At 68.1% G+C, this 55,781-nt stretch carries 56 protein-coding genes (2 of these 56 cut by a window edge); 42 read left to right on the top strand and 14 right to left on the bottom strand.

The window, feature by feature from the left end:
- From ILT42_RS07860 to irr, 4 genes are all read right to left on the bottom strand, one after another.
- Nucleotides 1-182: the start of a YidH family protein gene (locus ILT42_RS07860; RefSeq protein ID WP_204214880.1), read on the bottom strand. Its footprint begins 319 nt before the window's first position; only the first 182 of its 501 coding nucleotides appear in the window; it begins with the start codon at nt 180-182; its stop codon lies beyond the left edge, outside the window.
- Between the two features lie 68 nt (nt 183-250).
- Nucleotides 251-781, bottom strand: a complete 531-nt coding sequence (locus ILT42_RS07855; RefSeq protein ID WP_204214879.1) for a VOC family protein — start codon at nt 779-781, stop codon at nt 251-253.
- Nucleotides 782-961: 180 nt separating this feature from the next.
- Entirely contained in the window at nt 962-1,837 is an 876-nt protein-coding gene (locus ILT42_RS07850; RefSeq protein WP_204214878.1) for an EamA family transporter, read from the bottom strand.
- A 221-nt stretch (nt 1,838-2,058) separates the two neighbouring features.
- Nucleotides 2,059-2,529: a Fur family transcriptional regulator Irr gene (gene irr / locus ILT42_RS07845; RefSeq protein WP_324617703.1), complete on the bottom strand. Its 471-nt coding sequence runs from the start codon at nt 2,527-2,529 to the stop codon at nt 2,059-2,061.
- A 240-nt stretch (nt 2,530-2,769) separates the two neighbouring features.
- Here irr and fabA point away from each other — a divergent pair, with 240 nt between their 5' ends.
- From fabA to ILT42_RS07825, 4 genes are all read left to right on the top strand, one after another.
- Nucleotides 2,770-3,312, top strand: coding sequence for a 3-hydroxyacyl-[acyl-carrier-protein] dehydratase FabA (fabA, locus tag ILT42_RS07840; RefSeq protein ID WP_229428361.1), 543 nt, complete (start codon nt 2,770-2,772; stop codon nt 3,310-3,312).
- A 134-nt stretch (nt 3,313-3,446) separates the two neighbouring features.
- Nucleotides 3,447-4,670, top strand: a complete 1,224-nt coding sequence (fabB, locus tag ILT42_RS07835; RefSeq protein WP_204214877.1) for a beta-ketoacyl-ACP synthase I — start codon at nt 3,447-3,449, stop codon at nt 4,668-4,670.
- Between the two features lie 171 nt (nt 4,671-4,841).
- Nucleotides 4,842-5,675, top strand: coding sequence for an enoyl-ACP reductase FabI (gene fabI / locus ILT42_RS07830; protein ID WP_324617702.1), 834 nt, complete (start codon nt 4,842-4,844; stop codon nt 5,673-5,675).
- A gap of 320 nt (nt 5,676-5,995) precedes the next feature.
- Entirely contained in the window at nt 5,996-7,378 is a 1,383-nt protein-coding gene (locus ILT42_RS07825; protein WP_204214876.1) for an NAD(P)/FAD-dependent oxidoreductase, read from the top strand.
- Nucleotides 7,379-7,441: 63 nt separating this feature from the next.
- On the opposite strand, the gene ILT42_RS07820 is transcribed toward ILT42_RS07825, so the two are convergent.
- Nucleotides 7,442-8,239, bottom strand: coding sequence for a class I SAM-dependent methyltransferase (locus tag ILT42_RS07820; RefSeq protein WP_204214875.1), 798 nt, complete (start codon nt 8,237-8,239; stop codon nt 7,442-7,444).
- 399 nt (nt 8,240-8,638) lie between these two features.
- On the opposite strand from ILT42_RS07820, the gene ILT42_RS23055 reads away from it, so the two are divergent.
- The 25 genes from ILT42_RS23055 (at nt 8,639) to truB (ending at nt 35,389) form a co-directional block, all read left to right on the top strand.
- Entirely contained in the window at nt 8,639-9,277 is a 639-nt protein-coding gene (locus ILT42_RS23055; RefSeq protein ID WP_204214874.1) for a DsbA family protein, read from the top strand.
- 201 nt (nt 9,278-9,478) lie between these two features.
- Nucleotides 9,479-11,020: a murein biosynthesis integral membrane protein MurJ gene (gene murJ, locus ILT42_RS07810; RefSeq protein WP_204214873.1), complete on the top strand. Its 1,542-nt coding sequence runs from the start codon at nt 9,479-9,481 to the stop codon at nt 11,018-11,020.
- Between the two features lie 68 nt (nt 11,021-11,088).
- Complete coding sequence (gene trpS, locus ILT42_RS07805) at nt 11,089-12,129, top strand: tryptophan--tRNA ligase (RefSeq protein ID WP_204214872.1); 1,041 nt, start codon at nt 11,089-11,091, stop codon at nt 12,127-12,129.
- A 70-nt stretch (nt 12,130-12,199) separates the two neighbouring features.
- A complete protein-coding gene (locus ILT42_RS07800) occupies nt 12,200-12,697 on the top strand; it encodes a universal stress protein (RefSeq protein WP_204214871.1) in 498 nt (165 codons plus the stop codon).
- Nucleotides 12,698-12,909: 212 nt separating this feature from the next.
- Nucleotides 12,910-13,470 carry a NifU family protein gene (locus tag ILT42_RS07795; RefSeq protein ID WP_204214870.1) on the top strand — a complete coding sequence of 187 codons (561 nt, stop codon included), beginning with the start codon at nt 12,910-12,912 and terminating at the stop codon, nt 13,468-13,470.
- Nucleotides 13,471-13,620: 150 nt separating this feature from the next.
- Nucleotides 13,621-14,304: a tRNA (adenosine(37)-N6)-threonylcarbamoyltransferase complex dimerization subunit type 1 TsaB gene (tsaB, locus tag ILT42_RS07790; protein ID WP_204214869.1), complete on the top strand. Its 684-nt coding sequence runs from the start codon at nt 13,621-13,623 to the stop codon at nt 14,302-14,304.
- Between the two features lie 63 nt (nt 14,305-14,367).
- Nucleotides 14,368-14,847 carry a GNAT family N-acetyltransferase gene (locus ILT42_RS07785; protein WP_204214868.1) on the top strand — a complete coding sequence of 160 codons (480 nt, stop codon included), beginning with the start codon at nt 14,368-14,370 and terminating at the stop codon, nt 14,845-14,847.
- Between the two features lie 104 nt (nt 14,848-14,951).
- The gene (locus ILT42_RS07780) at nt 14,952-15,440 is read left to right on the top strand and encodes a Fur family transcriptional regulator (protein ID WP_324617723.1); all 489 of its coding nucleotides are present in this window, start codon (nt 14,952-14,954) and stop codon (nt 15,438-15,440) included.
- Nucleotides 15,437-16,204 (top strand): lysophospholipid acyltransferase family protein, encoded by a 768-nt coding sequence (locus ILT42_RS07775; protein WP_204214867.1) that lies wholly within the window; start codon nt 15,437-15,439, stop codon nt 16,202-16,204. The genes ILT42_RS07780 and ILT42_RS07775 overlap by 4 nt, the downstream gene beginning before the upstream one ends.
- 194 nt (nt 16,205-16,398) lie before the next feature.
- On the top strand, nt 16,399-18,147 hold the full coding sequence (locus tag ILT42_RS07770; RefSeq protein WP_204214866.1) for an adenylate/guanylate cyclase domain-containing protein: 1,749 nt from the start codon (nt 16,399-16,401) through the stop codon (nt 18,145-18,147).
- A gap of 114 nt (nt 18,148-18,261) precedes the next feature.
- Nucleotides 18,262-19,620: a tRNA (N6-isopentenyl adenosine(37)-C2)-methylthiotransferase MiaB gene (gene miaB, locus ILT42_RS07765; RefSeq protein ID WP_204214865.1), complete on the top strand. Its 1,359-nt coding sequence runs from the start codon at nt 18,262-18,264 to the stop codon at nt 19,618-19,620.
- Nucleotides 19,621-19,635: 15 nt separating this feature from the next.
- A complete protein-coding gene (locus tag ILT42_RS07760) occupies nt 19,636-20,730 on the top strand; it encodes a PhoH family protein (RefSeq protein ID WP_229428360.1) in 1,095 nt (364 codons plus the stop codon).
- Entirely contained in the window at nt 20,727-21,224 is a 498-nt protein-coding gene (gene ybeY, locus ILT42_RS07755; protein WP_204214863.1) for an rRNA maturation RNase YbeY, read from the top strand. The genes ILT42_RS07760 and ybeY overlap by 4 nt, the downstream gene beginning before the upstream one ends.
- 13 nt (nt 21,225-21,237) lie before the next feature.
- Entirely contained in the window at nt 21,238-22,275 is a 1,038-nt protein-coding gene (locus ILT42_RS07750) for a hemolysin family protein (protein ID WP_204214862.1), read from the top strand.
- Nucleotides 22,272-23,882 carry an apolipoprotein N-acyltransferase gene (gene lnt, locus ILT42_RS07745; protein ID WP_407664506.1) on the top strand — a complete coding sequence of 537 codons (1,611 nt, stop codon included), beginning with the start codon at nt 22,272-22,274 and terminating at the stop codon, nt 23,880-23,882. The genes ILT42_RS07750 and lnt overlap by 4 nt, the downstream gene beginning before the upstream one ends.
- 48 nt (nt 23,883-23,930) lie before the next feature.
- Nucleotides 23,931-24,356 (top strand): helix-turn-helix domain-containing protein, encoded by a 426-nt coding sequence (locus ILT42_RS07740; protein ID WP_204214860.1) that lies wholly within the window; start codon nt 23,931-23,933, stop codon nt 24,354-24,356.
- Nucleotides 24,357-24,474: 118 nt separating this feature from the next.
- Nucleotides 24,475-25,650: a methionine adenosyltransferase gene (metK, locus tag ILT42_RS07735; RefSeq protein ID WP_204214859.1), complete on the top strand. Its 1,176-nt coding sequence runs from the start codon at nt 24,475-24,477 to the stop codon at nt 25,648-25,650.
- 4 nt (nt 25,651-25,654) lie between these two features.
- Nucleotides 25,655-26,335 carry a tRNA (guanine(46)-N(7))-methyltransferase TrmB gene (gene trmB, locus ILT42_RS07730; protein WP_204214858.1) on the top strand — a complete coding sequence of 227 codons (681 nt, stop codon included), beginning with the start codon at nt 25,655-25,657 and terminating at the stop codon, nt 26,333-26,335.
- 123 nt (nt 26,336-26,458) lie between these two features.
- Nucleotides 26,459-27,895, top strand: a complete 1,437-nt coding sequence (locus ILT42_RS07725) for a M10 family metallopeptidase (protein WP_204214857.1) — start codon at nt 26,459-26,461, stop codon at nt 27,893-27,895.
- A gap of 159 nt (nt 27,896-28,054) precedes the next feature.
- Nucleotides 28,055-28,732, top strand: coding sequence for a ribosome maturation factor RimP (gene rimP / locus ILT42_RS07720; RefSeq protein ID WP_204214856.1), 678 nt, complete (start codon nt 28,055-28,057; stop codon nt 28,730-28,732).
- A gap of 5 nt (nt 28,733-28,737) precedes the next feature.
- Nucleotides 28,738-30,360, top strand: coding sequence for a transcription termination factor NusA (gene nusA, locus ILT42_RS07715; RefSeq protein ID WP_204214855.1), 1,623 nt, complete (start codon nt 28,738-28,740; stop codon nt 30,358-30,360).
- A 29-nt stretch (nt 30,361-30,389) separates the two neighbouring features.
- The gene (locus ILT42_RS07710) at nt 30,390-31,067 is read left to right on the top strand and encodes an RNA-binding protein (protein ID WP_204214854.1); all 678 of its coding nucleotides are present in this window, start codon (nt 30,390-30,392) and stop codon (nt 31,065-31,067) included.
- The gene (gene infB / locus ILT42_RS07705; RefSeq protein WP_204214853.1) at nt 31,060-33,873 is read left to right on the top strand and encodes a translation initiation factor IF-2; all 2,814 of its coding nucleotides are present in this window, start codon (nt 31,060-31,062) and stop codon (nt 33,871-33,873) included. Before ILT42_RS07710 ends, infB begins: the two co-directional genes overlap by 8 nt.
- Before the next feature lie 170 nt (nt 33,874-34,043).
- The gene (rbfA, locus tag ILT42_RS07700) at nt 34,044-34,463 is read left to right on the top strand and encodes a 30S ribosome-binding factor RbfA (RefSeq protein WP_204214852.1); all 420 of its coding nucleotides are present in this window, start codon (nt 34,044-34,046) and stop codon (nt 34,461-34,463) included.
- Nucleotides 34,464-34,468: 5 nt separating this feature from the next.
- Entirely contained in the window at nt 34,469-35,389 is a 921-nt protein-coding gene (gene truB, locus ILT42_RS07695; protein ID WP_204214851.1) for a tRNA pseudouridine(55) synthase TruB, read from the top strand.
- Nucleotides 35,390-35,465: 76 nt separating this feature from the next.
- Here the strand turns inward: truB and ILT42_RS07690 are convergent, their stop codons facing one another.
- Nucleotides 35,466-36,002: a ferritin-like domain-containing protein gene (locus tag ILT42_RS07690; RefSeq protein ID WP_204214850.1), complete on the bottom strand. Its 537-nt coding sequence runs from the start codon at nt 36,000-36,002 to the stop codon at nt 35,466-35,468.
- 290 nt (nt 36,003-36,292) lie between these two features.
- On the opposite strand from ILT42_RS07690, the gene rpsO reads away from it, so the two are divergent.
- Both rpsO and pnp read left to right on the top strand, forming a co-directional pair.
- Nucleotides 36,293-36,562 (top strand): 30S ribosomal protein S15, encoded by a 270-nt coding sequence (rpsO, locus tag ILT42_RS07685; protein ID WP_204214849.1) that lies wholly within the window; start codon nt 36,293-36,295, stop codon nt 36,560-36,562.
- 215 nt (nt 36,563-36,777) lie between these two features.
- On the top strand, nt 36,778-38,955 hold the full coding sequence (pnp, locus tag ILT42_RS07680; RefSeq protein WP_204214848.1) for a polyribonucleotide nucleotidyltransferase: 2,178 nt from the start codon (nt 36,778-36,780) through the stop codon (nt 38,953-38,955).
- A gap of 87 nt (nt 38,956-39,042) precedes the next feature.
- On the opposite strand, the gene mbfA is transcribed toward pnp, so the two are convergent.
- On the bottom strand, nt 39,043-40,032 hold the full coding sequence (mbfA, locus tag ILT42_RS07675) for an iron exporter MbfA (RefSeq protein WP_204214847.1): 990 nt from the start codon (nt 40,030-40,032) through the stop codon (nt 39,043-39,045).
- 186 nt (nt 40,033-40,218) lie between these two features.
- On the opposite strand from mbfA, the gene ILT42_RS07670 reads away from it, so the two are divergent.
- The 3 genes from ILT42_RS07670 (at nt 40,219) to ILT42_RS07660 (ending at nt 42,220) form a co-directional block, all read left to right on the top strand.
- A complete protein-coding gene (locus tag ILT42_RS07670; protein WP_204214846.1) occupies nt 40,219-40,827 on the top strand; it encodes a pyridoxamine 5'-phosphate oxidase family protein in 609 nt (202 codons plus the stop codon).
- A gap of 62 nt (nt 40,828-40,889) precedes the next feature.
- A complete protein-coding gene (locus ILT42_RS07665) occupies nt 40,890-41,633 on the top strand; it encodes an endonuclease III domain-containing protein (protein ID WP_204214845.1) in 744 nt (247 codons plus the stop codon).
- Nucleotides 41,634-41,728: 95 nt separating this feature from the next.
- Entirely contained in the window at nt 41,729-42,220 is a 492-nt protein-coding gene (locus ILT42_RS07660) for a BA14K family protein (RefSeq protein WP_204214844.1), read from the top strand.
- Nucleotides 42,221-42,282: 62 nt separating this feature from the next.
- Here ILT42_RS07660 and ILT42_RS07655 read toward each other — a convergent pair whose 3' ends face one another.
- Nucleotides 42,283-42,633 carry a RidA family protein gene (locus ILT42_RS07655; protein ID WP_204214843.1) on the bottom strand — a complete coding sequence of 117 codons (351 nt, stop codon included), beginning with the start codon at nt 42,631-42,633 and terminating at the stop codon, nt 42,283-42,285.
- 191 nt (nt 42,634-42,824) lie between these two features.
- On the opposite strand from ILT42_RS07655, the gene leuD reads away from it, so the two are divergent.
- Both leuD and ILT42_RS07645 read left to right on the top strand, forming a co-directional pair.
- On the top strand, nt 42,825-43,427 hold the full coding sequence (gene leuD / locus ILT42_RS07650) for a 3-isopropylmalate dehydratase small subunit (RefSeq protein ID WP_204214842.1): 603 nt from the start codon (nt 42,825-42,827) through the stop codon (nt 43,425-43,427).
- A gap of 315 nt (nt 43,428-43,742) precedes the next feature.
- Nucleotides 43,743-44,930, top strand: coding sequence for a lytic murein transglycosylase (locus ILT42_RS07645; RefSeq protein ID WP_204214841.1), 1,188 nt, complete (start codon nt 43,743-43,745; stop codon nt 44,928-44,930).
- A gap of 6 nt (nt 44,931-44,936) precedes the next feature.
- Here ILT42_RS07645 and ILT42_RS07640 read toward each other — a convergent pair whose 3' ends face one another.
- Nucleotides 44,937-45,635, bottom strand: a complete 699-nt coding sequence (locus ILT42_RS07640; RefSeq protein ID WP_204214840.1) for a DUF899 family protein — start codon at nt 45,633-45,635, stop codon at nt 44,937-44,939.
- A 256-nt stretch (nt 45,636-45,891) separates the two neighbouring features.
- Here ILT42_RS07640 and leuB point away from each other — a divergent pair, with 256 nt between their 5' ends.
- The gene (leuB, locus tag ILT42_RS07635) at nt 45,892-46,998 is read left to right on the top strand and encodes a 3-isopropylmalate dehydrogenase (protein ID WP_204214839.1); all 1,107 of its coding nucleotides are present in this window, start codon (nt 45,892-45,894) and stop codon (nt 46,996-46,998) included.
- Nucleotides 46,999-47,047: 49 nt separating this feature from the next.
- On the opposite strand, the gene ILT42_RS07630 is transcribed toward leuB, so the two are convergent.
- Complete coding sequence (locus ILT42_RS07630) at nt 47,048-47,410, bottom strand: hypothetical protein (RefSeq protein WP_204214838.1); 363 nt, start codon at nt 47,408-47,410, stop codon at nt 47,048-47,050.
- Between the two features lie 80 nt (nt 47,411-47,490).
- Here ILT42_RS07630 and ILT42_RS07625 point away from each other — a divergent pair, with 80 nt between their 5' ends.
- Complete coding sequence (locus tag ILT42_RS07625) at nt 47,491-48,618, top strand: sulfite oxidase (RefSeq protein ID WP_204214837.1); 1,128 nt, start codon at nt 47,491-47,493, stop codon at nt 48,616-48,618.
- Here ILT42_RS07625 and ILT42_RS07620 read toward each other — a convergent pair.
- Complete coding sequence (locus ILT42_RS07620; RefSeq protein WP_204214836.1) at nt 48,605-49,402, bottom strand: hypothetical protein; 798 nt, start codon at nt 49,400-49,402, stop codon at nt 48,605-48,607. The genes ILT42_RS07625 and ILT42_RS07620 overlap by 14 nt on opposite strands.
- A 118-nt stretch (nt 49,403-49,520) precedes the next feature.
- Between ILT42_RS07620 and ILT42_RS07615 the strand changes: the two genes are divergently transcribed.
- Nucleotides 49,521-50,057: a GNAT family N-acetyltransferase gene (locus ILT42_RS07615; RefSeq protein ID WP_204214835.1), complete on the top strand. Its 537-nt coding sequence runs from the start codon at nt 49,521-49,523 to the stop codon at nt 50,055-50,057.
- 268 nt (nt 50,058-50,325) lie between these two features.
- A complete protein-coding gene (locus ILT42_RS07610; RefSeq protein ID WP_204214834.1) occupies nt 50,326-51,357 on the top strand; it encodes an aspartate-semialdehyde dehydrogenase in 1,032 nt (343 codons plus the stop codon).
- 35 nt (nt 51,358-51,392) lie between these two features.
- Here ILT42_RS07610 and ILT42_RS07605 read toward each other — a convergent pair whose 3' ends face one another.
- Nucleotides 51,393-51,602, bottom strand: coding sequence for a hypothetical protein (locus ILT42_RS07605; protein WP_204214833.1), 210 nt, complete (start codon nt 51,600-51,602; stop codon nt 51,393-51,395).
- A 94-nt stretch (nt 51,603-51,696) separates the two neighbouring features.
- On the opposite strand from ILT42_RS07605, the gene ILT42_RS07600 reads away from it, so the two are divergent.
- The gene (locus tag ILT42_RS07600; RefSeq protein ID WP_204214832.1) at nt 51,697-52,725 is read left to right on the top strand and encodes a LysR substrate-binding domain-containing protein; all 1,029 of its coding nucleotides are present in this window, start codon (nt 51,697-51,699) and stop codon (nt 52,723-52,725) included.
- 96 nt (nt 52,726-52,821) lie between these two features.
- Here the strand turns inward: ILT42_RS07600 and ILT42_RS07595 are convergent, their stop codons facing one another.
- Both ILT42_RS07595 and ILT42_RS07590 read right to left on the bottom strand, forming a co-directional pair.
- Entirely contained in the window at nt 52,822-53,565 is a 744-nt protein-coding gene (locus ILT42_RS07595) for a M48 family metallopeptidase (RefSeq protein WP_204214831.1), read from the bottom strand.
- A gap of 222 nt (nt 53,566-53,787) precedes the next feature.
- Entirely contained in the window at nt 53,788-55,038 is a 1,251-nt protein-coding gene (locus ILT42_RS07590; RefSeq protein ID WP_204214830.1) for a polyhydroxyalkanoate depolymerase, read from the bottom strand.
- A gap of 203 nt (nt 55,039-55,241) precedes the next feature.
- On the opposite strand from ILT42_RS07590, the gene ILT42_RS07585 reads away from it, so the two are divergent.
- Nucleotides 55,242-55,781: the beginning of an ActS/PrrB/RegB family redox-sensitive histidine kinase gene (locus tag ILT42_RS07585; protein WP_204214829.1), read on the top strand. 792 nt of this gene lie beyond the right edge of the window; only the first 540 of its 1,332 coding nucleotides appear in the window; its start codon is at nt 55,242-55,244; its stop codon lies off the right edge, out of view.

The following is a 55,781-nucleotide window of genomic DNA, read 5'->3' as shown; positions in this document are numbered from 1 at the left end:
ACCGTGCGGTCGGCCGCCAGTTCCGTGCGCCTGTCCGCGCTGTCCTTCATCTGGACGCTGGCTTTGGCGGTGGTGCGGGCGGCGGCCTGCGTGTGCTCGGCGGCCTCCTGGGTCTGTTCCGCCGCCTCCTGCGCCTGCTCGGCGCTGCGCTCGATGTCCTTCTCGGCCGGTGTGTCAGCCATGATGCCTCCGCCGGATGGGTCTCCGCTGGAGGCCCAACGCGCCAGGCCGCGAAAGGTCCGATCCGGCCTCAGCCGCCGGGCTTGATGGAAGTCATCCAGCCCATATAGGCCCCCGTCGGATCGCGCAGCATCGCCACCCGGCCCACCCCCATCACGTCATGCGGCTCGCGCACGATCCTGGCGCCCTGCGCCCGGGCGCTCGCGATGCGCGCATCCACGTCGTCGACCTCGACGAAGCCGACCCAATGGGATTGCGGCCATGGGATGTCGTCGTGCTCGTCGAAGCCGCAGATTCCCGCGACGTATCGCTCTCCCACCATGGCGATCCAATAGACGCTCTGGGGAAGGCGGAATTCCTCGAAGGTCCATCCAAGGGTCGCGGTGAAGAACGCGCAGGCGGCGGCCGGATCGTTGGTGACGAGCTCGTTCCAGGTGAACAGCCCATGGGTGGACGTCAGGCCCAGGCTCGGAAGCGTCTTGTGGGTCGCGGATGGTCTCAAGCCCAGAACTCTCAGAACGGCGCCCGCCGCCCCCTTGAGCCACGTCGAGCGTGCGGCCGGGGGGCGGGCATGGGGAGATGGATGGGCTCGGAACTGCATGGGTGCCGCGGTGCATGGCCTCGCCCGGCGACCCGATTATCCGGGGGTGTGGGCTCGGGATCCATCCCTCTTAGGTCGAGGAAACGACGCTAGGTCAAGCCTGAAAACGCCCACCTCCGCGCCGGGGATCGGCCAAATCGTCCCGGGCGCAGCGCTTTGCCGCAACGGAAAGAGGCCGGATCAGGATCGGAACCGCCTGGCGGCCCGAAGCCCGAAGATGTTGATGGCGAGGCCGGCCAGGATCACGCCCCCGCCCGCGATCTCCACCGGCACCATGCGCTCGCCGAGAAACACGGTCGAGCCGAGGATGCCCGCGACCGGAACCAGCAGGGCGAAGGGCGTCACGAGGGCGGCGGGGTGGCGGGAGAGCAGGTAGCTCCAGATCCCGAAGGCGAAGACCGTGGTCGGATAGGCCAGATAGGCGACCGCGCCCACCAGGGCCGCGTCGGCGCCGCGAAGGGAGGCCAGGATCCGGTCGGGACCCTCGAAGGCCAGCGAGAGGCCGAGGAGGGGCAGGGGCGCCACGAGGCTCGCCCACACGATGAAGCCCAGCATGTCGATGCGGCCCGCGCGCTTGCCGACGATGTTGGCCACGCCCCAGGCGCAGGCGGCCGCCACCGTCATCAGGAACGGGACGGCGCCGCCGCCCGTCATGCGGGGCCAGGCGATCAGGCACAGCCCGAGACAGGCCACGATCCCGCCGAGGATCTGGTGCGGTCCGGGCCGCTCGCCCATGAGCAGCGCCGCGAACAGGATCGTGAAGAAGACCTGCGCCTGCATCACCACGGAGGCGAGGCTCGCCGGCATGCCGAGCCCGATGGCCACGAAAAGCAGGCCGAACTGGGCGACCCCGAGAAAGAACCCGTAGGCCACGATAAGGGACGGGCGCGTTTGGGGCCTGCGGATGAACAGGATTGCCGGAAAGGCCGCGAAGGCGAAGCGCAGGGCGCCCAGGAACAGGGGAGGGGTGGTGCCGATGCCGAGCTTGATGACCACGAAGCTCAGGCCCCAGATCACCGTGACGGACAGGGCCAGGAGGATATGGCTGATCGGCATGACGCGGCGCGATCCTTGCTGCCGGAGAGCAACCTCTCCAACCCACTCGCCCTCATCCTGAGGAGGCACGAAGTGCCGTCTCGAAGGAGGGCTCTAGCGGAGCGCTTCCGGTGCCAATTGGATCATCCTTCGAGACGAATGGCTCCGCCATTCCCTCAGGATGAGGCTTCGAGACGCCCGCTGCGCGAGTCCTCGGGATGAGGTCGAATGTTGATGCCGTCTTAAGCAGGCTTCTTGCGCAGGCGGACGATGACCTCGACGCCGGCCACTTCCATGCCGGGGGGCGGGGCCGGGAGGTCCGTCACGCTCATGCCCTCGGAGGGCATGTCCACCAGCTCGCCCTCTTCCTCGAAGAAGAAGTGATGGTGCTCGGTCGGGTTGGTGTCGAAATAGGATTTGGTGCCGTCCACGGCGAGCTGGCGCAGCAAGCCCACCTCCGTGAACTGGTGCAGGGTGTTGTAGACGGTCGCCAAGGAGACCGGGACCCGGGCCTTGGTGGCCTCGTCGAACAGCAGCTCCGCCGTGATGTGCCGGTCGCCCTTGGCGAAGAGGAGCCAGCCCAGGGACACGCGCTGACGCGTCGGACGCAGGCCCACCCGCCGCAACTTGTCCCGCAGCTCCGACACGGGGCAGCCGCGCCGGTGCATGGGAGGCATCTTGGAATCGATGAAGGCGGTCAGAGGATCGGTCATGGTCTCGGAACTGAATACGATGATGGCGGCTTCTATCACCGCAATGATAGAAAATCGAGGGGCTTACCGCAAGGCGAAGCCCCGAGGACGGCCGGCCGCAGCGCCGGCGGAAGGGCGGGACCGGCCGGATGCGCACACATCCGAGCGGGCGATCCCTTTGAAGGCGGCGAAAGCCTGTGCTACCAGAGCGCACCTTGGGGTTCGTAAAGGCCAGCCTTAGATCCCCCCGATGACCGTTGGATGAAAGGATCGGCCCCCTTCATGGCCCGCCAGTCGAGCTACACATACGAGGACCTTCTCGCCTGCGGGCGCGGAGAGCTGTTCGGCCCCGGCAATGCCCAGTTGCCGCTGCCCCCCATGCTGATGTTCGACCGGATCACGTCGATCGGCGAGGACGGCGGCGCCAACGGCAAGGGCCACATCCTGGCCGAGTTCGACATCCGACCGGACCTGTGGTTCTTCCAGTGCCATTTCCAGGGTGATCCCGTCATGCCGGGCTGCCTCGGCGTCGATGCGCTGTGGCAGCTCGTGGGCTTCTATCTCGGCTGGCTCGGGTCGCCGGGCCGGGGCCGGGCCCTGGGGGTCGGCGAGGTCAAGTTCTCCGATCAGGTCCTGCCCTCGGTCAAGAAGGTGGTCTACGGCATCGACTTCAAGCGGGTTTTCCGCTCCAAGCTGGTGCTGGGCATCGCCGACGGCTGGGTGGAAGCGGACGGGCGCCGCATCTACGAGGCCAAGGACCTGCGGGTCGGCCTGTTCCAGGCCGAGACCCCGGCGGGCGGCTGATCGGCGAAAATCCATCGACACAAATTCGGCCCAGGTTGAGAATAGGCCCTGGGCATCCTACGTCTGGAGCATCCCGCCCGGACCGGGATGGTCTCGCACGAGACCCGGCCCCGATTGCTTGAGAGAGGTTGGTTATGAGGCGCGTCGTCGTCACCGGCATGGGCATCGTTTCGTCCATCGGCAACACCACGCAGGAGGTGCTGGCCTCGCTTCGCGAGGCGAAATCCGGCATCGTCCATGCGGCGGACTACGCCCGCTACGGCTTCCGCTGCCAGGTGCACGGGTCCCCCGACATCAATGTCGAGGAACTGGTGGACCGGCGCGCCATGCGCTTTCACGGCAAGGGCACGGCCTGGAACCACATCGCCATGGACCAGGCGATCCGCGATTCGGGCCTCGAGGAGAGCGACATCTCCAACGAGCGCACGGGCATCATCATGGGCTCGGGCGGTCCCTCCACCCGCACGCTCATCGACGCGGCCGACATCACCCGCGAGAAGGGCCCCAAGCGCATCGGGCCCTTCGCGGTGCCGAAAGCCATGTCGTCCACGGCCTCCGCGACGCTGGCCACCTGGTTCAAGATCAAGGGCATCAACTATTCGATCTCGTCCGCCTGCGCGACCTCGAACCATTGCATCGGCAACGCCTACGAGATGATCCAGTACGGCAAGCAGGACGTGATGTTCGCGGGCGGCTGCGAGGATCTCGACTGGTCCCTGTCGAACCTGTTCGACGCCATGGGGGCCATGTCCACCAAGTACAACGACCGGCCCGCCACGGCGTCCCGCGCCTATGACGTCAACCGGGACGGCTTCGTGATCGCGGGCGGCGCGGGCGTGCTCGTGCTGGAGGAACTGGAGCACGCCAAGGCGCGCGGCGCGCGCATCTACGGCGAGGTCGTGGGCTACGGCGCCACCTCCGACGGCTACGACATGGTGGCCCCGTCCGGCGAGGGCGCGGTGCGCTGCATGCGCATGGCGCTGGAGACCGTGAAGGCCCCGGTCGACTACATCAACCCGCACGCCACATCGACCCCCGTGGGCGACCTCAAGGAGATCGAGGCCATCCGCGAGGTGTTCGGCACCGGCGACAAGTGCCCGCCGATCTCCGCCACCAAGTCGCTGACGGGCCATTCGCTCGGCGCCACGGGCGTGCAGGAATCGATCTATTCGCTCCTGATGATGAACAACGGCTTCATCTGCGAGAGCGCCCATATCGAGGAACTCGACCCGGCCATGGCCGATATGCCCATCGTGCGCCAGCGGATCGACAACGCCCGGATCGATACGGTGCTGACGAATTCCTTCGGTTTCGGCGGCACCAACGCCACCCTTGTCATGCAGCGTTACACAGCGTGATCGGCCGGAGGGGCGTTTTTGCCCCTCCGTCGGTTGTGCTGCGCCGGATTTGCGGCGATAGCTTTTTCAAGACACGACACCGTTTTCACACAACGAATATTTGAAAACCGATAGGGGCCCGGCTTAAGCGCGCGACGATCGCGCCGCGGGGCTGACGCGAGGGGGGCTTGATTGACCGGACTGATGGAAGGAAAGCGCGGCCTCATCATGGGCGTCGCGAACGATCACTCGATCGCGTGGGGCATCGCCAAGGCCGTCGCGGCGCAAGGGGCCGAGCTCGCCTTCACCTATCAGGGCGAGGCGCTCGGCAAGCGCGTCGCGCCGCTGGCCCGGTCGCTGGGCTCGAGCATCGTGGTTTCCTGCGACGTCGAGGACCTGGCCTCCGTGGACGCTGCCTTCGCGGCCCTGGACACCCATTGGGCGGACGGATTCGATTTCGTGGTCCACGCCATCGGGTTCTCCGACAAGTCGCAGCTCAAGGGCTCCTACGTGGACGTCACCACCCGCGAGAACTTCTCGCGCACCATGGTGATCTCCTGCTTCTCCTTCACCGAGATCGCCCAGCGCGCCGCCTCGCGCCTGCGCGTCGGCGGATCGCTCCTCACGCTCACCTATGGCGGCTCCATGCGAGTCATGCCGAACTACAACGTGATGGGCGTGGCGAAGGCGGCACTCGAGGCGAGCGTGCGCTACATCGCGTCCGATCTCGGCCCCAAGGGCATCCGCTGCAACGCCATCTCGGCGGGTCCCGTGCGCACGCTCGCGGGCGCCGGCATCGCCGATGCGCGCCACATGTTCAATTATCAGAAGAACCACGCTCCCCTGCGCCGTACGGTCACCATCGAGGACGTGGGCGGCTCGGCCCTCTATCTCCTGTCCGACCTGTCCAACGGCGTCACGGGCGAGATCCATTACGTGGATTCGGGCTACAACATCATCTCGATGCCCCGCCCCGACGTGCTGAAGGCCCAGGACGCCGCCGGCGTCACGGGCGAGGAAGGCTGAGGCCGCTCCCACCGCCGTCATCCCCGGCCTCGAGCCGGGGACCCACGTCTTGCCATGACACCTCTTGCGGCGTGATGCGTGGCTGGCCGGGTCAAACCCGGCCATGACGGTGGAAGCATGTTTGCTCCCATCGATCGACAAAACGATCCGACGTCTCCACCCCGAGCGCGGCCGCCCCCGCGACTGAGGCCCTCCCCGCGAGGGAGCAGCGAACGAGCGCGCCGCGCCCTCCATCGCGCTTCGGCGGCAACCGCCATTCCGGAACAGCCCTCCGGCGTTGCCGTTGGTCCTCCGACATCATCACCCCGGCGGAGAGGTTCATGACGCTCGTTTCGGCGCCACCAAAGTTTCATGCCACGATCCAAGACAGTTCGGATCGTGCCGCCTCGGTCGCTGAAAAACCGCGCCGCCATCGGGTCGTGATCGTGGGCGGAGGCTTCGGCGGCCTGGCGGTCGCCCAGGCGCTCGGAGGCCAGGACGGCATCGACGTGACCCTAGTGGACCGGCGCAACCACCACCTGTTCCAGCCTCTCCTCTATCAGGTGGCCACCGCGATCCTGTCGCCGGGCGAGATCGCCGAGCCGATCCGCCACATCCTCAACCCCTATGACAACATCCGGGTGCTCCTGGGCGAACTGGATGCCGTGGACGCGAACCGGCGCGCGATCGTGATCGAGGATGGCGAGCGCATCCCCTACGATAGCCTGGTCCTCGCGACGGGCGCGGCGCACAGCTATTTCGGGCACGACGATTGGGAGCGGACCGCGCCGGGCCTCAAGACCCTGGACGATGCCCGCCGCATCCGGGCGCGGGTGCTGCTCTCCTTCGAGCAGGCCGAGCGGACGGAGGATCCCGCCGAGCGGGAGCGCTTCACGACCTTCGCGGTCATCGGCGGCGGTCCCACCGGCGTCGAGATGGCGGGCGCCATCGCGGGGCTGGCCCGCGAGGCCCTCGCGCGGGATTTCAAGGCGGTCGATCCCACCAAGGCCCGCATCCTGCTCATTGAAGGCGGACAGCGAATTCTCAGCGCGTTCCATGAGGATTTATCGGCCTATGCGGAGAAAGCCCTCACGGGTCTCGGCGTTACGGTCATGACGGGGCACGCGGTCGAGGACGTCACCCCCGAGGGCGTGACCGTCGACGGACGGCTGATCCCCACCGCCACCGTGGTGTGGGGCGCCGGCGTGCAGGCCTCGCCGGTCGGCCGCTGGCTCGATCTCGAAACCGACAAGGCCGGCCGCGTCCGCGTGGCGCCGGACCTGTCGGTGCCGGGCCGCGAGGGCGTTTACGTGATCGGCGATGCGGCGCTCAGCCTCGCGGAGGACGGCTCGCCCCTGCCGGGCCTGGCGCAGGTGGCCCATCAGCAGGGCGTCTATCTCGGGCGGGCGTTGCGGGCGAAAATCCAAAACGGGATGCCGCCGAAACCCTTCCGGTTCCGGAGCCGGGGCAACCTCGCCGTCATCGGGCGCAACGAGGCGGTGGTGGAGTGGGGCCGGTTCCGCCTAAAAGGCTTCCCGGCCTGGCTCGTCTGGGGCATCGCCCACGTCTACCTGCTCGTCGGTTTCCAGAACCGCCTGCTGGTCTGCATGCGCTGGCTCTGGACCTACCTGACGGCCCATAACGGGGCGCGGGTGATCTTCGACGAGGATCCGGACGTGCTCTGGGAGGTGGAGTCCCGCCGCCGCAGGCCGCAACGCTCCTGAGCCCGCGCCCATTGCGGCCCGGGATGCTCCCGGCCCGGGAGGTTCCCGGTCTGGGCCGGTTCGTCAGGACGCCGTCACGAGCAGGGCTTGGAGCGGTGCCCGGAACGGACCCTCGCCGAAGCGGTCCCGCAGGCCTGCCTCCACGGCCCGGGTGGCCCGCGCCAGGTCCCCGCCGTCGCGCGCCTCGATCTCGCCCCGCAGGGGCGTCCCCTGGCACAGGCCCATGGCGGGTTCGAGGGCCGAGGGCACGTTCGTGTCCCGCCGGATCTCCTCGATGGCGACCGCCGTGAACCCGGCTTGCCGCAGATCGGCCTCGATCCGCCGGCGGTCGTTGTAGCCATGGGGCGTTCGCGCCATGAACTGGGGCGGATCGTCGGGAAACACATGCGCCAGGGTCTCGGTGGCGATCCGGGCCAGCGGGTTGGCGTCGAGACGGTCCCAGACCGTGAAGAGGAAGCGCCCGCCGGGGCGCAGCACGCGCCGGGCCTCGCGGTAGGCCGCTTCCTTGTCGGGCATGAACATCACCCCGAAGGACGACACCACCGCATCGAAGGCGCCGTCATCGAAGGGGAGGGACTGGGCGTCGGCGGGCTGCCACCGCACGCGCCCGCCCCCGCGCTTCGCGGCCGCCACGTCGAGCATGGCCTGGTTGAGGTCCGTGGCCAGGATGGCGCTGTCCGGCGACTTGGCGGCCATGGCGTGGGTGACGATCCCGGTGCCAGCGGCAGTCTCCAGGATCTGCCGGTCGCCTGCCCCAATCCTCTCGGCGATGACGTCGGCGAAGGGCTGGAACAGGATCGGCCCGAGGTGGCGGTCGTAGAGCTGCGGCACCGGGCCCGCGAAAACCGTATCGGTCTGCATCGGCACGCTCCTTCGCGCATCGCCTGGGACCGTGCGGATCCGGTTTTCGCCGATGCCGGCCGCCGGTTCTACACGAACGATGCGCCGTTTTCGGGACGGGGCATCGGACCCGGGATCGGGCCCGCCGTTCCGGGGGTTCCGGTCGCGGGTCCCGGTCGCGCGGGCGCCGGCCGCATCATAAATCCGTAACCCTCAGGCTCGTATCACATAGGTTGCGGCTCGGGACGCGACTCGGGCTGGCGTCGAGGATCGGCCGTCTACATGTCCCGCCCTCGCGCCGAAAACCGTCCGCCCGGCCTTGCGGGCGCCGCAATTGCCCCGCTTACCGGTCGCCGCGAAGCAGGGCTTGCCCAACCTCTTCGATCCGTGTCCGCCAGCCCCGTTCCAGGAGCGTCTCCCGTGCATCCGTCCCGCCGTTCGGTTCTTCTCGGCCTGTCCCTGTCGGGGCCCCTGTCGGGGCTGGCCGCGCCCGCCCTCGCCGGGCGGGGGCCGGAGCCCGAGAGGATACCCGGCGAGCTGGTCGAGGATACCCTGGCGCTGCCCTCCGCCGTGCGCCTCGGCCATCCTCATGGGGATGTGATCATGGTGGAGTTCTTCGATTACAACTGCCCCTGGTGCAAACGCTCGGCGGGCGAACTCGAGGCCCTGCTCAAGGCCGAGCCCGACCTCACCTACGTGCTCATGAACTATCCGATCCTCGACCCGGCCTCCGTCGAAGCCGCGCGCGTGGCCTTGGGGTATCTCCAGATGCAGGGGCCGGCGGATTACCTCAAGCTGCATCTCGGTCTGTTCGGCCTGCGCGGTCCGGTCAACGGCGCCCGCGCCCTGGGCGTCGCGAAGGGTCTCGGGCTCGACGAGAAGGGGCTCACGGACCGCGCGGCGGGCGAGCCCACCACCCGGGTTCTGAACGAGGCCCTCCGTCTCGGCAATTCGCTCGGCCTCGTGGCCACCCCGTCCTTCGTCCTCACGCCGCTGGCCTATATCGGCGGCATGAATCTGGACCAGAAACGCGCCGCCATCGCCGAGGCGCGAGGGTAACGTAGCTCCACACAGCCTCATCCCGAGGGCCCGCGCAGCATGGGTCTCGAAGGGTGTTTCCGGGACTCTCCGGATCCTCCTTCGAGACGCCGCCGGAGCGGCTCCTCGGGATGAGGTCTGCACAGAGACGAGGTCGGAGATCGTCGCTTCGGCCAAAGGCCCTTCGACAACGCCCCCCAAACCCGCTAAGCGCCGTCGCGCATGTCGCTTCTCCGTTCCTCCCTCCTGGTCGGCCTCGGCGCCGCCGCCTCGCGGGTTCTCGGCTTCGTCCGGGACATCCTGTTCGCAGGCGCGCTCGGCGCCGGGCCCGTGGCGGACGCGTTCCTGGCGGCGTTCCGGGTGCCGAACCTGGTGCGGCGGGTAGTCGGGGAGGGCGGCCTCAACCCGGCCTTGATTCCGGCGCTCGGACGGCTCGAATCCGACGAGGCCGCGCGGGTCTCCGGGGACGTGATGCTGACGCTGAGCCTGATCCTCGTCGGCCTCACCGGCCTCGTGGAACTGAGCGCGGGCCTCATCGCCTTCGCGATCGCGCCGGGCCTTGCGGACGAAGGCGCTCTCGATCTCGTGGCGCTCTACACGCGGCTTGGCTTTCCCTCCGTCATCGGCATCACCCTGGCGTCGGTCGGCGCAGCGCTCCTGAACCTGCGGGGGCGGTTCGCGGCCGCCACCCTGGCGCCGCTTGCGGTCAATGCGGGGCTGATCGCGACCCTGCTCATCGTTCGCGAGAGCCCGCAGCCGCTGGCCTGGAAGGCGGGCTGGCTCGCCGCCGCTTCGTCCCTGGCCGGGATCGTCCAGCTCGCCATCGTGGCGGCCGCTCTGTGGCGCCTGCCGGAGCGGGCCATCCGTTTGCGCAGGCCGCGTTCCTCGCCCGCCCTGAGGGCCGTGCTGTGGGCGGGGCTCCCGTCGCTGGCCGCGAGCGGAGCCGCGCAGCTCTTCATCCTGGCCGGGACCCTGGTGGCGTCCTTCTGGCCCTCCGGCGTGTCCTGGCTCTACTACGCGGAGCGGGTCATGCAGCTGCCGCTGGGCCTCGTGGCGGCGCTGGGCAGCTCCGTGCTGCTGCCGGAGCTGGCCGCGCGGGACAGGGCAGGGCGTCCCGAAGGGCTGATCGCGGCCCAGAACAAGGCCATGACGGTGGCCCTGCTCCTGGCGCTTCCGGCCGCGACAGCCCTCGTCGTACTCTCACGGCCCATCGCCTCGGTGCTCTTCGAGCGCGGCGCCTTCGGGCCGGAGGATGCGGCGGGCACGGCGGCGGCGCTGGCGGCTTTGGGCCTCGGCCTGCCTTTCGCGGCCCTCGGCAAGGTGATCTCCCAGACCCTGTTCGCCAGGGGCGCGTTGCGCGGGACCGTGCTGGCCCTGCTGGCCGGGATCGCCGCCACGGTGCTGGCCTCCGCGGGCCTCGGATCGGCGCTTGGCGTTCCGGGCATCGCGCTCGGGGTCAGCCTGGCCTGCGCGCTCCACGCCGCCGGGCTCGCCATTCTGCTGCGGATCATGGGCCTGTGGAGCCTCGACAGGGCTTTCGCCGGAACCGTTCTACGGACCGCCGGGGCCAGCCTCGTTCTGGCCGCGGGTCTGTGGGCGGCTCTCGCGTCGATCCCTGAGCCCGGTATCGCGGGCCTTGTCGCTCTCTGCGTCGGCGGGTTGGCGCTCTACGGTGCCTCCTCCTGGATGCTCAAGGCGGTGACGCGAGAGGACTTGCATTTGCTCAAAAGCAAACCTAGCGCGAATGCAAATCCCCTGTCATAACCCGCGCCGCATTCGGAGAAGCTGTTCCGGCCCAGGTGGAAGCTCTCCGGCTTAGGAGTACGAAGACGATGGCGCAGTTCAAGGAACTGGTCTTTTCCGGCGTTCAGCCGACCGGGAACCTACATCTCGGCAATTATCTCGGCGCGATCAAACGCTTCGTGTCCATGCAGGACACGCACGATTGCATCTATTGCGTCGTGGACATGCATGCCATCACGGTCTGGCAGGACCCCAAGGAACTGGCGCGCCAGATCCGTGAGGTCACCGCCGCCTTCCTGGCCGCTGGGATCGATCCCAAGAAGCACATCGTGTTCAACCAGTCCCAGGTCTCCGGCCACGCGGAGCTCGCCTGGGTGTTCAACTGCGTCGCCCGCATGGGATGGGCCAGCCGCATGACCCAGTTCAAGGAGAAGGCCGGCAAGGACCGCGAGAACGCGTCGGTCGGCCTGTTCGCCTATCCGATGCTCATGGCGGCCGACATCCTGCTCTACCGCGCCACCCACGTGCCCGTGGGCGAGGACCAGAAGCAGCATCTCGAACTGACCCGCGACGTGGCCCAGAAGTTCAACAACGACTTTTCGGCCTCCATCGCCGAGCACGGGTTCGGGGAGGCGTTCTTCCCGATCACCGAACCGCTGATCCATGGGCCCGCTACCCGCGTCATGTCACTGCGGGACGGCGCCAAGAAGATGTCGAAATCGGACCCGTCCGATTACTCGCGCATCAACCTGACGGACGATGCCGACACCATCGCGCAGAAGATCCGCAAGGCCAAGACCGACCCCGAGCCGCTGCCCTCCGAGGTCGAGGGGCTGAAGGCGCGGCCCGAGGCCGACAACCTCGTGGCGATCTACGCGGCGCTGATGGATGTGACGCCCGAGGCGGTCCTGGCCGAGCACGGCGGCTCGCAGTTCTCCGGCTTCAAGACGGCCTTGGTGGACGTGGCGGTGTCGAAGCTCGCGCCGGTGGCCGGCGAGATGCGCCGCCTCATGGCCGATCCGGCCCATATCGACGCGGTGCTGGTCGACGGCGCCGACCGGGCGCGGGGCATCGCCACCGAAACCATGAACGCCGTCAAGGACATCGTGGGCTTCGTGCGGGCGCGCTGATGACCGTGAGGGTGGGCTTGCGGCGGGCCTTCCGTCGCGGCAGCATCGCGACGCGGCGGAGGGCTGAATCGTGAGCGGAAAGCGCCAATCCTACGAGGCCGGCCACCGGCCGAAATTCATGGTGGTGATCGACGATACGCCGGAATGCGCCCGCGCGGTGCATTTCGCGTCCCGCCGCACCGCCCGCACCGGCGCCAGCATGCTCATGCTGGCCATCGTCGATCCGCCCGACAATTTCGAGTGGATCGGGGTCGGCGAGGCCATGATCGAGGAGGCCACCGAGGAGGCTCAGAAGCGCCTGGACGAGGCCGCCAAGGAGGCCCGGGGCGCCGCGGGCGTCGAGCCCGAGCAGGTGATTCGCACGGGCGAGAAGGCCGACACCATCATCAAGCTGATCAACGAGGACGAGGACATTTCCTTCCTGGTGCTGGCCGCCGGCTCCAGCAAGGACGGCCCCGGCCCCCTGGTCACGACGCTCGCCGGCAAGGCCGCCTCCACCTTCCCGATCCCCATCGTGATCGTGCCGGGCGGGCTGAGCGACGAGGAAATCGACGCACTGGCGGGGTAGGCAGGCCGCGCCGTCATGCCCGGCCTTGAGCCGGGTACCCACGTCTTGGGACGTGGTCCGTGGGTGGCCGGGTCAAGCCCGGCCATGACGGAGGTGCCGTCGCGTCTCCTGGCAATCTTCCTTCTCCGTCCCCAAATCTGCTAGAAGGATTACAGCCCAATCCCGGCTCCCACTTGCCCGGCCTTGAACCGGCGCCAGAGGACTAAAAGACCATGTTCATTCAGACCGAAGCCACGCCCAATCCCGCGACCCTGAAATTCCTGCCGGGCCGCGTCGTCATGCCGGAAGGCACCTTCGAGGCCCGCAACCCCGACAGCGCGGACGCCTCCCCGCTCGCCCGCCGGCTCTTCGCCGTGCAGGGCGTCACCGGCGTCTTCTTCGGCTACGATTTCATCACCGTCACCAAGGCGGATGGCGAGTGGCAGCATCTCAAGCCTGCGATTCTCGGCGGCATCATGGAGCACTTCATGACCGGCCTGCCGCTGTTCCAGAACGAGGCCGCGCCGGCCACGGACGACGGCGAGGAGTTCTTCGACGAGGACGACGCCCCCACGGTGGCCACCATCAAGGAGCTCCTGGAGACCCGCATCCGCCCGGCAGTGGCGGGCGACGGCGGCGACATCACGTTCCGGGGCTTCAAGGACGGCGTGGTCTATCTCGTCATGAAGGGCGCCTGCTCGGGCTGCCCGTCCTCGACCGCCACCCTGAAGCACGGCATCCAGAACCTCCTGCGCCACTTCCTGCCGGACGTGCGCGAGGTGCAGGCGGTCTAGGACAAAGCGAATGGTGGGTGGCCAGTGGCGAATGGAGGGCTGATGTTCCGTCTCCCGTCTCATGCCCGCTTACCTGCCCACTCACCATTCGCCATTCGCCATTCGCTCCATTAAGAAGAGCCAACCGCCTGAACCTGTCCGGAGACCCTCTTGCGCATCCTTGCCATCGATACGGCGCTCGGCGCCTGCTCGGCCTGCGTGCTTCAGGCCGGGGACACGATCCCGCTGGCGGGCGAATCGATCCCCATGGAGCGCGGCCACGCGGAAGCCCTGCTGCCCCTGGTCGACCGGGTCGTGGCCGGGGTCGAGGGCGGGTTCTCCGCCCTCGACCGGGTGGCCGTCACGGTCGGGCCCGGCTCCTATACGGGCCTGCGGGTGGGCATCTCGGCCGCGCGCGCCATCGGGCTCGCGGCGGGCATTCCGGTGGTGGGAGTCGCGACCCTGTCGGCCTTCCTGGCTCCCATGCTGGCGGGCGGCACGCGCGGGCTCTACACGGCCGCCATCGACGCCAAGCACGGTCACATCTACGTGCAGGCCATCGCGGCAGGCGGCCTGACCATCATTCCGGCGGGCCTCATGTCCTTGCGCGACGCGCTCCGGCTCCTGGGTTCCGGGCCCCTGGTGCTCGCGGGATCGGCCGCCCCGACGCTGGCGGCGGAGGCCTGGGCGCAGGGGATCGAGGCGACCCTCGCGGACGCCCCGCTCGCCCCCGATATCGCCTGGGTGGCGCGTCTCGGCGCCCTCGCGGATCCGGCGAGCGCCCTGCCCAAGCCCCTGTACCTGCGCGGTCCCGACGCCAAGCCCCAGGACGGCGCCCGGATCGCCCGGCGCTGACCGGTCCGGTCCAAGCGATCCGCCGCTCAATGTCTCGATAGGTTGTCCCGGCCCGTTGTCCCGATGAGCTTTCTCGACTGGTTCCGCACCCCGCCGGGCGCCCGCCTGGAGGCCCTGGCGCCCGCCCACGCGCCCCGGGTCACGCGGATCCACGCCGCCGCCTTCGCGCGGCCCTGGGACGTGCCTGAATTCGAGCGCCTCTTGGGCGACCGGGCCGTGCTGGCGGACGGGTTCTTCCTCGGCGCTTCCCTGTGCGGCTTCGCGATCTCGCGCGTCGTCCTGGACGAGGCCGAGATCCTGACCGTGGCCATGGCGGCCGAGGCCCGGGGCCGGGGCCACGCCCGCCCGCTCCTGGCCCACCATCTCGATGCGCTCGTGCGCCGGGGCGCCCGCGTGGTGCACCTGGAGGTGGAGGACGGCAACGCACCGGCGCTCGCCCTCTACCGCCGCCTCGGCTTCCGGGAGGCGGGCCGCCGGGAGGGTTATTACCCGCGCCCCGACGGCACCCGCGCCGCAGCGCTGACCATGAGCCTCGCCCTGTAGGCCCACCCTGTAGCCCCGCCGTGTCCGGTCCCGTATAAGCGGGCAGGGAGTGAATCGTGGCAGCACGCACCAGCCAGAAGAAAGCCGCGCGCCGGTCCGACGCCATCGAGCGGGCCTGCCGCGAGAAGGGCCTGCGCATGACGGGGCAGCGGCGCATCATCGCGCGCGCCCTCGACGACGCGAGCGACCACCCGGACGTGGTGGAGCTGCACCGCCGCGTCGCGGCCGTCGACGACCGCATTTCCCTGTCCACCGTCTACCGCACGGTCAAGCTGTTCGAAAACCAGGGCATCATCGAGCGCCTCGACTTCCGCGACGGGCGCTCGCGCTACGAGCACGCCGCGCGGGAGCATCACGATCACCTCATCAACCTCGAGACCGGGGACGTGATCGAGTTCCATTCCGAGGAGATCGAGGCGCTGCAGACCGAGATCGCCCGGCGCCTGGGCTACAAGGTGGTGTATCACCGGCTGGAGCTCTACGCGGTGCCGATCGAGCCCGACGCCAGCTCCGACGTCAGGTCCGACGCCCAGGCCAGCGACAGGCCCGCCGGGGCGGGGCCGGACGGCGCATCCCGAAGGGATGGCGCGTGAGGCGAATCGGCGTCGGCCTGAGGCTCGTGGTCCTCGGCCTTTACCTCCTGGGAGCCGCGGGCCTCCAGCTCCTGGCGCTGCGGTTCGGCTGGAGCGTGCTGCACACCGTCCCGATGCGCTTCCACCGGCTGTTCCTGTGCCTGTTCGGCGTGCGGGTGATCGAGCGCGGCACGCCGCCCTCCGGCACCGCCACCCTGGTCCTGTCCAACCACGTGTCCTGGCTCGACATTCCCGTGATCGGATCGCTGCGCCCCCTGTCCTTCATCGCCAAGTCCGAGATCGAGGGCTGGCCGGTGGTGGGGTTCATGGCGAAGCTCCAGCGCTCGGTGTTCATCGACCGGGCCCGACGTGGCGCCACCGCCGAGGTGAACGAGACCGTGGGCCTGCGGCTGGCGAAGGGCGAGGTGATCGTGCTGTTTCCCGAGGGCACGACAAGCGACGGCAACCGGCTTCTGCCGTTCCGCTCCTCCATCGTGGGCGCCGCCCAGGCAGCGCTCACCGATCCGGGCGCCGGGCCGGTTCACCTGCAGCCCCTGGCCCTGTCCTACACGCGCCGGAACGGCCTGCCGGTCACCCGTCGCGAGCGGCCCTTCATCGCCTGGTACGCCGACATGGACTTGGCCCCGCACCTGGCGCATTTCGTGGCGAACGGCGCCCTCGACGTGGTGGTGACCTGGGGCGAGCCTGTGCCCTTCAACGGCAACCGCAAGCAGGCCACCGCCGCGGCTGAGGAAGCGGTGCGCCGGGCGATCCAGGGCGGATAGCGTCCGGGTTCGGATCAAGGCACGTGCGCTGGAGCATGGCACGGCCGGGCGGTCTCGATCATGGTCGCGCGATGCCGTTCGACCGCCGCCCGATCCCGAGCCGCTCCGCGCCGTCCTGGCCGCCGCCGTTCGCCACCTCTGGACGAAATCGCCCGAAGGCCGCACCATTCCGCTTTCCGCGCGGGGTTTGGAGGATGGGCGATCCTGACAACCCGAAGGTGCAGCGCCGTCTCGCGGCCGTTCTGGCCGCGGACGTGGCGGGCTATTCCCTGCTCATGGGCCAGGACGAGGAGGGCACCGTGCGGCGGATCCGGCACCTGCGCCGAACCGTCCTGGCGCCGCAGGTGGCCGCCCATCGCGGCCGGGTCGTCAAAACCACCGGCGACGGCTTCCTGATCGAGTTCGCCAGCCCCGTGGAGGCCGTGCGCTGCGCGGTGGCGGTGCAGGAATCGCTTCAGGAAGCGACGCAGCCGCTCCGGCTGAGGATCGGCATCAATCTCGGTGACATCATCATCGAGGAGGACGGCGACATTTACGGCGATGGCGTCAACATCGCGGCGCGCCTGGAGCAGTTGGCGGAACCCGGCGCGATCTGCCTGTCCGCCAAGGTCTACGACGAGGTGCGCGACCACGTGCCCCTGGCGTTTCGCGACGAGGGCGAGACCCATGTGAAGAACATCCGCAAGCCGGTGCGGATCTACGGCCTCTTCGGTGGCCTGCTGCCCGAGACCAGGCCCGCGCTGGCGATGCCGGACCGGCCCTCGATCGCGGTCCTGCCCTTCGACAACATGAGCGAGAACCGCGACGGTGAGTTCCTGGCGGACGGGATCGCCGAGGACATCATCGCGGCGCTCTCCCGCGTGCGGTCCTTCTTCGTCATCGCCCGCAATTCCACCTTCACCTACAAGGGCAAGCCGGTCCACGTGCAGCGGATCAGCCGCGAGCTCGGCGTGCGCTATGTGCTGGAGGGCAGCGTGCGCATCGCGCGCGACCGGGTGCGCATCACGGCCCAGCTCATCGACGCGACCACCGGCGGCCATCTCTGGGCCGAGCGCTACGACGGCGGGCTCGACGACTTCTTCGACCTGCAGGACCGGATCACGGCCAGCGTGGTGGGCGCGATCCAGCCGTCGATCCGCGCGGCCGAGATCGAGCGCGCCCGGCGCAAGCGGCCCGAGAACCTCAACGCCTACGACCTCGTCATGCAGGCCATGCCCCATGTGTGGTCCGCCGATCAGGTGTCGAACGCCATCGCGTCGCGCCTCCTCGACCAGGCGCTTGAGCTCGATCCGGCCTATGCGCTGGCGCTCGCCCTGTCGTCCTGGTGCAGCGGCCAGCGCGTCATCTACATCTGGTCGGAGGATGTGGAGCGCGACCGGCGGGACGCGATCGGCAAGGCGCGGGCCGCCGCCGAGCTGACCTCGGACGACCCCCTCGTGCTGGCGATGCTGAGCACCGCGCGCACGATCATCACCCGGGATTTCGCGGCGGGCGCCCTTCTCATCGACCGGGCCCTCGCGCTCGACCCCAACTCGGCCTGGGCCTGGAACCGCAGCGGCTGGCTGCGCACCTTCATCGACGAGCCCGAGACCGCCATCGAGCATTTCGAGCGCGCGATCCGGCTCAGCCCCTTCGACCCGATGCTGTTCTCGTCCCATGCGGGGATCGGCGACGCCCATTTCGTGGCCGAGCGCTTCCCGCAGGCCGTGGAATGGCTCGAGAAAGCCCGCATCGCCCACCCGCGCGCCGCCTGGATCGGCCGTTTCCTGGGCGCCGCCTACAGCCACACGGGCCGGCACGCCGAAGCCCAGGCCTGCGTGCGCGACCTGCTGGCCGCCAACCCGGCCCTGACCGTGGGCGCCGTGCGCGTCGCCCCGCCCTTCAGTGCCCGGGTGATCGACAATCTGTGCGAGGGCTTGCGGCAGGCGGGGCTGCCGGAATAAGGCTTCTCGTGCCGCAGGCTCACCGCTCTTCTCTTGACGTCCCAAAACCCTTAAAGACGGACATTCGATAACCCGTCACGGCCCCAGGGCTTCGCTTCGCAACAGGTCGACCGCGTGAAAAAAGTCTTCGTGAAATCCTATGGCTGCCAGATGAACGTCTACGATGCCGAGCGCATGGCGGATGTGCTGGCCGTCAAGGGATACAGCGAAACCAAGGCCATGGAGGAGGCGGATCTCGTCATCCTCAACACCTGCCACATCCGCGAGAAGGCCGCCGAGAAGGTCTATTCGGAGCTCGGCCGCGTGCGCGAGCTGAAGGAGGAGCGGGGCGAGGCCGGGCGCGACACCAAGGTGGTGGTGGCGGGCTGCGTCGCCCAGGCCGAGGGCCGGGAGATCCTGCGCCGCGCCTCCGTGGTCGACGTGGTGGTGGGCCCACAGAACTACCACCGCCTGCCCGACCTGTTGGATCAGGCCGACAGGGGCCGCGTGGTCGACACGGAATTCCCGGTCGAGGACAAGTTCGACCATCTGCCGCTCGCCTCCAGGGCCCGGACGATCAGCCGGGGCGTCACGTCGTTCCTGACGATCCAGGAGGGCTGCGACAAGTTCTGCACCTTCTGCGTGGTGCCCTATACCCGCGGCGCCGAGGTCTCGCGCCCCGTCGCCCGGATCGTGGACGAGGCCCTGCGCCTCGCCGACGCCGGCGTGCGCGAGCTGACCCTCATCGGCCAGAACGTCAACGCCTATCACGGGGAGGGGCCGGACGGCGCGACATGGACGCTGGGGCGCCTGCTCCATCGCCTCGCCGAGATCCCCGGCATCGCGCGGCTGCGCTACTCCACTAGCCATCCCCGGGACATGGACCAGGAGCTGATCGCGGCCCACCGGGACATCCCGGCCGTGATGCCGTTCCTGCACCTGCCGGTGCAGTCCGGTTCCGACCGCATCCTGGCCGCCATGAACCGCAAGCACACCTCGGACGAGTACCGGCGCGTGATCGAGAGCATCCGCCGGGCCCGGCCCGACATCGCCCTGTCGTCGGACTTCATCGTGGGCTTTCCGGGCGAGACCGATTCGGAGTTCGAGGACACGCTTCGGCTCATCGCGGATGTGGGCTTCGCCACGTCCTTCTATTTCAAGTACAGCCCCCGCCCCGGCACCCCGGCGGCCGAGATCGCGGCCCAGATTCCCGAGAGCGTGAAGGCGGAGCGCTTCGCCCGGATGCAAAACCTGTTGGAAACCCAAAGGCAGGCTTTCAATCACGGAACCGTCGGGCGCACCATGGACGTTCTCTTGGAGAAGCCGGGCCGGCATCTGGGCCAGATGGCGGGCAAGTCGCCCTACCTGCAGCCGGTGCAGTTCGAGACCGACACCCATCGGGTGGGCGAGATCGTCAGGGTCAGGATCGTGCGGGCGGGCTCCAACAGCCTGTTCGCGGAACAAGCCGCACCCGGCGACCGGGCGGCGGCGTAACGTGGGAGACGGCATTTGAGGCCATCGGAAAGCGTGACGGCACGAGGTCACAAGGGACGGGGTCCCGCAAGCTTTCACCCCGGCGTCGAGGAAGAGGCCGAAATCATCTTGACCTTCGACGACAACCGTCTCGCCAGCGTGGTCTTCGGACAGTTCGACCAGAACCTCGCCCATCTCGAGCGCCGCCTCCACGTGGTGGCCACCGCCAACGGCAACCGGGTGACCGTGAAGGGCACGCCTGAGGGCTCCGAACTGGCGCGCCGCGTCCTGGAGAGCCTCTACGACCAGGCCCGCCAGGGCGTGGTGCTGAGCCCCGGCGACGTGGACGGGGCCGTGCAGGAGGCCTCCCTTCAGGGCACCCTGTTCTCCTCCGAGGAGGTGCCGGTTCCAGGCCTGACGAGCTTCGACCAGATCGCCACCCGCAAGCGCGGCCCCGTCCGGGCCCGCAACGCGGCCCAGAACGACTACATCAAGGCGCTCAAGAAGAACGAGCTCGTCTTCGCGGAAGGCCCGGCCGGCACCGGCAAGACGTGGCTGGCCGTGGGCTATGCGGTCTCCCTGCTGGAGCAGGGCCAGGCCGAGCGCCTGATCCTCTCCCGGCCGGCGGTCGAGGCCGGCGAGCGCTTAGGGTTCCTGCCGGGCGACATGCGCGACAAGGTCGACCCCTACCTGCGCCCGATCTACGACGCGCTCTACGACTTCATGGAGGCCCGCCACGTGGACCGCGGCCTGCAGACCGGCATGATCGAGATCGCGCCGCTCGCCTTCATGCGCGGCCGCACGCTCACCAAGGCGGTGGTGCTCCTGGACGAGGCCCAGAACACCACCTCCATGCAGATGAAGATGTTCCTCACCCGCCTCGGCGAGGGCTCGCGCATGATCATCACGGGCGACCCGACCCAGATCGATCTGCCGCCGGGCCAGAAATCCGGTCTCGTGGAGGCCACCAAGATCCTCGACGGGGTCGAGGGCATCGGCCGCGTCACCTTCCGGGAAGGCGATGTGGTGCGCCACGACCTCGTGCGCCGCATCGTGACGGCCTATGACGAGGCGACTCGCCGGGGCGAACACGTGACGACCCCGCAGGCCCTTCCGGGACGCCGGGCGTGATCGATCTCGACTTCGTGGTGGAGGCGGGCGACTGGTCCGCCCTTCCCGAGGCCGAGGCCCTGGGCCGGAGGGCGGCGAAAGCCGCTCTGACGGTCTCGGATGCCGACGCGGACGATTACGAGGTCAGCGTCATGCTCACCGACGACGCCGGCATCCGCGAGCTGAACCGGGAATGGCGCGGGAAGGACAAGCCCACCAATGTCCTGTCCTTTCCGGCGCCGCCCATGCCCGGCGAGCATTCTCCTCGCCATTTGGGCGATCTTGCATTAGCCTGTCAGACACTGGCGCGGGAGGCGGAGGACGAATCGAAGCCTCTCGCCCACCACTACGCCCACCTGATCGTCCATGGGGTGCTGCACCTGCTCGGCTACGACCACGAGGTCGAGGAGGAGGCGGAGGCCATGGAAGCTCTCGAGGTCAAAGCCCTGGCCAATCTTGGCATCGCCGACCCCTATCGCGATATGGCAGCCCCTGCGCCGAGAGGCGACGGCTGAAACTTGAACCACCATGAATGATGATCGAAGTCGCAACGAACGTCCCGTCCGGTCCCCATCGGACCCGGAGGGCGTTCGTGACCATTGGTACGACCGGGTCCTGATCCGGCTCGGCCTCAAAGCCCGCGAATCCTTCCGCCACGACCTCGAGGACGTTCTGGCGGAGGCCGACGAGGACACGGACTTCTCGCCCCAGGAGCGGGCGATGCTCAAGAACGTGCTGGGCTTCCACCGCATCCGCGTCGAGGACGTGATGGTGCCCCGCGCCGACATCATCGCGGTGGCGGCGGACATGTCCTTGGGCGACCTGCTCGGCCTCTTCCGCACCGCCGGCCATTCCCGGCTCCCGGTCTACGGCGAAACCCTCGACGACCCCAAGGGCATGGTCCATATCCGGGACTTCCTGGACTTCATCGCCGAGCGGGCCGACGACCGGACGGCCCGCCGCCGGCGCGACCCCGAAGGCGCCCCCGTGGCGGCCCCGAGCCTCATCCGGGTCGACCTCTCGCTCACCCTGGCGGACGCCAAGATCCTGCGGCCGGTCCTCTTCGTGCCCCGCTCCATGCCGGCCATCGACCTCCTGGTGCGCATGCAGGCGACCCGGACCCACATGGCCCTCGTCATCGACGAATACGGCGGCACCGACGGCCTCGTGTCCATCGAGGACCTGGTCGAGATGGTGGTGGGCGACATCGAGGACGAGCACGACGACGCCACCGCGATGTCGATCATGGAGAGCAGCGACGGCACCTACGTGGCCGATGCCCGGGCGAGCCTCGACGAGGTGAAGGAGAGCCTCGGGGTCGACCTGAACGACGAGGTCAGCGCCGAGGACATCGACACCATCGGGGGCTTCCTCGTGACCTTCGCGGGTCGCGTGCCCTCCCGGGGCGAGCTCATCGCGGGGCCCTTCGGGCTCGAGTTCGAGGTGCTGGACGCCGATCCGCGCCGGGTCAAGCGCCTGCGCATCCACCGCCGCTCGCCGGAGGCCGCGTCCGAGCCCGCCGATCCGGCCCATCGGCCGCCCCCGGAAAAAGCCGCCGCCGAATGAACCGGGTGATGGATCGCGTCATCCTGGCGACAGGATGGCGCCGCTGGCTCATGGCCGTCGCCAGTGGTGCCGTGGGCGCGCTGGCCATGCCGCCCTTCGGCTTTCTCCCGGCCCTGATCCTGTCTCTCTCGCCCGCCATCTGGCTCCTCGACGGCGCGGGCGCGTCCGGTTCGCGGCGGCGCACGCTCGCGACCGCGGCGCTCATCGGCTGGGCCTGGGGCTTCGGCTACTTCGTGGCGGGGCTGTGGTGGCTCGGGGCCGCGTTCCTGGTCGAGGCCGACCAGTTCGCCTGGGCGCTGCCTTTCGGGGTTCTCGGCCTGCCCGCCCTCCTGGCCTTCTTCACGGCCCTGGGCTTCGCGCTGGCCCGCCTGCTCTGGACGGGCGACGCCACGCGGGTGCTGGCCCTCGTGCTGGGGCTCACGGTCAGCGAATGGCTGCGCGGCCATCTCTTCACGGGCTTCCCCTGGAACAATCCCGGCATGGCGCTGGGGCAGAACCTCTGGCTCATGCAGAGCGCCACCCTGGCGGGGCTCTACGGGCTCACGGTGATGGCGGTGTTCATCGGCGCCGCGCCGGCCGTGCTGCTGACCGGACGCGGCGCGCGCGAGCGCCTGGTCCTGCCGGGCCTCGCGGCCGCGCTCCTGGCCGGAATGGCGGCCTTCGGGGCCTGGCGGGTGCCGGACGCCCCCGTCGGGACGGTGGAGGCCGTGCGGCTTCGCATCATGCAGCCCAACCTGCCCCAGGACGCCAAGTTCAACCCCCGCAACCGCGACGCCATCATGCGCCGCTACCTGACGATCAGCGCCGAGGCGAACGACCAGGGGGAGGGCCTGGAGGGCATCACCCACATCATCTGGCCGGAATCCGCGTTCCCGTTCCTGCTGCACCGGGATCCCGCCTCCCTGGCCCAGATCGCGGCGCTCCTGAATCCGGGGCAGGTGCTGGTCACCGGCGCGGCCCGCATGGACGAGCCGCTCCCAGGCGAGAGCGTGGGCCGGTTCTTCAACGCGATCCAGGCCATCGACGACCGGGGCACGATCCTGGGGGCCTACGACAAGGTCCACCTCGTGCCCTTCGGGGAGTACATCCCGGGCTTCCTGGACACCCTCATCCGCTGGGTGGGCCTGAGGCAGTTCGTTCATATCCCCGGGGGGTTCGAGCCGGGCCGGCGGGGCGGCGCGCTGCCGGTGCCCGGCCTGCCGCCGCTGGCTGCGACAATTTGTTACGAAGCGATTTTCCCCGGCGAAGTCCTGGGCGATGGTCCGCGCCCGAATGCAATCCTGAATGTCACCAACGATGCCTGGTTCGGGCAGACGCCAGGGCCATACCAGCACTTCGCCCAGGCCCGCCTGCGTGCCGTTGAGGAAGGTCTCCCCCTCATCCGGGCCGCAAACACCGGCATTTCGGCCGTGATCGACCCCTATGGCCGCATCGTCGGCCGTCTCGGCCTGGGCAGTGAGGGCGTCCTGGACGCGAATTTACCACTTGCAGTCCACCCCTCCCCATACAGGGGGTACTGGCAGGCAGTATTAATTGCTACGCTTGTGGTTATTTTCACCCTTCTGGTTGTCCGTCGGCGGCGGCGGCTTCCCTTTGGGAACATTTGACGGGCGGAGCCTGGCGCCCTGGCCACGCTCGCGGGGAGAGCTTGATCGATGAAGAAGTCGACCACCGAGATCGATGTGGAAATCGGCAGCCGCGTGCGCATGCGTCGGATGACGGTGGGAATGTCCCAGGAGAAGCTCGGCGAGATGCTGGGACTGACGTTCCAGCAGGTTCAGAAATACGAGAAGGGCACCAACCGGATCAGCGTCGGCCGCCTCGTCGACATCGCCACCGTGCTGGGCGTCGAGATCGAGTTCTTCTTCACCGGCCTCAAGAGCCGCAAGGACAGCGGCTTCTCCGACACGGACGCCGCGCCCTACGCAGCGGAGGTCATGTCGACCCCGGAAGGGCTGCAGCTCGTGCGCACCTTCGCGCAGATCAAGAGTGCGAAGGTTCGTCGCAGCATCGTGCAGCTCGTCTCGGTGCTGTCCGCCTCGGAGGAGGCCTCCGGAGAAGACGAGCCGCGTTCTTCATAAAGAACGCGTTCGCCGTTTTTCTTGACCTTTCTGCGGCCTTGGGCCATGACGGCGCTTTCCGCGGCATCCCTGGGGGCGCGGATCCTTCATCTCGCGATAAAACCCAAAGGAATATCCCGTGCCGCGCTCAAGCTACCTTTTCACGAGCGAATCCGTCTCCGAAGGCCATCCGGACAAGGTTTGCGATCGGATCTCCGACAGCATCGTGGACGCCTACCTGGCGGCGCAGCCGGAGGCCCGCGTGGCCGCCGAGACGCTCGCGACCACCAACCGCGTCGTGATCGCCGGTGAGGTGCGCGGCCCGTCCTCCGTGATCGAGCAGGTCGAGGAGCTCACCCGCGCGGCCATCAAGGATATCGGCTACGAGCAGGACGGCTTCCATTGGAAGACCGCCGACGTGGCGATCCACCTGCACGCCCAGTCGGCCGACATCGCCCAGGGCGTGGACGCCGCCGGCAACAAGGATGAGGGCGCGGGCGACCAGGGCATCATGTTCGGCTATGCCTGCAACGAGACCCCGGAGCTGATGCCGGCCCCGATCTACTACGCCCACAAGATCCTGGAGAACCTCACCAAGGCCCGCAAGTCCAAGGAAAACGGCGCCGCCGTCCTGGGCCCCGACGCCAAGAGTCAGGTGACGGTGCGCTACGAGAACGGCAAGCCTGTCGCCGCGACCCAGATCGTCCTGTCGACCCAGCATCTCGACGAGAACCTGTCCTCCGATGACGTGCGCGGCATCGTGGAGCCCTATATCCGCAAGACCCTGCCGCAGGGCTGGGTCAACGACGAGACGGTCTGGCACGTGAACCCCACGGGCAAGTTCGTGATCGGCGGCCCGGACGGCGATTGCGGCCTCACGGGCCGGAAGATCATCGTGGACACCTATGGCGGCGCGGCTCCCCACGGCGGCGGCGCGTTCTCGGGCAAGGACCCGACGAAGGTGGACCGCTCGGCGGCCTACGCGGCGCGGTATCTCGCCAAGAACGTGGTGGCGGCGGGCCTCGCCGACCGCTGCACCCTGCAGCTCTCCTACGCCATCGGCGTGGCCAAGCCCCTGTCGATCTACGCGGACCTGCATGGCACCGGCAAGGTGGACGAGGGCAAGCTCGAGACGTTCCTGATGGAGGCCATGGACCTGTCGCCCCGCGGTATCCGCACCCATCTGAACCTGAACCGCCCGATCTACGCCCGTACGGCCGCCTACGGCCATTTCGGCCGCGCCCCGGAAGCCGATGGCGGCTTCTCGTGGGAAAAGACGGACCTCGCCGACAGCCTCAAGTCGGCCCTGGCCTAAGGCTATGACCGCAGCCTCCGAAGGGACCGGCGCCTTCTTCGGGCGCCGGAAAGGCAAGAGGCTGCGCGCCGGCCAGGACGACCTGGTCCAAAACCTGCTCCCGGCCCTGCGGGTCGCGCCGGGGGCTGCCCTCTCGGAGCTGTTCCCGGCCCCCGGCCGCGAGACCTGGCTCGAGATCGGCTTCGGCGGCGGCGAGCACCTCGCCGCCCAGGCCCGCGCCCATCCGGACGTGAACATCATCGGCTGCGAACCCTTCCTGAACGGCATGGCCAAAATGCTGGCCTTGATCGACGGAGAGGGCCTGACGAACGTCCGTCTCTGGGACGACGACGTCACCCACCTCCTGCCGGCCTTGCCGGAGGCGGCCTTCGACCGGGTCTATATCCTCTACCCGGACCCCTGGCCCAAGCGCCGTCAGCGCAAGCGGCGCCTGGTCTCGGACGAGACCTTGAGCCTGCTGGCGCGGGTCATGCGACCCGGTGCCCAGTTGCGCTTCGCCACCGACATCGACGATTACGCGGGCTGGGGCATCGCCCGAATCCTGCGATCCCCGGATTTCCGCTGGACCGCCGCCCGGCCGGACGACTGGCGCCGTCCCTGGGCCGGCTGGCCCGGCACCCGCTACGAGGCCAAGGCCCTGCGGGAAGGCCGCGTGCCCTCGTACCTGACCTTCGTCCGGGTGTAACGGACGAGCCGGTCCTGCCATCCTGTGCCCCACGGCACGGACCAGGGCGACCGGGACGTTGAGGTTGGGGCCGCGCGACCTAAGTGTCGAAGTCGAGAAGACGTTATCACGTAGCGAGGCCCCATGGCTCGGCCCACCAGAACATTCGTGACCGCCGGCGATGTCGGAATCGACGCGCTCCTGTCCGGCTATGCTTGGTCCGGCTCCCTGACCTACGGGTTTCCGGACGGCTCGGCGGGCTACGGCTTCGCCTACGGCCTCGGCGAACCCTTCAGCCGCTTCGAGCCCGTCGGCCCCGCCCTGCGCCAGACCTTCCGCGCCTTCATCGACGGCACCGGCCCGGAGTCCGGCGGGGCCGCCATGACGCTCACGCCGATCGAGGGGTTCACCCGGCTGTCCTTCCGGGAGGCCGCCGGATCCGGCGCCGATCTGCGCGTGGCCGCCACGGGCCTGGCGGACGTGGCCTATACCTACCTGCCGGACCCCCGCAGCGGACCGGCCGCAGGCGATGTCTGGTTCGGGCCCTTCTACGATTTCGACAAGCCCGCCCTCGGCGGCTACGAGGCCCTGGTGGCCCTGCATGAATTCGGGCACGCCATCGGGCTCAAGCATCCCCACGAGGACAGCCCCGTCCTCCCGGCCAGGCTCGACCAGCTGCAATACACGGTGATGAGCTACCGGTCCTATCAGGGCCAGCCGATCTCGGGGCTCGCCAACGAGGATGTCGGCTATCCGCAAACCTACATGATGTACGACATCGCGGCGCTGCAGACCCTGTACGGCGCCAATTACAGTTTCCGCGCCGGCCCGACCACCTACCGGTGGGATCCCCGCACCGGCGAGGCTTTCGTGGACGGGGTGGGGCAGGGCCGTCCCGGCAGCGGCGAGGTCAAGGGCGCCAAGGCCAACCGGATCTTCGAGACGATCTGGGACGGGGGCGGCAACGACACCTTCGACCTGTCGAACTACGCGAACGGGGTGCGGATCGACCTCGAACCGGGCGGGTATTCGGTTCTCAGCCACGCGCAGCGGGCCGCCCTGGGCGACGGCCACAAGGCCCTGGGCAACGTCTACAACGCCCTGCAGCACAAGGGCAGCCCCCGGTCCCTCATCGAGAACGCCAAGGGCGGCGCCGGGAGCGACATCCTCAAGGGCAACGCGGCCGCCAACCGCCTCGAGGGCGGCGCCGGCAACGACCTCATCGCCGGGCGCCAGGGCAAGGACGTGCTCACGGGCGGGCCGGGCAGCGATTCCTTCCTGTTCGACACCCGCGTGGCCGCCCGGAGCCGCGACACCATCACGGATTTTTCCTCCCGCGACGATACGATGCGGCTCGACGCCGACATCTTCGGCGCGCTCGGCAAGCTCTCGGGCAAACTCCACAAGGGCGCGTTCTGGAAGGGCGCGGCGGCTCACGACGCCAACGACCGGATTCTCTACAACGCCAAATCCGGCGTCCTGTCCTATGATCCCGACGGCAACGGCCCCGAAAAGGCCGTGGCGTTCGCGTCCTTGAGCAAGAAGCCGACGGTGACCTACAAGGACTTCCTGATCGTCTGACCCGGACTCTTGCATCGACCGGCGCGAGGCGCTATAGTTCGCCCTGTCAGCTCTGGTTGCAGTGTATACTGCTTTTGGGAGTGGGCCCGCCGGGTCCGCTCTTTTTTATTGCTCGGACGCCAGGGCCCGCGAAAACCGACGGGACACCAACGGAATACGATGACGAACGAACGCGACAGGCGCCTGATCACGGAAACCGGCGTGGCCGCTCGGGTGGCGGCGCTGGTGGAGCCGGCCATCGAGGATCTGGGTTTCCACCTCGTGCGGGTGCGGGTGACGCCCACCAACGGCTGCACGGTGCAGATCATGGCCGAGCGGCCGGACGGCACCATGTCGGTGGACGATTGCGAGACCGTCAGCAAGACGATCTCGCCCATCCTCGACCTCGAGGATCCGGTCGCCCAGGCCTATTACCTGGAGGTCTCCTCGCCGGGGATCGATCGGCCGCTCGTGCGCGCGAGCGATTTCGAGCGCTGGATCGGCTATGACGCCAAGATCGAGATGGCGGTGCCGCTCAACGGCCGCAAGCGCTTCCGGGGCTTCATCCGGGGCGTCGAGGACGGCTTCGCGCTGGTCGAGTTGCCGGACGTCAAGGAAGGCGAGGAGCGCCTCGTGCGCCTGCCCCTGACCGATCTCGGCGAATCCCGACTGGTGCTGACCGACGATTTGATCCGCGAGTCCTTGCGCCGGGGCACCGCCCCGTCGGCGGAGGGCGCGGACGAGGAGATCGAGGCCGAAGACAGCCTCAATGACAACAACCCGGACAACAACCCGAACAGCTCCGCGAAGCCGCCCGAGAAGAACGGCCCGCGGAAGAAGAACCCCAGGAAGGAGTGACCCCGATGGCTGTCAGCGCCAACAGGCTTGAGCTCTTGCAGATCGCCGATGCGGTCGCGCGCGAGAAGGTAATCGACAAGCAGATCGTTCTGGACGCCATGGCGGACGCCATCGCCAAGGCGGCCCGCTCCCGCTACGGCGCCGAAACCGACATCCACGCCGAGATCAATCCGAAGACCGGCGAGCTGCGGCTGTCCCGCCATCTTCTGGTGGTGGACGACGCCGCGATGGAAAACGATTCCCGCGAGATCCCGCTCTCCGAGGCGCGCAAGCGCAATCCGGCGGCGCAGGAGGGCGACGCCATCTCCGAGACGCTGCCGCCCTTCGATTTCGGCCGCATCGCGGCGCAATCGGCCAAGCAGGTCATCGTCCAGAAGGTGCGCGACGCCGAGCGCGACCGCCAGTACCAGGAGTACAAGGACCGCATCGGCGAGGTCGTGAACGGCGTCGTCAAGCGCGTCGAGTACGGCAACGTGATCGTGGATCTGGGCCGGGGCGAGGCGATCGTGCGCCGGGACGAGCTGATCCCCCGCGAGACCTTCCGGCCGGGCGACCGGGTGCGCGCCTACCTGTTCGACGTGCGCCGCGAGACCCGCGGACCGCAGATCTTCCTGTCGCGCACGCATCCGCAATTCATGGCGAAGCTCTTCACGCAGGAAGTGCCCGAGATCTACGACGGCATCGTGTCCGTGCAGGCGGTCGCCCGCGATCCGGGATCGCGCGCCAAGATCGCCGTGACGTCCCGCGATTCCTCCATCGATCCGGTGGGCGCCTGCGTGGGCATGCGCGGCTCGCGCGTGCAGGCCGTGGTGGGCGAGCTCCAGGGCGAGAAGATCGACATCATTCCGTGGTCGCCCGACCAGGCCACCTTCATCGTCAACGCGCTCCAGCCCGCCGAGGTGGTCAAGGTGGTGCTCGACGAGGAGGCCGACCGCATCGAGGTGGTGGTGCCCGACGACCAGCTGTCGCTCGCCATCGGCCGCCGCGGCCAGAACGTGCGCCTCGCTTCCCAGCTCACGGGCTGGGACATCGACATCCTCACCGAGGCCGAGGAATCGGAGCGCCGCCAGAAGGAATTCCAGGAGCGCACCGAGCTGTTCATGAACGCCCTCGACGTGGACGAGGTCGTGGCGCAGCTTCTCGCGTCGGAAGGCTTCCGCTCCGTGGACGAGATCGCCTACGTGGACGCCTCCGAGGTCGCCTCCATCGAGGGCTTCGACGAGGATACCGCCAACGAGATCCAGTCCCGCGCCCAGGAATACCTCGCCCGCATCGAGGCCGAGCATGAGGCCCGCCGGGTGGAGCTCGGCGTCGAGGACGACCTGAAGGACATCGACGGCCTCACCACAGCCATGCTGGTGGCGCTCGGCGAGAACGACATCAAGTCGGTCGAGGATCTCGCGGGCTGCGCCACGGACGACCTGACGGGCTGGACGGAAGGCCGCGGCCCCGAGGCTACCCGTTACGCCGGTGCCCTCGACGGCTTCGAGATCTCCCGCGCGGATGCCGAGGGCATGATCATGGCGGCCCGCGTCAAGGCAGGTTGGATCGAGGCCCCGGTCGAAACCGAGGAAGTCGAGACCGAGGGATCGGCTGAGGAAGCCGAGACCGAAGCTCAGCCCTCGTAACCGGCCATGGCCCGGAAAGGACCTCTCCCGTGGCGCGGCAAGAACCGGAGCGCACCTGCATTGTGACCCGAACGGTCCGACCGGCCGCGGAGATGATCCGCTTCGTCGTTGGGCCGAACGGGGAGGTGTTCCCGGATCTGCGGCATAAGCTGCCGGGCCGAGGGGTCTGGGTCGGGGCCAGCCGGGCCTGCGTGGAGGAGGCGGTCAAGCGTCGCCTCTTCGCCCGCGCCTTCAAGGCGGACGTCAAGGCCGCGCCGGATCTCGCCGAGGCCATCGAGCGGACCCTGCGCGAGGATCTGCGCCAGGGGTTGTCTCTTGCCAACAAGGCAGGCAATGTGATCGCGGGCTTCTCAAAGGTCGAATCAGCCGCCGCCGAGAAGCCTCTCGTTGCCCTCGTTCACGCGGCGGAAGCCGCGGAGGACGGGAGAAGAAAGATCGCCAACCAGTTGCGAAAACGCCTCGGCGACGCAATATTAAGCTTTCCGGTCATCCAGGAACTGTCAAACGACGAAATGGGTTTGGCATTAGGCCGGTCACATGTGATACATGCTGCCCTCGTCGCGGGCGCTGGAAGCGACGGTTTTCTATCCCGTTGGCATCGTTACCGCGCCTATCGCGGCATTGATGCTGGTCAGACTGGCTCCACTGTCGGGGGAGCCGGTGAACATACGATTATGGAACCCGCAGGATCTGAGCGGAATGAGTGATACGAAAAATCCAGGTGACAAGACGCTGCACGTGGCGCCCAAGACGCTGTCGCTGAAGCGCCCTGTCGAACAGGGTACGGTGCGTCAGAGCTTCTCCCATGGCCGCTCGAAATCGGTCGTGGTCGAGACGGTGAAGCGCCGTCCTGTTGCGCCCGGAACTGCCCCTGCCGAGAAGCCTGCCGCCCCGCAGCCCGCGCCCGTCGCGGCCAAGCCGGCCGCGCCGCCGCGTCCGGCCGCCCCGTCGCAGGGCGGGCGTCCGCGTCCCGGGCAATCCAACGCGCCGCGTTCCGGCGTGGTCCTGCGGACCCTGTCCGATCAGGAGCGGGATGCCCGCGCCAATGCCTTGGCGGATGCCCGGCGCCGCGAGGAAGAGGATCGCCAGTCGCAGGCCGAAGAGGCCAAGCGCCGCGCCGAGCGCGAGGCGACCGAGGCCCGTGACCGCGAGGCCGCCGAGGCCCGCAAGCACGAGGAAGAAGAGCGCCGTCGCGTGGAAGACGAGCGCAAGCGCCGTTCCGAGGAGGAAGCCCGCCGCCGCCTGGGCGAGGAGGCGCGGTCGTCCGCGCCGGCCGGAGCCTCCGCGTCGCGTCCGGCCCAGGATCGCGCACCCGCCGCCGCCCGCATTCCGGGGGGCGCTCCGCGTCCTGCAGGCGCCGCCCGCCCGGCCGGTTCGCCCCGTCCCGGGTTCGCCGGCACCGACAGTCGCCGTCCGCCGAGCCTGAACCATATGGCCCGCCCGGCGCCCGCCGCGCCCGAGCCGGAAGCCGCCAAACCGGTCGCCCGCCCGGCTGCCGGCGTCACCCCCCGTCCCGCCCGCACGGACGACGAGGAGGCCGCGCGTCCGACGATCCGTCGTCCCGGCATCGCGGCCAAGCCCGTCGCCGTGCCCAAGACCCCGAAGGTCGCGCCCGGCGAGGAGAAGCGCCGTGGCCGCCTGACCCTGTCCAACGCCCTCGACGACGAGCGCACCCGCTCCGTGGCGTCGTTCCGCCGCCGCAACCAGCGCCTGCTGGGCAAGGGGCAGGTCGAGCAGAAGGAAAAGATCGCCCGCGAGGTGGTCATTCCGGAGACGATCACGATCCAGGAGCTCGCCAACCGCATGTCGGAGCGCGGCGTCGACGTGATCAAGATGCTCATGAAGCAGGGCCAGATGCACAAGATCACGGACGTGATCGACGCGGACAGCGCCCAGCTCATCGCCGAGGAGCTCGGCCACACGGTCAAGCGCGTGGCGGAGTCGGACGTCGAGGAGGGCCTGTTCGACACGCCCGACGTGGACGATCACCTCGTGTCGCGTCCGCCCGTGGTCACGATCATGGGCCACGTCGATCACGGCAAGACCTCGCTTCTCGACGCCATCCGCAAGACCAACGTGGTCTCCGGCGAGGCCGGCGGCATCACGCAGCATATCGGCGCCTATCAGGTGACCTCGCCCCTCGGCGGCAAGATCACCTTCATCGACACGCCGGGCCACGCGGCCTTCACGGCCATGCGCGCCCGCGGCGCCAAGGTGACGGATATCGTGGTGCTCGTGGTGGCGGCCGATGACGGCGTCATGCCCCAGACCGTGGAGGCGATCACCCACGCGCAGGCGGCCGGCGTGCCGCTCATCGTGGCGATCAACAAGGTGGACAAGCCCGACGCCAACCCGCAGCGGGTGCGCACCGAGCTGCTCCAGCACTCCATCGTGGTGGAATCCATGGGCGGCGAAACCCTCGAATTCGAGGTTTCGGCCAAGACCGGCCAGGGCCTCGACAGCCTGCTCGAGGGCCTGCAGCTCCAGTCCGAGATTCTCGACCTCAAGGCCAATCCCGACCGCTCGGCGGAAGGGACGGTCATCGAGGCCAAGCTCGATCGCGGCCGGGGCCCGGTGGCGACGGTTCTCGTCCAGCGCGGCACGCTCCATACGGGCGACATCGTGGTGGCGGGCGCCGAATGGGGCCGCGTGCGCGCCCTGATCAACGACCTGAGCGCCAACGTGAAGGAAGCCGGGCCCTCCGTGCCCGTCGAGATCCTGGGCTTCAACGGCACGCCCGAGGCCGGCGACCGCGTGGCGGTGGTCGAATCCGAGGCCCGCGCCCGTGAGGTCACCGAGTATCGCACCCGTCAGAAGCGTGAAAACCAAGCGGCCCGCACCGGTGCTGCCGGGCGCACGCTGGTCGACATGATGCGCGACCTGAAGTCCGGCGCCGGGCGGAAGGAATTCCCGCTCGTCATCCGGGCCGACGTGCAGGGTTCGGCCGAAGCGATCGCCGGAGCCCTCGAGAAGGTTGGCAACGACGAAGTCTCCGCCCGGATTCTCCAGGCCGGCGTCGGCGGCATCTCGGAATCGGACATCACCCTGGCGGAAGCTTCCGGCGCCATCGTGCTGGGCTTCAACGTCCGCGCCCACAAGGAGGCCCGCGAGGCCGCCGCCCGGGCCGGCGTCGAGATCCGCTACTACAACATCATCTACGACCTCGTGGACGATGTGAAAAAGGCGATGTCGGGCCTGCTCGCGCCCACGCTCCGCGAGGAGCGCCTCGGCGAGGCGCAGATCCTCGAGGTGTTCAACGTCTCGAAGGTCGGCAAGATCGCCGGTTGCCGCGTCCTCGACGGCGTGGTCCAGCGCGGCGCCCACGTGCGCCTCATCCGCGACAACGTGGTTATCCATGAGGGCAGGCTCTCGCAGCTCAAGCGCTTCAAGGACGACGCCCGCGAGGTCACGGCCGGCCAGGAATGCGGCATGTCCTTCGAAAACTACCAGGACATGCGGGTCGGCGATCTCATCGAGTGCTACCGCGTCGAAGAGGTCAAGCGGACCCTCTGATCCCTCCGGGATCCGGAAAGGACGGGCCGGCCTCCAGGGCTCCCGTCTCCCACAGCCGATCATCCGCATCACCGGGCTCGTCCCGGTGATGCTTTTTGCAGGCAGGCCCGTCGGGCCGTGATAGACTTGACCATCCGGTTCGAGCCCGGAAGAGATCCATAACCTGATCCATGGCGAAACGTTTCGAACAAACCACCGGCCCGACCCAGCGCCAGCAGCGAGTGGCCGAACTCATCCGCCACGCGCTGGCCGAAGTCCTGTCCCGAGGCGACATCCAGGACGACGCGCTGACCCGGCACGTGATCACCATCCCGGAAGTGCGCATGTCGCCCGACCTGAAGCTCGCCACCGCCTACGTGATGCCGCTCGGCGGCAAGGACGAGGACGCGGTGATCCGGGCGCTGGAGAAGAACAAGAAGGTTCTGCGCCAGGAGGTCGCCCGGCGCGTCAACCTGAAGTTCGCGCCCGACCTGCGCTTCCGCCGCGACGAGACCTTCGACGAGGCTGCGCGCATCGACGCGCTTCTGCGTAGCGACAAGGTTCGCAAGGATACGGGCCCCGAGGCCGACGACAGCCCCAACGACGAGTAACGACCATGACCGACGAACGGCCGCAGCGGCGTCCCCAGCACGACCGCCCGAAGAAACGCGACGTCAACGGATGGATCGTGCTCGACAAGGGCGTCGGCATGACCTCCACCCATGCGGTGGCGGCGGTCAAGCGCGCGCTCTCGGCCAAGAAGGCCGGCCATGCGGGCACCCTCGACCCTCTCGCATCGGGCATCCTGCCCATCGCCCTGGGCGAGGCCACCAAGACCGTGCCGTTCATCATGGACGGGCGCAAATCCTACGTGTTCACCGTAGCCTGGGGGGCCGAAACCAACACGGACGATTCCGAGGGCGAGATCGTGGAGCGCACCGACCGGGTCCCGGACGCCTCCGAGATCGAGGCGCTGCTGCCGCGTTTCGTCGGACAGATCCAGCAGGTGCCGCCCCGGTTTTCAGCCATCAAGATCCAGGGAGAGCGCGCCTACGATCTCGCCCGCGACGGCGAGGTCGTGGAGCTGCAGGCCCGCACCGTCGAAATCGACCGGCTCAGTCTCGTGCACCATGACGGAGACCGATCGATCCTGGAAGCCGATTGCGGCAAGGGCACCTATGTGCGCGCCATCGCGCGCGACCTTGGCCGGGCCATCGGATGCCTCGGGCACATCGCGGCCCTGAGGCGCACCCGGGTCGGGCCCTTCACGGAAGAGGACGCCGTGGTGGTGAACGATCTCGCCACGGAGGCGGCCGCCCTCCGGCCGGTCGAGACCGCCTTGAGCGAGCTGCCGTCGATCAACGTCAGCCGCGACATGGCGGGCCGCCTCATGCGGGGCCAGTCGATCATCCTGCGCGGCCGAGAGGCGCCCCTGTCGGGCAAGATCTACGCCACCTGCGGCGGCGTGCTCGTGGCGGTGGGCGACATCGAGCGCGGCGAGCTCGTGCCGCACCGGGTGTTCAACCTGGGTGCCTGACGCACCAAGAAGCCCCGGAGGCCGTGGCCGTCTGGGGCGGAGAAGGCGGGCTCCGAAACCCCGGCGTCACCGCGGATCAGCGATCCGCCTTGAGGTTCTTGGCCTCGCGCGCCAAGTACTTCCCGGTGATCGCCTCGATCTGGTCGTAGATCGCCTGGGCAGTCTTTTCCTCCTCCCGGAGGGTCTGCCGCAAGGCCGGAACGTACTTCGAATGCCCGGCCGCTTCCGCGACCGTGATCAGCGACTTGTAGGCGGCGATCTCGAAGTTCTCGAAGGCGTGGTTGGCGAAGGTGTTCTTCAGGATCTCGTCCTGCATCGGCACGTGGGCGACCGCCGCCATGTTGCCCATGAACTGGGTCGCCACGTCCTTCAGGAGCGAACGGTCCTCCCCAAAAGCGTGCAGGACGTCCTGCAGGCGCTCGATCTGGCCCTGGGTCTCCTTCAGGTGGGTTTTCAGCAGCCGCTCCATCTCGGGATAATGTTCCAGGCGCTCGATCTGCCGCTCCATCAGCTGAACCGCCTCCTTCTCGAGGGCGTGGGCGTTCTGGAGGCCGGTGATGAAGATCGTCTGGACCGCGTCGGAAGACGAGAGATCGGCCGTGTTGGCAACCATGGGGCAAGCCTTTCAGGGTTCGGGAAACGTCGCCCGACAACCACGGCACGGCCCTCTTGTTCCGGCCCGGAGGCCCACCGTGAAATCTACTGGCATTCACGGGCTTTTCGTGTATGGTGCGGCCGAATTCCCGCAAGATTTGCTTGAGCTTAAGCTTCGGGAATGCGTCGAGAGACCCGACCGCGCTGGACGACATCCCGGCCCGGCCGCCTCCGGCGAGCCCGGCCGAGCCTCTGAATATCCCTGATATTCCCTGGGCCGGCCCCCCTCTCCAACCGAAAGGACATGCGATGTCGATCACGGCTGAGCGCAAGACCGCGCTCGTAAGCGAATTTGCCCAGAAGGCAGGCGATACCGGCTCCCCCGAGGTGCAGGTGGCCATCCTCACGGAGCGGATCAACAACCTGACCGGCCACTTCAAGAGCCACACGAAGGACAACCACTCCCGTCGTGGCCTTCTGAAGATGGTGTCGGCGCGCCGTTCTCTCCTCGACTATCTCAAGAAGAAGGACGAGAGCCGCTACAAGACCCTGATCGAGAAGCTCGGCATCCGCCGCTAAGCCTCTCGCAGAACTCCCGTCCGGGGCCCGGCCCCGGACGGTCTCTTGCCGGAAGGACGCCACAGGGACTGTCCCGGCATTGAAATGAGGCGGGTGACGCGATGACCATGGCAGGATCGCAAGGCACTTGAAGACGACGGGATCGACCCGCCGCGCGAGTGTCTTGCCGTCTTGCTCATGGCATCGGGCCGCCGCCCTGTCATGAAAGACGCCAAATGTTCGATATTCAACGCGAAGAACTGATCTGGGCCGGGCGCAAGCTCGTGCTCGAAACCGGCCAGGTGGCCCGCCAGGCCGACGGCGCCGTCGTCGCCACCTACGGCGAGACCACGGTGCTTGCCACCGTCGTGTCCGCCAAGGAGCCGAAGGTCGGCATCGACTTCTTCCCGCTCACGGTGAACTACCAGGAGCGCACCTACGCGGCCGGCCGCATTCCCGGCGGCTACTTCAAGCGCGAAGGCCGTCCGACCGAGAAGGAGACCCTGGTCTCCCGCCTCATCGACCGTCCGATCCGTCCCCTCTTCGCCGACGGCTACCGCAACGACACCCAGGTCGTCGTGACGGTTCTGTCCCACGACCTCGAGAACGATCCCGACATCGTCGGCATGGTGGCGGCCTCCGCCGCCCTCACGCTCTCGGGCGTGCCCTTCATGGGTCCGGTGGGCGCGGCCCGCGTCGGCTATATCGGCGGCCAGTACAAGCTGAACCCCAGCCTCCAGGAGATGGAGGAGACCACCCTCGATCTCGTGGTCGCCGGCACCGCCGACGCCGTGCTGATGGTGGAATCGGAAGCCAAGGAGCTGTCCGAGGACGTGATGCTCGGCGCCGTGATGTTCGGCCACAAGCACTTCCAGCCGGTCATCGAGGCGATCATCCGCCTGGCCGAGAAGGCCGCCAAGGAGCCGCGCGACTATCAGCCCGCCGATGTCTCGGCGGTCGAGACCGCCGTCCTGGGCATCGCCGAGGCCGAGCTGCGCGAGGCCTACAAGATCACCCGCAAGCAGGACCGCTACGCCGCCGTCGACGCCGTGAAGGCGAAGGTGATGGATGCGCTCTTCCCGGCTGAGGGCGAGGCCCAATTCGAGGCCGAGAAGGTCAAGAGCGTGTTCAAGGACGCCCAGGCCAAGGTCGTGCGCTGGAACATCCTCGACACCGGCACCCGCATCGACGGCCGCGACCTGAAGACGGTCCGTCCGATCCTGTCCCAGGTCGGCGTTCTGCCCCGCACCCACGGCTCGGCCCTGTTCACCCGCGGCGAGACCCAGGCGCTGGTGGTCACCACGCTGGGCACCGGCGAGGACGAGCAGTTCATCGACCAGCTCGAGGGCACCCGCAAGGAAACCTTCCTGCTGCACTACAACTTCCCGCCCTATTCGGTGGGCGAGACGGGCCGCATGGGTTCGCCGGGACGCCGCGAGATCGGCCACGGCAAGCTCGCCTGGCGCGCCATCCACCCGGTCCTGCCGGCCTCCCACGAGTTCCCCTACACGATCCGCGTCGTGTCGGAGATCACCGAGTCCAACGGCTCGTCCTCCATGGCGTCGGTCTGCGGCGGCTCGCTCGCCCTGATGGATGCGGGCGTGCCCCTGCGCCGTCCGGTGGCGGGCATCGCCATGGGCCTCATCCTCGAGGGTGAGCGCTATGCGGTCCTGTCCGACATCCTCGGCGACGAGGACCATCTCGGCGACATGGACTTCAAGGTCGCCGGAACCGAGCAGGGCATCACCTCGCTCCAGATGGACATCAAGATCGCGGGCATCACCGAAGAGATCATGCGCGTCGCGCTCGACCAGGCCAAGGAAGGCCGCGCCGGCATTCTCAACGAGATGAACAAGGCGCTCACCGCGCCGCGCGCCGAGCTCGGCGAGCACGCCCCGCGCATCGAGACCATGCAGATCCCCACCGACAAGATCCGCGAGGTCATCGGGTCGGGCGGCAAGGTCATCCGCGAGATCGTGGAGAAGACCGGCGCCAAGATCGACATCAACGACGACGGCCTCATCAAGATCGCGTCCGCCGACGGCAAGTCCATCAAGGCGGCCTATAACTGGATCCGCTCCATCGTGGCGGAGCCGGAGGTCAACACGATCTACGAGGGCACCGTCGTCAAGGTGATGGAGTTCGGCGCGTTCGTGAACTTCTTCGGTTCGCGCGACGGCCTCGTGCACATCTCCGAGCTCGCCAAGCACCGCGTCGGCAAGGTCACCGACATCGTCAAGGAAGGCGACAAGGTGAAGGTCAAGTTCCTCGGCATGGACGAGCGCGGCAAGGTCCGTCTCTCCATGAAGGTCGTCGACCAGGAGACCGGCGAGGACATCACCGAGAAGCTGAAGGCCGAACGCGACGCCGAGCGCGCCGAGCGCGACGCCCAGAAGCAGCAGGCCGGCGAATAAGCCAAGACGCCTGTCAGGCCCATGTCTTCAAGGGGCGCGGCGAAAGCCGCGCCCTTTTTCGTCGGCGGGAGGCCGCCGAGAGAGACTCTACCCGCTCCCGATCAGGATGCCCGCCGCCAGCACCAGGGAGCCGCCCACGACCACCTGGAGGACGGCGCGCCAGAACGGCGTCTCCATGTAGCGGTTCTGGATCCAGGCGATGGCCCAGAGCTCGACGAAGACCACGATCCCGGCAATGGCGGTGGCGGTCCAGAAATGCGGGATCAGGTAGGGCAGGGTGTGGCCGAGCCCGCCCAAAGCCGTCATGAAGCCGGAGGCCAGGCCGCGCTTGAGCGGCGAGCCGCGCCCCGAGATCACGCCGTCGTCATGGGCGGCTTCCGTGAACCCCATGGAAATGCCGGCGCCCACCGAGGCCGCGAGGCCCACCAGGAACGTGGTCCAGGAATTCTGGGTCGCGAAGGCCGTCGCGAAGATGGGGGCGAGCGTCGACACCGAGCCGTCCATCAGGCCGGCCAACCCAGGCTGCACCCAGGTGAGGATGAACTGGTGACGGGCTTTGCGGTCCTCCTCGCCCCGCGCATCTTCCGTCAGCCGCGAGGCCTGCAGATCGGCCGCATGGCGCTCATGCGCCCGCTCCTGCTGGGCGAGGTCGCCGAGAAGCCTGCGGGTGCCCGTATCGGTGACGCGCTTGGCCGCCTCCTCATAGAACCGCGCCGCGTCGGCTTCCATGCGCTCCGCCTCGGACCGGATGCGGGCGATGTCCAGGTTCGCCATGAGCCAGACCGGACGGCGGGCGAAAGAGCCCGCGATATGCTCGCGGCGGATCAGGGGAATATGCTCGCCGAACCGCCGCCGGTGCTCGTCGATGAGCGCGCGCCGGTGCCCGTGTTCTTCCGCCGCCATGCCGTCGAAGATCGCCGCCGACGATGGATAGTCCCCGCGCAGGCGCGCGGCGTAATCCGCATAGATGCGGCCGTCCTCTTCCTCCGACGAGATCGCGAGGGCCAGGATCTCCTGCTCGGTCAGGCTCGTGAAAGGCCTCTGGACGCCGCGTCCAAGGAAGGTGTCGAAGATCATCGGAGGACCCAGGATCTGAGCGTTCTATCTTAGAATAATTCTAAAATTCCTCAAGCCTGCCCTGGCTGCTTGCCCAAAAAGGTCCTGCCTGCCTGGAGGCCGTCCGGCACCAAGTCCGCGCAGCCGTCGCCGCCGCGTTGCCGACGGCTCCCCGGCATGGCATCACGGAGCCGGGAGGTTGACCGCATGCATACGATCACCACGCTGGCAGACCTCGAGGCCCTTTATGGCGACGCCAACGAAGCCTCGATCGCGAAGGAGACGGATCGGCTCGTGCCGGCCTATCGCACCTTCGTCGAGGCCGCCCCCTTTGCCGTCCTGGCGACGGCGGGGCCGGACGGGCTCGATTGCTCGCCGCGCGGCGACAGGTCGGACTTCATCCGCGTGGTCGACGACCGGACGCTGGTCCTGCCGGACCGGCGCGGCAACAACCGCATCGATTCCCTACGCAACGTCGTGCGCGATCCGCGGGTCGCGCTGCTGTTCATGATCCCCGGCATCGGCGAGACCCTGCGGGTGAACGGCCGCGCGCGGATCTCGGCGGATCCCGCCTTGCTGGACGGTTTCGCCGTGGACGGCAAGCGGCCCCGCACCGCGCTGGTGATCGCCGTCGAGACGGTGTTCTTCCAATGCTCGCGGGCCATCGTTCGCTCGGACCTGTGGAATCCCGATAGCCGCCGCGACCGCGCCACCGTGCCGAGTCCTGGCCGGATGCTGGCGGCCCTCACCGACCGCATCGACGGGGACGCCTACGACGAGGCCCTTCCCGAGCGCGTACGCACCACCCTGTACTGAACGGGGCGCGGGCCGCCGTCCCGGCATGGAACCGTTTGGCTGATTCGCGGATTCACACCGCCATGAATCAGGACGCTCAAACCCTCGCCGCCAAAGCGTTGGAGATCCACCACCGCCTGTGCGAGGTCTATGGCTGCCCGATCCCGTATTTTCACAATCTCGACCCCTTGAGCGAACTCGTTTCGTCGCTGCTGTCCCACCGCACCCGCAACGCGGATTCCGGCCGCGCCTTCAAGGCCCTGCGGGCCCGCTACCCGGACTGGTCCGCCGTGCGCGACGCTCCGACCACAGAGATCGAGCGGATCATCGGCGGCGTCACCTGGCCCGAGCAGAAGGCGCCGCGGATCCAGGCCGTGCTGCGCGCCGTCGAGGAGCGCCACGGCAGCCTGTCCCTCGACTTCCTGGGCGACATGCCAGTGAGGGAGGCGCGAGCCTGGCTCGAGACCATTCCGGGGGTCGGCCCCAAGACAAGCGCGGCGGTGCTGTCCTTCTCGACCCTGCGCAAGGCCGCCCTGCCGGTGGATTCGCATCACCACCGCGTCGCCCAGCGCACCGGCCTCATCCCGAAATCGATGGATGTGGGCCCCTCCCATGCGGCCCTCGCGGCCATGCTGCCGGAGGGGTGGGACGCCCAGCAGGTCTACGACAACCACGAGATCATGATGCTGCACGGGCAGCAATGCTGCTTCTTCAAGAATCCCGCCTGCGTGCGCTGCGCGGTGCTGGACCTCTGTCCGACGGGCCTAGGCCGCATGCAAGCCCAGGAAGCTGAACAGACGTTCAGAAAACCGGCCGTAAAAGCCTGAAATGGCTCACGAAAAAGCGATAACGCGCCATCCGGCCCAAAGAGGCGGAACCCCGTCCGGCCGTGGACGTTCGTAAGCCCAGGAAGGAGTTTACCATGCGTAAGCTAACGATCACCCTGGCAGCCGCGGCGGCGCTTCTGGCGCCGGCCCTCGGCGCTCAGGCGGCCGAGAAGGCCAATCCCGTCACCGGGCCTCTCGCGGCGCTGGAGAAAGGCCAGATCCAGTCCGACTACACCCAGTGGCGTCGGGGAGGCCCTGGCTGGCGCGGCGGCCCCGGCTACGGTCCGCGCTACGGTTACGGCCCCCGCTATGGCTATCGTCCGGGCTATTACGGCCCCCGCTACGGTTACTATGGACGTCCGTATTATCGCCGCGACTACGGGGCGGCGGCAGCGGCAGGCGTCGTGGGGCTGGCCACCGGGGCGATCATCGGCGGCGCCATCGCCAACCAGCAGGCCCAGGCCGCTCCGGTCTACCAGGCCCCCAACGCGAGCGCGGCAGGCTACTGCGCCCAGCGGTTCCGGTCCTACAACCCGGCCACGGGAACCTACAGGGGTTACGACGGCCTCGACCATCCCTGCCCGTAAAGGGTTTCTCGTCAAGCAATGGGCCCCTCGGGGCCCATTGTCGTTTCCGCTGGGATGCGGCGTTACTTCGCCGCGATAACGGCGATCTCGACCTTGAACGGCGCGGCCGCGAGCTTGGCCTCCACGGTGGCGCGGGCCGGCGAGTTGCCGGTCGGCACCCAGGCGTCCCACACGGCATTCATCTCCTGGAACGTGCCCATGTCGGTGAGCCAGATATTCGTCATGAGGATCTTCGACTTGTCCGAGCCGGCCTCCGCCAGGAGGCCGTCAATCATGGACAGGATCTCCTGGGTCTGCTCGGCGACGCTCTTGCCGGCGGTCTTGTCGGCCACTTGGCCCGCCAGATAGACCGTGTCGCCATGCACCACGGCGGCGCTCATGCGGGGACCCGGCTTGATGCGTTGGATCGTCATGGAAAACCCTCTCGGAAAAAGCTTGGAAGAAGCTTGGATGAAAGATGAGGCCTGCCTTTTCGGCGGTGCGGGCCGGCCCGTCAAGTCGGGCGCTCCCATCCGGCCGCCGCGACCATCATCCGGCTAGGCGCGCGGGCGGGGCTTTGCTAAGAGCGGTTCCAACACCGTCGAAACCCTCAAGGACTGGGCCCATGGACAAGTTCACCGTGCTGGAAAGCGTCGCGGCGCCGCTGCGGATCATCAACATCGACACCGATATGATCATCCCCAAGCAGTACCTGAAGACCATCAAGCGCACGGGCCTGGGCACCGGCCTGTTCTCGGAGATGCGCTATCGGGAGGACGGTTCGGACAACCCGGATTTCGTGCTCAACAAGCCCGCCTACAAGAACGCCCAGATCCTGGTGGCGGGCGACAATTTCGGCTGCGGCTCGTCGCGCGAGCATGCCCCCTGGGCGCTTCTCGATTACGGCATCCGCTGCGTGATCTCCACGAGCTTCGCGGACATTTTCTACAACAACTGCTTCCAGAACGGGATCCTGCCCATCACGGTGAGCCCCGAGGACCTGGAAAAGCTGTTCGACGATGCCGATCGCGGCTCCAACGCGACCCTGACGGTGGACCTGGAGAATCAGACCATCCGCGGGCCCGACGGCGGCCAGATCCACTTCGACATCGACCCGTTCAAGAAGCATTGCATGCTCAACGGCCTCGACGGCATCGGCCTGACCATGGAAAAGGCCCCCGCTATCGACACCTTCGAGCAGAAGATGAGCGAGCGCCCCTGGGCTTGAGGGCATTCCTCAACCGCCTCAGCCTGAGGGCCTGCGCAGCACGTGTCTCGAAGCCTCATCCTGAGGGAATGGCGAAGCCATTCGTCTCGAAGCCTCATCCTGAGGGAACTGCGGAGCAGTTCGTCTCGAAGGATGGTCCAGCCAGCACCGGAAGCACTCCGCTGGAGCCCTCCTTCGAGACGGGCCTGGCGGCCCTCCTCAGGATGAGGTCAGTGGGAGGATGGGGCCCTCCCTAGGGTGAGGTTCCCGGATGGCCTGTGTCTCATGCGGCCCCGTTTCCATAAGATTAACCTAATCGTCCACAAAATCCGGGCCATGATTCGTCTCATCGCCCCCTCGCTCGCCGCCCTCAGCCTGTTCGTGGCCGCTCCGGCCTTCGCTCAGGCGGATTTCCGCTCCTGCCTGTCGGGCCTGAAAGCCCAGGCCGCCGCCAAGGGCATTTCCGGCCAGGCCTTCGACGTCGCCGTGCAGGGCATCCAGCCCGACATGAAAATTCTCGAGCTGATGAACGCGCAGCCCGAGTTCAAGACCGAAATCTGGGACTATCTCGCGGCGCTGGTGGACGACCAGCGCGTGATCGACGGCAAGGCCGCCATGAGCCAGTGGGGCCGGGCGCTCGCCAACGCGGAGGCCCGCTACGGGGTCGACCGCTACGTGATCGCGGGCGTCTGGGGCGTCGAATCCGATTTCGGCAAGAATTTCGGCGACCGGCCCCTGGTGCAGTCGCTCGCCACCCTGTCCTGCTACGCTCCGCGCCGTCAGGCTTACTTTACGGGCGAGCTGATGGCGACGCTCAAGATCGTCCAGGACGGCGACATCGACCCGTCGCTGCTGCGCGGCTCCTGGGCGGGGGCCTTCGGCCATACCCAGTTCATGCCCTCCACCTATCAGCGCCTCGCCGTGGACGGCGACGGCGACGGACGGCGAGACGTGGTCTCGTCCGTGCCGGACGCGGTGGCGTCCACGGCCAACTTCCTGAAGAAAGCCGGCTGGTCCAACGCTATTCCGTGGGGCTACGAGGTGCGCCTGCCCGCGGGCTTCAATGCCGGGCTGGCGGGGCGCCGCAACAAGAAGCCGCTCACCACCTGGGCGGCCATGGGGGTGACCCGCATCGATGGGCGGCCGCTCTCGGGCAGTTACCCGGCCGGGATCCTCATCCCGGCAGGCCTCAACGGCCCGGCCTTCGTGGTGACGAAGAATTTCGACGCGGTCTATTCCTACAACGCGGCCGAGTCCTACGGTCTTGCCATCGCGCTCCTGGGCGACCGGCTGAAAGGTCAGCCCGGCATCCGCACCGCCTGGCCCACCGACGACCCGCCGCTCTCCCGCGCCGAGCGCTTTGAGCTGCAGCAATTGCTGACCGCCCGGGGCTACGACGTGGGCGTGCCGGACGGCAAAATCGGCCAGAAGACCCGCGACGCCATCAAGGACGTGGAGCGCCGCATCGGCCTGCAACAGCGCGGCCGCCCGGGCGGAAAGGTTCTGGAGGCGTTGCGGAGCTGATCCGCTTCACCGATAGCTCAGCTTCGGATACCAGTCCGCGCCGCGTCCCTCGGGGGTCGTGTCCAGCAGGGTCCAGAGCGGGTCGAGATCGGGGGCGCCGCGGGGGTCCTGGCCGGGATCGGCGCTGGCGCCGTTCATCTCGGCGCTCCAGAAATGCCGGATCGTGCCGTCGCGGCGGGTGAAGACCGTGTAGCCCGGCACATCCGCGTCCTCGCCGCTCACGTAGTCCCGGGTGAAATCGCCGCTCGGGTCGGAATAGACTTTCAGGTTCGTCCAACCCCGCGCCCTCTTGGCCTCGATCAGGCGCTCGATGGGCGAGCGGGCGATCATGGCGAGCGCCACGCGCTGCTCGATATCGTCAACCTTGCTCTCCCAGGACGCCATCTGGGACGTGCACATGGGGCAGGGCGCCTTGCGCTGGGGGCCGAACATGTAGCTGTAAATGACGAGCGTATCCTTATCGCCGAAGAGGCCTGCCAGGGTGACGGGCCCCTTCTCGCCTTCGAACGAATAGTCTTTCGTCACCGCGCCGCCCGGCGGGAGGGCACGGCGCTGGGCGGCAACGCGCTCGATCTGGCGCCTCAGCTTGATTTCCTCTGCCAGAAGTTCGTTGCGGGCCCGGCGATAGGCGGCACTCTCGTTGGGAAAGTCGGCCACGTTCCCTTCGGCCAGTTGTTCGGCCGGAACCAAGTCAATGCGATCCATCGAAGCCTCTCCACGGTCCCTTGAGGCACCGCTCATCGAAGCGGATGCGGGTGATAGGTTGATTTCAACCTATCCGTCCTCGGGTGAGTCGGCAACGACGCGGCGGTCTTCCCGGATACGAATCGGCATTCCCCTATGGTCGAAGGCCCAAAGCCCGTCCTGCTCTTGCGAGACCCTTGCCAAGCCGCCCGTTCGGTTCTTTAAGGGCCGGGTTCTTCCCGCCCGCTCCTTCGACGGCCCATCCCACGAGGCAACCATGGCAACGCACAAGCTTCTCCTTCTCCCCGGCGACGGCATCGGCCCGGAGGTCATGCGCGAGGTCGAGAAGCTGGTGGGATGGTTCAGGAAGCGCGGCATCGGCTTCGAGACCGAGACGGATCTCGTGGGCGGCTCGGCCTACGATGCGCACGGCAAGGCGATTTCCGAGGACGCCATGGTCAAGGCGCAAGACGCCGACGCGGTGCTGTTCGGCGCGGTCGGCGGCGCGAAATGGGACAGCGTGCCCTACGCGGTGCGCCCGGAGGCGGGCCTGCTGCGCCTGCGCAAGGATCTCGGCCTCTTCGCGAACCTGCGCCCGGCGATCTGCTACCCGGCGCTCGCCGATGCGTCCTCGCTCAAGCGCGAGGTGGTGGAAGGCCTCGACATCATGATCGTGCGCGAGCTCACGGGCGGCGTCTATTTCGGCGAGCCCAAGGAGATCGTGACCCTGGAGGACGGTTCGCAACGCGCCGTCGACACGCAGCTCTACACCACCCACGAGGTCGAGCGCATCGCCCGCGTGGCCTTCGACCTGGCCAAGAAGCGCCGGAACAAGGTCTCGTCGGCCGAAAAATTCAACGTGATGAAGACCGGCGTGTTCTGGCGCCAGGTGGTGGGGCGGGTCCACAAGGAGGAGTTCTCCGACGTGGAGCTGGAGAACGTGCTGGCCGACAACTGCGCCATGCAGCTCGTGCGCTGGCCCAAGCAGTTCGACGTGATCGTCACCGACAACCTGTTCGGCGATATCCTCTCGGATATCGCGGCGATGCTCACAGGCTCGCTCGGCATGCTGCCCTCCGCATCGCTCGGCGCCGAGGACCCGGCGACCGGCGCCCGCAAGGCGCTCTACGAGCCGGTGCATGGCTCCGCGCCGGACATCGCCGGCAAGGGCCTGGCCAATCCCATCGCGATGATCGGCTCCTTCGGCATGGCCCTGCGCTATTCCTTCGGCCTCGGCGAGGAGGCCGACATGCTCGACAAGGCGATCGCCAACGTGCTCGCTTCCGGCACCCGCACCAAGGATATCGCGGGACCGGGTGCCAACGCGGTGGGCACCACCGACGTGGGCGATGCGATCGTGGGTGAGCTGGAAGCCCTGTCCTGACGCAAAAAAGCTCCCGAGTTTGAGCTCGGGAGCTTTTGCAAGGCTGGTCTTAGCGGATCGAGCCGGTGGTCTCGATCCCGTCGAAGGGATTCCGGGCGCCCACGAAGGGCTCGCCGGGGCCTGACGGCAGGTTCGGGCTGAAGCGCTCGTTGTTGCTCCAGGGCGGCGAGGTCACCAGGGAGGACTGGCCCGTGGTGGCGTAGCGGTTCATGGAGCCGACCGGCGCCACGGGGCCCGGATCGAGGAAGCTGCGAGGCGTGACCCGCAAGGTGAGGGGACGCTCGGACTGGGCCTGCGCTTCGGCAAAGCCCGAGAAGGCCGTGAGGGTGCCCAAAGCGGCTAGGGTGATCATGGTGAAGCGGCGCATCGTCAAAACCTCCATCGATGGGGTCTCGAAACGTTTGGAAGCCATTGACCTTCCGTTCCATTGCGAGCTGTCAGAACAAGGCGGCTTGCCTTAGAAATGTTCCGTCGAAGCTTATGAGCCGTCCCATGACCGATACGCCCCACCAGCCCCAAAGCCTCGCCGACCTGCCCGGCAAGGATCCCGGCCTCTCCTTCCTGGGGCAAAAGCCCTTCGTGGCGGAGACCCCGGAGGAATTGCTGGATGACGAGACGACGCCGGTCGCGCGCTTCTTCGTGCGCAACAACGGCCTGTTCCCAGACGCAGCAGCGGATCCCGAATCCTGGACGCTCACCGTCGACGGCGAGGTCGAGACCGAATTGCGGATCACCCTGGCGGAGCTGAAGAGCCGTTTCGCCCACAAAACCTTTCGGATGGTGATGGAATGCGGCGGCAACGGCCGCTCGTTCTTCCGGCCGCTGCCGCCGGGCAACCCGTGGACCCATGGGGGTGTGGGCTGCGCCGAATGGACGGGCGTGTCGTTGGGCGACGTGCTGCGCGCGGCGGGCTTGAAGCCGAGCGCCTTATTCACGGGCCATTTCGGAGCCGATCCCGACGCGACCGGGAGCCACGAGCGGCAGGCCATGTCGCGCGGGGTGCCTGTCGCCAAGGCCTTGGAGGAGCACACCCTCCTGGTCTGGGCCATGAACGGCGAGCCGCTGCCCTTTAGCCACGGCGGGCCCCTGCGCCTCGTCGTGCCGGGATGGCCCGGCTCGCTCAGCACCAAATGGCTGAAGCGCATCTGGATCCGCGACCGGGAGCATGACGGGCCCGGTATGGGCGGCACCACCTACCGGGTCCCCGTGCGGCCGATTCCGCCGGGCTCCTCGGGCGAGGGGGTGGAGTTCCGCATCATCGAGTCCATGCCGGTGCGCTCCATCATCACGTCCCCGGCGGACGGCGCCCGCCTCCCCGCCGGCGGGCGCGCCCTCGATCTGCGGGGCGCGGCCTGGGCCGGCGATCACGCCGTGACGGGTGTGGAGGTGTCGCGGGACGGCGGCGAGACCTGGACGCAGGCGGCGCTCACGCCCCTGCGCAACCGCTACGACTGGACCCGCTGGACCGCCCGGATCACCCTGCCGGGGGAGGGCGCTCACGAGATCATGGCGCGGGCCACCAGCTCACAGGGCCAAAGTCAGCCCCTCGAGCCCGAAAACTGGAATCCGGGCGGGTATGGCGGCAATCCCGTGCACCGGATCACGGTCAGCGTCGGATAGGGGCGGCGGGTTCGGCCGATGCGGTGCGCGGGTCGGACCCGCAGGACGCGGCGCGGCGCGCCTCCGCGTCCCGGAAGAGCGCCTTCAGGGCCGGATCGGCCTCGTTCACGAGGGTGAGGCGATCGACGAAGCAGGCGACCCGATGGTCGTCCGCGGGCTCGGCCTCGCCGCCGCACAGCCAGCCGTGAAGCCCCAGCCCGGACTCGTGCCCAGGGTCGGACCAACGGAAGACCTGGCAGCCCTGCTCGGCCGGGCCCGCCAGGGTCATGGCGGCCGCTTCCACCGGGCCGAACTTGGTGGACAGCGTCCGGCTCGGCGCGTTGCGGGCCACCGAGAGCCCCGCCTCGGCGGCGCGACGCACGGTGTCGACGAACAGGCTGCGCGGGCGGGCCTCTCCGCCGCGGGTGAGGGTGATGCGTCCGAAGACCCGGTCGCCCAAGCTCCCAAGCGTCAGCGTGTCCTCGCGCTCCCCACCGGAGCGCTCCCGGGCCTGAAGACCGGCCGGAACGGAACTCGGCTCGAAGCCGAAAAGGGGCGTCGGCCGGGCCAGGATCCTCCAGGCCGGGGGCGGTGCGGTCAGAACGGCGCTCGGCACCTCGCGCGGCCCATCCGGGACAGCGGTCCGCTCGGCGTTCTGGGCCAGGTGAACGAGGCCCGCCACGATGGCGCCGGACAGGATCGCGATCCGCAGCCAGGGCATCGGCCTGCGGACGCGAACGGGGGCGTCGTCCTCGACATCGTCGAAAACGTCCTCGTCCGGTTGCGGGTGGGCGGCCTTGAGCATGGGGCGCGATGCGGTCCAAAAACAGATCGGTCCGCCTGTTCTACCGTAACGCTGGCGCTCCGCCGAAATGTTTTGGTAATCATCCTCAACGAACGGTTAACGAAATCCCAGAGGCGTCATGCCCGGCCCCGCATCCAGCCCCATCTCCAGCCTCACGCCCAGCCCCGAAACCATGCCGAACGCCGAACCCCTCATCCGGCTCGCCGAGGCCGGGGATGCGCCCGCGGTCGCTTCCCTCATCCGGGCCCTGGAGGTCCACTACGCCGATCCCGGCTCCACCCCGGAGGCGGCGCTCGCCGTGGTGTCGCGCTCTCTCGCGGAGCGGGAGGGGACCCGCTACGCCGTCGCGTTCGCGGGCGGGAGGGCGGTCGGCCTGGCCTGCTTCGCGGTGCTTCGCCCCGGCCTGACCCTTCAGGGGCTGATCTTCGTCAAGGAGCTGTTCGTGGCGGAGGACGCCCGGGGGCAGGCCGTGGGCGAGGCGATGATGCGCTGGCTGGCGGCCTACGGGCGGGCGCATGGCATCGGCCGCATCGACCTGACCACGGACGGCGGCAACAGGCGCGCGCAGGCCTTCTACGAGCGGCTGGGGGCGCGGCGCCTCGACAAGGCCTTCTATCGCTTTCTCCTGTCGGATGGAGGGCCGGGCGGCCTGTGACGGGAGACCCGCGCGGCCCCGACGAAATGTCTTGACGATGGCGCGCCTTTGGTGTGTTGCTGAACCCGCTGGGCCCGGCGGATCGGGCCCCACGACGATTGGCATGACGATGTTCCGGCTCACGACGAGCAAAACGAAAACCGTCACGACGGCCGCCACAACGGCCGAATAAGCCTCGTCGTCCCCGGTTCTCTCTCCCCACGGGGCGAGAGGCGATACCCCACGATGGGTTTTCAGGTTCGGGGAGAGCCGCAAAAAGGAGACAGACATGGGTTACAAGGTCGCCGTCGTCGGTGCGACGGGCAATGTGGGCCGCGAGATGCTCGAGATCCTGGCCGAGCGCGCCTTCCCGGCCGATGAGGTGGTGGCTTTGGCCTCCCGCCGCAGCCAGGGCACGGAAATCTCCTTCGGCGACAAGACGCTGAAGACCAAGACCCTCGACAGCTACGACTTCTCCGACGTGGACCTGTGCCTGATGTCGGCGGGCGGCGAGATCTCCAAGGAATGGTCGCCCCGGATCGCCGCCCAGGGCGCGGTCGTCATCGATAATTCGTCGGCCTGGCGCTACGATTCCGATGTGCCGCTGGTGGTGCCCGAGGTGAATGCCGAAGCCGTGCGCGAGATGAAGAAGGGCATCATCGCCAACCCGAACTGCTCCACGGCGCAGCTCGTCGTGGCCCTCAAGCCGCTGCACGACGCCGCCACCATCAAGCGCGTGGTCGTCTCCACCTATCAGTCGGTCTCCGGCGCCGGCAAGGACGGCATGGACGAGCTCGACCGCCAGACCAAGGCGCTCTACTCGCTGCAGGACGTGCAGGAGAAGAAGTTTCCGAAGCGCATCGCCTTCAACCTCATTCCGCAGATCGATGTCTTCATGGAGGACGGCTTCACCAAGGAAGAGTGGAAGATGATGGCGGAGACCAAGAAGATCCTGGATCCCAAGATCAAGCTCACGGCCACCTGCGTGCGCGTGCCGGTCTTCATCTCGCATTCGGAAGCCGTGAACGTGGAGTTCGAGAACCCGATCTCGGCGGACGAAGCCCGCGAGATCCTGCGCGCGGCTCCCGGCATCATGGTGGTCGATAAGCGCGAGCCCGGCGGCTACATCACCCCGCACGAGGCCGCCGGCGAGGACGCCACCTACATCTCCCGCATCCGCGAGGACATCACGGTGGAGAACGGCCTCGCCTTCTGGTGCGTGTCCGACAACCTGCGCAAGGGCGCGGCGCTGAATGCGATCCAGATCGCCGAGGCGATGGTGAACCGCAACCTCCTGCCGTCGAAGAAGAAGGCGGCCTAAAGGCGCCGACAAAAGGCCGCCGCGAGGCGGCCTTTTCATTGGCGAAGGTCGTCGACTTCCCGGGGCGGGATGACCTCGCTGCGCCACCAGGCCTCCGCCCGGCTTCCCGGATGCTGGTCCAGCCCGATGTCGCGCAAGATATAGTCGCTCAACGTTTGGGTGTCCGGCGAAACATGTCGCCGCCAGTACCCCCGTGCGCTGCCGATGATGCGCCGAACGGCGCTCCAGAGAGTTACCAGTCTCATGATGGGCTTTCCTTGAAACACTGTTCATGGAAAGCTAGGCTGGGCTCTTGGGAGTGGCGAATGGCCATTTCTCACGGCCCCATGAGCCGTTTTCATGAGGCTCGTCGTGGTCGCCCGTACACCGCCCCTTCCGCCCCTCCCGTGGCTGCGAACCTTCGAAGCAGTGGCGCGGCACCTCAGTTTCACGCAGGCGGCCAGCGAGCTCTGCGTCACGCAAAGCGCCATCAGTCATCAGGTCCGCCAACTCGAGGAGCACCTGGGGTGTCGCTTGTTTCGGCGCAAGCATCCCGGTGTCGAGCTGACGGACGATGGCCGGTTGCTTCTCGTCGGCATCGCGGACGGCCTCGATCGCCTCTACGCTGCCGTGCATCGCGTCAGAACGCGAGGACAGGCCGGTCTTCTCACCGTGTCCGCGCCGTCATCCTTTGCCACATGGTGGCTGGTCCCCAGGCTAGGCCGGTTCGCCGTGCGTCATCCTCGGATCGAGGTCAGGATCGCGGCGATGGAGGAAGCCCCGGATTTCCATCGCGACGGCGTCGATATCGCCATTATGGCCCAGCCTTCCGGGCAGGTTCGTCTGACGGCGACGAGCATGCCCCTCGTGCGCGAAGAGGTCTTTCCCGTCTGCAGCCCCAGCCTGCTCAATGCGAACCTCCAGCTCTCCATCGAGGACCTGATGCAGCATCGCCTGTTGCGCGAAGACGGGCATCGCGATGAGGATCTGAATCCCCTCAGGCCGGAACTCGATTGGGATGTCTGGCTCGCGTATCTGGGGGTCGAGGGCAAGCACGCCCGAGGTCCCCGCTTCAGTCATTTCGGCTTGGCCTTGCGCGCCGCCATCGACGGCACGGGCCTGTTGCTCGGCCGGTCCCCGATGATCGATGCCGAACTTGCCGTTGGCCGCCTCGTTCGTCCCTTTGGCGACATCAAGATGATGGCCCCGACCACCTTCGTGGCGACCTGGCCGAAAGCTCTCGTCAAAGATCCGCGGCTCGTCGCGATGCGTGAATTCTTGCTCGATGAATCCTGCGGCTGTGAACTGGCCGCCGGACCTTGCGGAATTCCGTCTTCGGAATGGAATCGCCTGGAGCACCAGGACCAGTCCATCCCGGCAGCGAATTAGTCGTGGCCGCATCGTTGCGGGAGCGGCGTCCACCAAGTCCCCGCGACGGACAGGCTCGCTCCCGCACAGGCCAAGGCCGGAGCGGAACGAATTCGCCTAGCCGAACCGGTGCAGGGCGCTGCCGTAGATCTTGAGCCATTCCTCGGCCTCGTCGGTGCGGGGGCAGATCCCGTGGACGTGGCGCCAGAAGCGGGGGGAGTGGTTGAGCTCGCGCAGGTGCGCGACCTCGTGGGCGGCCAGGTAATCCAGCACGAAGGGCGGCGCCATGATCAGGCGCCAGGAGAAATTCAGCGCTCCCTTGGCCGAGCAGGAGCCCCAGCGGCTCTTGGTGTCGCGCACGGTGATGCGCTTGGCCGACACGCCCAGTGCGGCCGTGTGGCGCTTGACCGCGACGGTGAAATCCTTGCGGGCCTCCGCGGCGAGGAACTCCTCGATCCGGCGGGCCACGTGAGGCAGCTCGCCCGTCACCGCGATGATGGGGGTGCCGTCCTCGTCGATGGTGGCCTGGGTCGTGCCCCGGATCGTCGACCAATGCACGATCCGGTGCGGTACCCCGCGCAGGGGAACGAGCGCGCCGGGCTGGAACAGGACCCGGGCCGGCACCTTGGCCAGCCGCGTGGCGATCCAGTTGCCGTGGCTGTCGGCGAAGCGCTGGGCCATGCCTACATCGGTGCGCTCCGGGATGGTGAGCACGACCTCGCCCGTCGCGTTGGACACGCGCAAGGTGATGCGCTTCGCGGTCGGGCGGCGCTTCAGGGCCACCGTAAACGACTGGCCCGCATGGGAAACCTTGAGACAGGAGGGGTCCGCGGGAACGCGGCGGAACAGGGCGAATCTCATGCCCGCAATCTGCCCCGACGGCTCCTTTTTGTCAGCGCAGCCGTTTGCCGCTGGCGAGAACCGATCAAGAACAAACCCGAGGACTTGACACCAGCCGCGAGCCGAAACCCGAATCCGTTTCCGGGATCGATTCCGCTGCCCGATCAAGGACTTGAGACTCATGGGGTCCACGGATCCGCGGGCGTCCCTCGCCCGCGCGGACGGTCGAGGCGGTGCAACGCCCTAAAGCCGGGCCGCAGCGACGCTCTCCTGGGAGGCGATGAAGGCATTGATTCGGGGCACGATCTCCCGGCGGAAGCGCGAGCCGTTGAACACCCCGTAATGGCCCACCTTTTCCTGCAGCAGGTAGACCTTCTTGTCAGAGGACAGGTTGGGGGTCAGGTCGAGGGCCGCCAGCGTCTGGCCGACGCCCGAGATGTCGTCCCGCTCGCCCTCGATGGCCATGATGGCGCAGCGGCGGATCGCCATGAGGTCCACGGGCTTGTCCCGGTGGATCATCTCGCCCTTGGGCAATTCGTGGCGCACGAACACCTTGTCGACGGTCTGGAGGTAGAACTCCGCCGTCAGGTCCATGACGGCCAGGTACTCGTCGTAGAAGTCCCTGTGCTTCTCGGCGGAATCGCCGTCCCCGTCCACGAGGTGCTTGAACATGTCCCAGTGGGCCGTGAGGTGCCGGTCGATGTTCATGGCCATGAAGCCCGAGAGCTGCAGGAAGCCCGGATAGACGTCGCGCCAGAAGCCCGGATGGGCCGGCGGCACCTTGGTGATGCAATGCTGCTCGAACCACTCGATCCCGCGCTTCTCGGCGAGCTGGTTCACGGCGGTGGGCGAGCGGCGGGTGTCGATGGGGCCGCCCATGAGGGTCATGGAGCGGGGGGTGCGGGGGTCTTTCTCGGCCTCCATGCGGGCGATGGCGGCGATCACCGGCACGGCGGGCTGGCAGACGGCCATCACGTGGAGGTCGGGCCCGAACTCCCGGAACATGGCGATGAGATAGTCGATATAGTCGTCGAGGTCGAAGCGGCCCTCGGCGAGGGGCACCATCCGGGCGTCGGTCCAGTCCGTGATCATCACCCGGTGGGTGGGCAGGAAGGCCTCGACGGTGCCCCGGAGCAGGGTGGCATAGTGGCCCGACATGGGCGCCACGATCAGCAGCTTGGGCTGCTCGGCGGCCTTGCGGCTGTCGCGCTCGAACGCCACGAGATTGCAGAAGGGCCGCTCCCAGACGACCCGCTCGCGAACCCGGACCTCCTGGTTGTCGACGAGGGTCGTGCCGAGGCCGAAGACGGGCTTGCCGTAGCGGCGTGTCCCGCGCTCGAACAATTCGCAGGCTGCCGAAACGGTTCGAGCGTAGGGGGTGTGGGTGAGCGGGTTGCCGGGATTGTCGAAAAACTGCTTGGTCACGTCGGTGGCGGCACGGGCCGGAGACAGCATCCAATGAGCGGCCTCGTACCAGCAATAGGCTAAATTCATAGAAACGCCCTTAAGGTTGGGAGCCCTGTTCTGAACAACGGGCGAGTCGAGCAACATCCTCAACCGAAGCTGTAAAAATAAAGTTCCTGGCAAATAATACAATGCTGCTTTGGCCGCACACCCTTTGGATAGGGTCGGGTCTCTGAATATTGTCTTACGTCTGTCCTTGGAGACGGACCGGTCGCGACCTATCCTTTGTGGGGATGGTTCAGATCAGATCGCAAGAATGGGTGCGGCATGCCCGGCACCTGCGCCTCGACACCCTCGTGCGGCTGCGCTGGCTGGCGATCGCCGGACAAGCCGTGGCGGTGGCGGGCGTCCGGTTCGGCCTGGGCTTCGAGCTGCCCTTCGGGTTCTGCTTCATCGCCATCGCGGCCTCGGCCTGGCTCAACCTGCTGCTGCGGATTCAGTACCCGGCGAGCCACCGGTTCAGCGACAACGCCGCCACCCTGGTGCTGGCCTTCGACGTGCTCCAGCTCGCGGCCCTGCTCTACCTGACGGGCGGGCTCCAGAATCCGTTCGCGATGCTGTTCCTGGCCCCGGTCCTGATCTCGGCCGCCGCGCTCACGCCGGAGCGGACCCTGGGGCTCGGCCTCCTGGCGGTGGGCTGCGCCACCATCCTGGTGATCGCCCACCGGCCGCTGCCCTGGTTCCCGGACCGCAGCCTCGACCTCCCATTCCTCTACGTCACGGGAATCTGGACCGCGATCCTGCTGGGAACGGCGTTCACGGGGGTCTATGCC

This window comes from Microvirga pudoricolor (genome assembly GCF_016892705.1).
GTDB lineage: Bacteria > Pseudomonadota > Alphaproteobacteria > Rhizobiales > Beijerinckiaceae > Microvirga > Microvirga pudoricolor.
The sequence above is the reverse complement of the archived record's forward strand: the minus strand, read 5'-3'. Positions and strand labels throughout refer to the sequence as shown.

Excerpts from the sequence above, each read along its gene's own strand:
- ILT42_RS07750 (WP_204214862.1), top strand. The coding sequence starts at position 21,238 with ATGAATGATGATCGAAGTCGCAACGAACGTCCCGTCCGGTCCCCATCG.
- nusA (WP_204214855.1), top strand. The coding sequence starts at position 28,738 with ATGGCTGTCAGCGCCAACAGGCTTGAGCTCTTGCAGATCGCCGATGCG.
- ILT42_RS07855 (WP_204214879.1), bottom strand. The coding sequence starts at position 781 with ATGCAGTTCCGAGCCCATCCATCTCCCCATGCCCGCCCCCCGGCCGCA.
- ILT42_RS07795 (WP_204214870.1), top strand. The coding sequence starts at position 12,910 with ATGTTCATTCAGACCGAAGCCACGCCCAATCCCGCGACCCTGAAATTC.
- murJ (WP_204214873.1), top strand. The coding sequence starts at position 9,479 with ATGTCGCTTCTCCGTTCCTCCCTCCTGGTCGGCCTCGGCGCCGCCGCC.
- leuB (WP_204214839.1), top strand. The coding sequence starts at position 45,892 with ATGGCAACGCACAAGCTTCTCCTTCTCCCCGGCGACGGCATCGGCCCG.
- ILT42_RS07660 (WP_204214844.1), top strand. The coding sequence starts at position 41,729 with ATGCGTAAGCTAACGATCACCCTGGCAGCCGCGGCGGCGCTTCTGGCG.
- ILT42_RS07820 (WP_204214875.1), bottom strand. The coding sequence starts at position 8,239 with ATGCAGACCGATACGGTTTTCGCGGGCCCGGTGCCGCAGCTCTACGAC.
- ILT42_RS07595 (WP_204214831.1), bottom strand. The coding sequence starts at position 53,565 with ATGAGATTCGCCCTGTTCCGCCGCGTTCCCGCGGACCCCTCCTGTCTC.
- ILT42_RS07610 (WP_204214834.1), top strand. The coding sequence starts at position 50,326 with ATGGGTTACAAGGTCGCCGTCGTCGGTGCGACGGGCAATGTGGGCCGC.
- truB (WP_204214851.1), top strand. The coding sequence starts at position 34,469 with ATGACCGACGAACGGCCGCAGCGGCGTCCCCAGCACGACCGCCCGAAG.
- ILT42_RS07825 (WP_204214876.1), top strand. The coding sequence starts at position 5,996 with ATGACGCTCGTTTCGGCGCCACCAAAGTTTCATGCCACGATCCAAGAC.
- leuD (WP_204214842.1), top strand. The coding sequence starts at position 42,825 with ATGGACAAGTTCACCGTGCTGGAAAGCGTCGCGGCGCCGCTGCGGATC.
- ILT42_RS07655 (WP_204214843.1), bottom strand. The coding sequence starts at position 42,633 with ATGACGATCCAACGCATCAAGCCGGGTCCCCGCATGAGCGCCGCCGTG.
- ILT42_RS07625 (WP_204214837.1), top strand. The coding sequence starts at position 47,491 with ATGACCGATACGCCCCACCAGCCCCAAAGCCTCGCCGACCTGCCCGGC.
- infB (WP_204214853.1), top strand. The coding sequence starts at position 31,060 with ATGAGTGATACGAAAAATCCAGGTGACAAGACGCTGCACGTGGCGCCC.
- ILT42_RS07640 (WP_204214840.1), bottom strand. The coding sequence starts at position 45,635 with ATGGATCGCATTGACTTGGTTCCGGCCGAACAACTGGCCGAAGGGAAC.
- ILT42_RS07600 (WP_204214832.1), top strand. The coding sequence starts at position 51,697 with ATGAGGCTCGTCGTGGTCGCCCGTACACCGCCCCTTCCGCCCCTCCCG.
- ILT42_RS07690 (WP_204214850.1), bottom strand. The coding sequence starts at position 36,002 with ATGGTTGCCAACACGGCCGATCTCTCGTCTTCCGACGCGGTCCAGACG.
- ILT42_RS07590 (WP_204214830.1), bottom strand. The coding sequence starts at position 55,038 with ATGAATTTAGCCTATTGCTGGTACGAGGCCGCTCATTGGATGCTGTCT.
- lnt (WP_407664506.1), top strand. The coding sequence starts at position 22,272 with ATGAACCGGGTGATGGATCGCGTCATCCTGGCGACAGGATGGCGCCGC.
- ILT42_RS07615 (WP_204214835.1), top strand. The coding sequence starts at position 49,521 with ATGCCCGGCCCCGCATCCAGCCCCATCTCCAGCCTCACGCCCAGCCCC.
- ILT42_RS07740 (WP_204214860.1), top strand. The coding sequence starts at position 23,931 with ATGAAGAAGTCGACCACCGAGATCGATGTGGAAATCGGCAGCCGCGTG.
- pnp (WP_204214848.1), top strand. The coding sequence starts at position 36,778 with ATGTTCGATATTCAACGCGAAGAACTGATCTGGGCCGGGCGCAAGCTC.
- ILT42_RS07645 (WP_204214841.1), top strand. The coding sequence starts at position 43,743 with ATGATTCGTCTCATCGCCCCCTCGCTCGCCGCCCTCAGCCTGTTCGTG.
- trpS (WP_204214872.1), top strand. The coding sequence starts at position 11,089 with ATGGCGCAGTTCAAGGAACTGGTCTTTTCCGGCGTTCAGCCGACCGGG.
- rbfA (WP_204214852.1), top strand. The coding sequence starts at position 34,044 with ATGGCGAAACGTTTCGAACAAACCACCGGCCCGACCCAGCGCCAGCAG.
- fabA (WP_229428361.1), top strand. The coding sequence starts at position 2,770 with ATGAAAGGATCGGCCCCCTTCATGGCCCGCCAGTCGAGCTACACATAC.
- ILT42_RS07665 (WP_204214845.1), top strand. The coding sequence starts at position 40,890 with ATGAATCAGGACGCTCAAACCCTCGCCGCCAAAGCGTTGGAGATCCAC.
- ILT42_RS07785 (WP_204214868.1), top strand. The coding sequence starts at position 14,368 with ATGAGCTTTCTCGACTGGTTCCGCACCCCGCCGGGCGCCCGCCTGGAG.
- ILT42_RS07850 (WP_204214878.1), bottom strand. The coding sequence starts at position 1,837 with ATGCCGATCAGCCATATCCTCCTGGCCCTGTCCGTCACGGTGATCTGG.
- ILT42_RS07605 (WP_204214833.1), bottom strand. The coding sequence starts at position 51,602 with ATGAGACTGGTAACTCTCTGGAGCGCCGTTCGGCGCATCATCGGCAGC.
- fabB (WP_204214877.1), top strand. The coding sequence starts at position 3,447 with ATGAGGCGCGTCGTCGTCACCGGCATGGGCATCGTTTCGTCCATCGGC.
- ILT42_RS07620 (WP_204214836.1), bottom strand. The coding sequence starts at position 49,402 with ATGCTCAAGGCCGCCCACCCGCAACCGGACGAGGACGTTTTCGACGAT.
- ILT42_RS07725 (WP_204214857.1), top strand. The coding sequence starts at position 26,459 with ATGGCTCGGCCCACCAGAACATTCGTGACCGCCGGCGATGTCGGAATC.
- trmB (WP_204214858.1), top strand. The coding sequence starts at position 25,655 with ATGACCGCAGCCTCCGAAGGGACCGGCGCCTTCTTCGGGCGCCGGAAA.
- mbfA (WP_204214847.1), bottom strand. The coding sequence starts at position 40,032 with ATGATCTTCGACACCTTCCTTGGACGCGGCGTCCAGAGGCCTTTCACG.
- ILT42_RS07770 (WP_204214866.1), top strand. The coding sequence starts at position 16,399 with ATGGGCGATCCTGACAACCCGAAGGTGCAGCGCCGTCTCGCGGCCGTT.
- rpsO (WP_204214849.1), top strand. The coding sequence starts at position 36,293 with ATGTCGATCACGGCTGAGCGCAAGACCGCGCTCGTAAGCGAATTTGCC.
- ILT42_RS07630 (WP_204214838.1), bottom strand. The coding sequence starts at position 47,410 with ATGGCTTCCAAACGTTTCGAGACCCCATCGATGGAGGTTTTGACGATG.
- ILT42_RS07670 (WP_204214846.1), top strand. The coding sequence starts at position 40,219 with ATGCATACGATCACCACGCTGGCAGACCTCGAGGCCCTTTATGGCGAC.
- irr (WP_324617703.1), bottom strand. The coding sequence starts at position 2,529 with ATGACCGATCCTCTGACCGCCTTCATCGATTCCAAGATGCCTCCCATG.
- rimP (WP_204214856.1), top strand. The coding sequence starts at position 28,055 with ATGACGAACGAACGCGACAGGCGCCTGATCACGGAAACCGGCGTGGCC.